Annotated in this window: 51 protein-coding genes, 2 tRNA genes and 1 rRNA gene; 53 read left to right on the plus strand and 1 reads right to left on the minus strand. The window is 36.4% G+C overall.

Translation table 11 applies throughout. The features are described 5' to 3' along the window. From rrf to rsmI, 10 genes are all read left to right on the plus strand, one after another. Nucleotides 1-92 (plus strand): 5S ribosomal RNA (gene rrf / locus ACIGHG_RS23665); the annotation flags it as partial. Between the two features lie 544 nt (nucleotides 93-636). Continuing rightward, on the plus strand, nucleotides 637-822 hold the full coding sequence (locus ACIGHG_RS23670; RefSeq protein WP_336474493.1) for a sigma factor G inhibitor Gin: 186 nt from the start codon (nucleotides 637-639) through the stop codon (nucleotides 820-822). 173 nt (nucleotides 823-995) lie between these two features. Next, nucleotides 996-2405 (plus strand): aminotransferase class I/II-fold pyridoxal phosphate-dependent enzyme, encoded by a 1410-nt coding sequence (locus ACIGHG_RS23675; RefSeq protein ID WP_336474494.1) that lies wholly within the window; start codon nucleotides 996-998, stop codon nucleotides 2403-2405. 18 nt (nucleotides 2406-2423) lie between these two features. Next, a complete protein-coding gene (gene tmk, locus ACIGHG_RS23680; RefSeq protein WP_396550886.1) occupies nucleotides 2424-3050 on the plus strand; it encodes a dTMP kinase in 627 nt (208 codons plus the stop codon). Nucleotides 3051-3082: 32 nt separating this feature from the next. Continuing rightward, a complete protein-coding gene (gene holB, locus ACIGHG_RS23685) occupies nucleotides 3083-4066 on the plus strand; it encodes a DNA polymerase III subunit delta' (RefSeq protein WP_336474495.1) in 984 nt (327 codons plus the stop codon). A gap of 4 nt (nucleotides 4067-4070) precedes the next feature. Beyond that, nucleotides 4071-4898 carry a PSP1 domain-containing protein gene (locus ACIGHG_RS23690; RefSeq protein ID WP_090918094.1) on the plus strand — a complete coding sequence of 276 codons (828 nt, stop codon included), beginning with the start codon at nucleotides 4071-4073 and terminating at the stop codon, nucleotides 4896-4898. A 14-nt stretch (nucleotides 4899-4912) separates the two neighbouring features. Beyond that, the gene (gene yabA, locus ACIGHG_RS23695; protein WP_336474496.1) at nucleotides 4913-5263 is read left to right on the plus strand and encodes a DNA replication initiation control protein YabA; all 351 of its coding nucleotides are present in this window, start codon (nucleotides 4913-4915) and stop codon (nucleotides 5261-5263) included. 148 nt (nucleotides 5264-5411) lie between these two features. Then, nucleotides 5412-6152, plus strand: coding sequence for a tRNA1(Val) (adenine(37)-N6)-methyltransferase (locus ACIGHG_RS23700; RefSeq protein ID WP_090918097.1), 741 nt, complete (start codon nucleotides 5412-5414; stop codon nucleotides 6150-6152). Further along, a complete protein-coding gene (locus tag ACIGHG_RS23705; RefSeq protein ID WP_090918170.1) occupies nucleotides 6139-6429 on the plus strand; it encodes a GIY-YIG nuclease family protein in 291 nt (96 codons plus the stop codon). The genes ACIGHG_RS23700 and ACIGHG_RS23705 overlap by 14 nt, the downstream gene beginning before the upstream one ends. After that, nucleotides 6398-7273: a 16S rRNA (cytidine(1402)-2'-O)-methyltransferase gene (rsmI, locus tag ACIGHG_RS23710; protein WP_396550889.1), complete on the plus strand. Its 876-nt coding sequence runs from the start codon at nucleotides 6398-6400 to the stop codon at nucleotides 7271-7273. Before ACIGHG_RS23705 ends, rsmI begins: the two co-directional genes overlap by 32 nt. Nucleotides 7274-7294: 21 nt before the next feature. Here rsmI and ACIGHG_RS23715 read toward each other — a convergent pair whose 3' ends face one another. Then, nucleotides 7295-7579: a transition state genes transcriptional regulator AbrB gene (locus ACIGHG_RS23715; RefSeq protein ID WP_020062162.1), complete on the minus strand. Its 285-nt coding sequence runs from the start codon at nucleotides 7577-7579 to the stop codon at nucleotides 7295-7297. Between the two features lie 359 nt (nucleotides 7580-7938). Here ACIGHG_RS23715 and metG point away from each other — a divergent pair, with 359 nt between their 5' ends. The 43 genes from metG to lysS all read left to right on the plus strand — a co-directional run bounded on the left by metG (nucleotide 7939) and on the right by lysS (nucleotide 50427). After that, a complete protein-coding gene (metG, locus tag ACIGHG_RS23720) occupies nucleotides 7939-9921 on the plus strand; it encodes a methionine--tRNA ligase (protein ID WP_396550891.1) in 1983 nt (660 codons plus the stop codon). Nucleotides 9922-10099: 178 nt separating this feature from the next. Further along, nucleotides 10100-10867 carry a TatD family hydrolase gene (locus ACIGHG_RS23725; RefSeq protein WP_090918102.1) on the plus strand — a complete coding sequence of 256 codons (768 nt, stop codon included), beginning with the start codon at nucleotides 10100-10102 and terminating at the stop codon, nucleotides 10865-10867. A 132-nt stretch (nucleotides 10868-10999) separates the two neighbouring features. Continuing rightward, nucleotides 11000-12193 (plus strand): resuscitation-promoting factor, encoded by a 1194-nt coding sequence (locus ACIGHG_RS23730; RefSeq protein ID WP_336474498.1) that lies wholly within the window; start codon nucleotides 11000-11002, stop codon nucleotides 12191-12193. Between the two features lie 126 nt (nucleotides 12194-12319). Beyond that, nucleotides 12320-12877 carry a ribonuclease M5 gene (gene rnmV / locus ACIGHG_RS23735; RefSeq protein WP_035433610.1) on the plus strand — a complete coding sequence of 186 codons (558 nt, stop codon included), beginning with the start codon at nucleotides 12320-12322 and terminating at the stop codon, nucleotides 12875-12877. Continuing rightward, entirely contained in the window at nucleotides 12874-13758 is an 885-nt protein-coding gene (rsmA, locus tag ACIGHG_RS23740) for a 16S rRNA (adenine(1518)-N(6)/adenine(1519)-N(6))-dimethyltransferase RsmA (protein WP_336474499.1), read from the plus strand. Before rnmV ends, rsmA begins: the two co-directional genes overlap by 4 nt. Nucleotides 13759-13906: 148 nt before the next feature. After that, entirely contained in the window at nucleotides 13907-14770 is an 864-nt protein-coding gene (gene yabG, locus ACIGHG_RS23745) for a sporulation peptidase YabG (protein ID WP_090918109.1), read from the plus strand. 139 nt (nucleotides 14771-14909) lie between these two features. After that, nucleotides 14910-15185, plus strand: coding sequence for a biofilm formation stimulator Veg (gene veg, locus ACIGHG_RS23750; protein ID WP_035433605.1), 276 nt, complete (start codon nucleotides 14910-14912; stop codon nucleotides 15183-15185). A 95-nt stretch (nucleotides 15186-15280) separates the two neighbouring features. Further along, nucleotides 15281-15460, plus strand: a complete 180-nt coding sequence (gene sspF, locus ACIGHG_RS23755; protein ID WP_090918113.1) for an acid-soluble spore protein SspF — start codon at nucleotides 15281-15283, stop codon at nucleotides 15458-15460. Nucleotides 15461-15656: 196 nt separating this feature from the next. Next, nucleotides 15657-16526 (plus strand): 4-(cytidine 5'-diphospho)-2-C-methyl-D-erythritol kinase, encoded by an 870-nt coding sequence (ispE, locus tag ACIGHG_RS23760; protein ID WP_336474500.1) that lies wholly within the window; start codon nucleotides 15657-15659, stop codon nucleotides 16524-16526. A 54-nt stretch (nucleotides 16527-16580) separates the two neighbouring features. Then, nucleotides 16581-17429, plus strand: coding sequence for a pur operon repressor (purR, locus tag ACIGHG_RS23765; RefSeq protein ID WP_396550896.1), 849 nt, complete (start codon nucleotides 16581-16583; stop codon nucleotides 17427-17429). A gap of 265 nt (nucleotides 17430-17694) precedes the next feature. Next, nucleotides 17695-18069, plus strand: a complete 375-nt coding sequence (locus ACIGHG_RS23770; RefSeq protein WP_090918119.1) for a RidA family protein — start codon at nucleotides 17695-17697, stop codon at nucleotides 18067-18069. 153 nt (nucleotides 18070-18222) lie between these two features. Next, the gene (gene spoVG, locus ACIGHG_RS23775; RefSeq protein ID WP_000454042.1) at nucleotides 18223-18516 is read left to right on the plus strand and encodes a septation regulator SpoVG; all 294 of its coding nucleotides are present in this window, start codon (nucleotides 18223-18225) and stop codon (nucleotides 18514-18516) included. Between the two features lie 435 nt (nucleotides 18517-18951). Continuing rightward, nucleotides 18952-20331, plus strand: a complete 1380-nt coding sequence (gene glmU, locus ACIGHG_RS23780; protein WP_090918122.1) for a bifunctional UDP-N-acetylglucosamine diphosphorylase/glucosamine-1-phosphate N-acetyltransferase GlmU — start codon at nucleotides 18952-18954, stop codon at nucleotides 20329-20331. 18 nt (nucleotides 20332-20349) lie between these two features. Next, entirely contained in the window at nucleotides 20350-21303 is a 954-nt protein-coding gene (locus ACIGHG_RS23785) for a ribose-phosphate diphosphokinase (RefSeq protein ID WP_090918124.1), read from the plus strand. A 70-nt stretch (nucleotides 21304-21373) separates the two neighbouring features. Beyond that, nucleotides 21374-21934: an aminoacyl-tRNA hydrolase gene (pth, locus tag ACIGHG_RS23790; protein WP_336474501.1), complete on the plus strand. Its 561-nt coding sequence runs from the start codon at nucleotides 21374-21376 to the stop codon at nucleotides 21932-21934. 71 nt (nucleotides 21935-22005) lie between these two features. Continuing rightward, complete coding sequence (locus tag ACIGHG_RS23795) at nucleotides 22006-22230, plus strand: anti-sigma-F factor Fin family protein (protein ID WP_090918128.1); 225 nt, start codon at nucleotides 22006-22008, stop codon at nucleotides 22228-22230. Nucleotides 22231-22475: 245 nt separating this feature from the next. Further along, the gene (gene mfd / locus ACIGHG_RS23800; protein ID WP_090918130.1) at nucleotides 22476-26006 is read left to right on the plus strand and encodes a transcription-repair coupling factor; all 3531 of its coding nucleotides are present in this window, start codon (nucleotides 22476-22478) and stop codon (nucleotides 26004-26006) included. 135 nt (nucleotides 26007-26141) lie between these two features. After that, nucleotides 26142-26678 (plus strand): stage V sporulation protein T, encoded by a 537-nt coding sequence (spoVT, locus tag ACIGHG_RS23805; protein ID WP_336474503.1) that lies wholly within the window; start codon nucleotides 26142-26144, stop codon nucleotides 26676-26678. 237 nt (nucleotides 26679-26915) lie between these two features. Further along, nucleotides 26916-28517 (plus strand): putative polysaccharide biosynthesis protein, encoded by a 1602-nt coding sequence (locus tag ACIGHG_RS23810; protein ID WP_336474504.1) that lies wholly within the window; start codon nucleotides 26916-26918, stop codon nucleotides 28515-28517. 11 nt (nucleotides 28518-28528) lie between these two features. Beyond that, nucleotides 28529-29992 carry a bifunctional methyltransferase/pyrophosphohydrolase YabN gene (yabN, locus tag ACIGHG_RS23815; protein ID WP_396550901.1) on the plus strand — a complete coding sequence of 488 codons (1464 nt, stop codon included), beginning with the start codon at nucleotides 28529-28531 and terminating at the stop codon, nucleotides 29990-29992. 12 nt (nucleotides 29993-30004) lie between these two features. Further along, nucleotides 30005-30286, plus strand: coding sequence for an RNA-binding S4 domain-containing protein (locus tag ACIGHG_RS23820; protein ID WP_090918134.1), 282 nt, complete (start codon nucleotides 30005-30007; stop codon nucleotides 30284-30286). 72 nt (nucleotides 30287-30358) lie between these two features. Next, a complete protein-coding gene (yabP, locus tag ACIGHG_RS23825) occupies nucleotides 30359-30649 on the plus strand; it encodes a sporulation protein YabP (RefSeq protein ID WP_396550916.1) in 291 nt (96 codons plus the stop codon). Next, nucleotides 30646-31299 carry a spore cortex biosynthesis protein YabQ gene (gene yabQ, locus ACIGHG_RS23830; protein WP_336474506.1) on the plus strand — a complete coding sequence of 218 codons (654 nt, stop codon included), beginning with the start codon at nucleotides 30646-30648 and terminating at the stop codon, nucleotides 31297-31299. Before yabP ends, yabQ begins: the two co-directional genes overlap by 4 nt. Then, nucleotides 31296-31655 (plus strand): FtsB family cell division protein, encoded by a 360-nt coding sequence (locus ACIGHG_RS23835; protein ID WP_336474507.1) that lies wholly within the window; start codon nucleotides 31296-31298, stop codon nucleotides 31653-31655. Before yabQ ends, ACIGHG_RS23835 begins: the two co-directional genes overlap by 4 nt. Before the next feature lie 87 nt (nucleotides 31656-31742). Beyond that, complete coding sequence (locus ACIGHG_RS23840) at nucleotides 31743-32201, plus strand: S1 domain-containing RNA-binding protein (RefSeq protein ID WP_336474508.1); 459 nt, start codon at nucleotides 31743-31745, stop codon at nucleotides 32199-32201. A gap of 167 nt (nucleotides 32202-32368) precedes the next feature. Next, nucleotides 32369-32442 (plus strand) — tRNA-Met (locus ACIGHG_RS23845). Nucleotides 32443-32453: 11 nt separating this feature from the next. Beyond that, nucleotides 32454-32525 (plus strand) — tRNA-Glu (locus ACIGHG_RS23850). Nucleotides 32526-32851: 326 nt separating this feature from the next. Further along, nucleotides 32852-35329, plus strand: coding sequence for a stage II sporulation protein E (spoIIE, locus tag ACIGHG_RS23855; protein ID WP_336474509.1), 2478 nt, complete (start codon nucleotides 32852-32854; stop codon nucleotides 35327-35329). Nucleotides 35330-35679: 350 nt separating this feature from the next. Beyond that, nucleotides 35680-37110, plus strand: coding sequence for a tRNA lysidine(34) synthetase TilS (gene tilS / locus ACIGHG_RS23860; protein ID WP_336474510.1), 1431 nt, complete (start codon nucleotides 35680-35682; stop codon nucleotides 37108-37110). Then, nucleotides 37107-37649, plus strand: coding sequence for a hypoxanthine phosphoribosyltransferase (gene hpt, locus ACIGHG_RS23865; RefSeq protein ID WP_336474511.1), 543 nt, complete (start codon nucleotides 37107-37109; stop codon nucleotides 37647-37649). Before tilS ends, hpt begins: the two co-directional genes overlap by 4 nt. 87 nt (nucleotides 37650-37736) lie before the next feature. Next, the gene (ftsH, locus tag ACIGHG_RS23870; protein ID WP_396550906.1) at nucleotides 37737-39656 is read left to right on the plus strand and encodes an ATP-dependent zinc metalloprotease FtsH; all 1920 of its coding nucleotides are present in this window, start codon (nucleotides 37737-37739) and stop codon (nucleotides 39654-39656) included. A gap of 482 nt (nucleotides 39657-40138) precedes the next feature. Continuing rightward, entirely contained in the window at nucleotides 40139-40927 is a 789-nt protein-coding gene (locus ACIGHG_RS23875) for a type III pantothenate kinase (RefSeq protein ID WP_336474513.1), read from the plus strand. A gap of 6 nt (nucleotides 40928-40933) precedes the next feature. Beyond that, nucleotides 40934-41809: an Hsp33 family molecular chaperone HslO gene (gene hslO / locus ACIGHG_RS23880; protein ID WP_336474514.1), complete on the plus strand. Its 876-nt coding sequence runs from the start codon at nucleotides 40934-40936 to the stop codon at nucleotides 41807-41809. A 116-nt stretch (nucleotides 41810-41925) separates the two neighbouring features. Next, nucleotides 41926-42849 (plus strand): cysteine synthase A, encoded by a 924-nt coding sequence (gene cysK / locus ACIGHG_RS23885; protein WP_090918152.1) that lies wholly within the window; start codon nucleotides 41926-41928, stop codon nucleotides 42847-42849. A 191-nt stretch (nucleotides 42850-43040) separates the two neighbouring features. Next, nucleotides 43041-44438, plus strand: coding sequence for an anthranilate synthase component I (gene trpE, locus ACIGHG_RS23890; RefSeq protein ID WP_336474515.1), 1398 nt, complete (start codon nucleotides 43041-43043; stop codon nucleotides 44436-44438). A 5-nt stretch (nucleotides 44439-44443) separates the two neighbouring features. Further along, nucleotides 44444-45031 (plus strand): aminodeoxychorismate/anthranilate synthase component II, encoded by a 588-nt coding sequence (gene pabA, locus ACIGHG_RS23895; RefSeq protein ID WP_336474516.1) that lies wholly within the window; start codon nucleotides 44444-44446, stop codon nucleotides 45029-45031. Next, complete coding sequence (pabC, locus tag ACIGHG_RS23900) at nucleotides 45025-45882, plus strand: aminodeoxychorismate lyase (RefSeq protein ID WP_396550909.1); 858 nt, start codon at nucleotides 45025-45027, stop codon at nucleotides 45880-45882. Before pabA ends, pabC begins: the two co-directional genes overlap by 7 nt. Beyond that, nucleotides 45872-46705, plus strand: coding sequence for a dihydropteroate synthase (gene folP, locus ACIGHG_RS23905; RefSeq protein WP_396550918.1), 834 nt, complete (start codon nucleotides 45872-45874; stop codon nucleotides 46703-46705). Before pabC ends, folP begins: the two co-directional genes overlap by 11 nt. Before the next feature lie 5 nt (nucleotides 46706-46710). Further along, a complete protein-coding gene (gene folB, locus ACIGHG_RS23910; protein ID WP_020062127.1) occupies nucleotides 46711-47073 on the plus strand; it encodes a dihydroneopterin aldolase in 363 nt (120 codons plus the stop codon). Beyond that, a complete protein-coding gene (folK, locus tag ACIGHG_RS23915) occupies nucleotides 47070-47585 on the plus strand; it encodes a 2-amino-4-hydroxy-6-hydroxymethyldihydropteridine diphosphokinase (protein ID WP_336474519.1) in 516 nt (171 codons plus the stop codon). The genes folB and folK overlap by 4 nt, the downstream gene beginning before the upstream one ends. Beyond that, entirely contained in the window at nucleotides 47537-47740 is a 204-nt protein-coding gene (locus ACIGHG_RS23920) for a helix-turn-helix domain-containing protein (protein ID WP_090918164.1), read from the plus strand. Before folK ends, ACIGHG_RS23920 begins: the two co-directional genes overlap by 49 nt. Before the next feature lie 23 nt (nucleotides 47741-47763). Beyond that, entirely contained in the window at nucleotides 47764-48762 is a 999-nt protein-coding gene (gene dusB / locus ACIGHG_RS23925; protein ID WP_396550912.1) for a tRNA dihydrouridine synthase DusB, read from the plus strand. Between the two features lie 165 nt (nucleotides 48763-48927). Next, nucleotides 48928-50427 (plus strand): lysine--tRNA ligase, encoded by a 1500-nt coding sequence (gene lysS / locus ACIGHG_RS23930; RefSeq protein WP_396550914.1) that lies wholly within the window; start codon nucleotides 48928-48930, stop codon nucleotides 50425-50427. Nucleotides 50428-50732 lie beyond the last annotated feature (305 nt).

The following is a 50732-nucleotide window of genomic DNA, read 5'->3' on the forward strand; positions in this document are numbered from 1 at the left end:
ACACCCGTTCCCATACCGAACACGGAAGTTAAGCTCTCTAGCGCCGATGGTAGTTGGGACTTTGTCCCTGTGAGAGTAGGACGTTGCCAGGCAAACGAAAGACGAGTCAATGGACTCGTCTTTTTTGTGTTTTGTATCCCGCTATTCGTGGGTAGTAAGACCCCCACCTCAAGATTGAGAGAGAGTATTGTCCAGTTCCAGTGGCTAGAATGTTCGGTGGCTTTGCTTCTTCCTACGAGGTAAAAAACACCTCTACGTCAGAAGCTCCATCCTCCCTCACATTCTGGACGAGCCACTTCCGCTTTTCTAAAGAAGATAGGTGGGGGATAACTGCAGGCATGTGCTCGATTGGGCGAGCTTTCCATCAGTGGGAGATGGAAAAACTCTCCACTGATGGAAGTTTCACTTTATTAAGTGCGTTATTTTGAGATTGCAAGCTCAACTAAGCATCAGACAGACACTTCGCCTAGAAATGATTCATACACTAAAAGTATAAAGGATGTATATATTTTTAAAAATTGTTAACGCTTATAGATGTATATTGCCATTTCGTATAGAGGGGAGGAATAGTTTATTTATCGTTGGTCTAATTTTATATAGTAATGGTTAGATAGAATACGATAAATAGGCGAATATATGGGATATGTCGCAGCAAAAGAAGAAGTTTGTATTGTATGTGAACATAAAAAGGATAGTGGAATTCATTTGTATACGAGTTTCATATGTGAATCATGTGAACGAGAAATGATAGACACAAATACAAATGATCCAAAGTATATGTTTTATTTACAGCAACTGCGAAAAATACAAGTATTACCTTAGAAAAATACAAATTGAAAAAATGAGTGCAGGTCATTTTTTTCTGTATAGCAGCAACTTATATGTTGAAAAATAAAAATGGAGTTATATTGAAAAATAGGCGCAGTTGCCTATTATTTTTTTTTGTGAAAATCTCTGTATAATATAGAGAGAATGAATAGTAAGGAAGAGTGAATATGGATCAAAGAAAAATGCCCTTATATGAAGCATTAAAGACCTTTGCAAGTAAGAAACCTATATCCTTTCATGTTCCGGGGCATAAAAATGGAACAAATTTTCCACACGAAGCACAAAAGTATTTTCATGATATACTTTCTATTGATGTAACAGAACTTACTGGACTTGATGATCTTCATGGTCCATTTGAATGTATAGAAGAAGCACAGTGTTTATTAGCGGATCTATATGCAGTACAAAAAAGTCATTTTTTAATTAATGGTTCAACTGTTGGGAATTTAGCTATGTTGTTAGCGTGCTGTAATGAACATGATACAGTTCTTGTACAAAGAAACGCTCATAAATCGATTATAAATGGACTTAAATTGACTGGGGCGCGTCCTGTCTTTCTGGAGCCATGGATTGATGAAAAATCTGGTGTACCAGTTGGTGTCCCGTATGAAACGATTGAAGATGCAATTTTGCAATATCCACAAACGAAAGCTCTTATTTTAACGCATCCAAACTATTATGGTGTGGGTGTAGATTTAGAAAAGAGTATTGCATTAGCGCATAAAAATGGCATTCCTGTTTTAGTAGATGAGGCACATGGAGCGCATTTTTGTATCGGGGAGCCTTTTCCAACATCAGCGCTTGCGTATGGGGCTGATATTGTTGTTCATTCGGCACATAAAACATTACCAGCAATGACAATGGGTTCATACTTACACGTAAATAGTTCGCTTGTTGATGAAGAAAAAGTTTCTTTTTATTTAAATATGTTGCAATCTAGTAGTCCTTCTTATCCAATAATGGTTTCACTAGATATAGCTCGTTTTGTATTAGCGAAGATAAGAGAAGAGGGAGGAAAGGAGATTGCCGCGTTTACTCAGCGGTTTCGCGAGAAATTAAATCGTATTCCACAACTTGCTGTTTTAGACTATCCAATACAAGATGCATTAAAAGTAACAGTGCAAACACGCTGTAAGCTCTCTGGATATGAATTACAACGTCTATTTGAAGAGATAGGTATCTATGTTGAAATGGCAGATCCATATAATGTTTTACTTATTTTACCGCTCCAAGTAAATGAAGATTATATACAAGTGATTGATAAGATACAAGATGTACTATGCTCATACGATGTAGAAGATAGTAAGCCCCATATAAATTATCCTTATAAGGATAATTTATCTTCTTTGTCATTTACATATAAACAGTTGGAAAAATATAAGAAAAAAGTTGTGCCATTACGCGAGGCGTTAGGCATGATTGCGGCCGATATGATTATACCTTATCCACCAGGGATTCCTCTAGTCATGTATGGAGAGGAAATTACATTAGAGCATATAAATCAAATTTCTGGTTTAGAAGAGACTGGTGCACGTTTTCAAGGAAATATAAAAAATATTACTGTATACGATATATAGAGAAAGAAGGTTTTATGGATGAAGGGATTGTTTGTAACGATTGAAGGGCCAGAAGGATCAGGAAAATCTACATTAATTACAAAATTATTGCCGTACTTCGAGAAGAAGAAACAAAAAGTAGTGGTAACACGCGAACCGGGCGGGATTGTGATTTCAGAGGAAATTCGTACCATTTTACATAAAAAAGAGCATACAATGATGGAAGCACGTACAGAAGCATTATTATATGCTGCAGCACGCAGACAACATTTAGTAGAGAAGGTCATGCCAGCTTTAGAAGACAATTATATTGTAATATGTGATCGTTTTATAGATAGTTCTCTTGCTTATCAAGGATATGCAAGGGGCCTTGGCGTTGATAAGGTATTTGAAATTAATCGTTTTGCGACAGAAGATTGTATGCCGGATATTACAATCTATTTGGATATCGAACCAGGGGTTGGCTTAGCGCGCATTAAAAAAGATGGTAATAGAGAAGTGAATCGTTTAGATTTAGAAAGCATGGAATTTCATGAACGTGTTCGTGAAGGATATTTACAATTAGTAGATCGATTTGCAGATCGCATCGTCGTTGTAAATGCAGATCAACCAATGGAAGCTGTTGTAGAAGAAGTTACTCAGCTTATTGAACAAAAATTGTTATAATAGAAGAAAGTATAAAAAGTGAGGTATGGAATATGACGAAGACGTGGGAACAACTGTCTCTAATACAACCCATTGTTGTAAAAATGTTAATGAATAGTATTGCAAAAGAGCGTATATCCCACGCTTATTTGTTAGAAGGGCCAAAAGGAACAGGTAAACTAGAAACAGCTATGCAAATGGCGAAAAGCTTTCTTTGTTTACAACGAAATGGAGTAGAACCTTGCCATACATGTACGAATTGCCGACGCATTAATTCGGGCAATCATCCAAACGTATATATTGTTGCACCAGATGGTCTATCCATTAAGAAACAGCAAATTCATGAATTACAAGAAGAGTTTTCAAAAACAGGTCTAGAAGCAACTAAAAAAATATATATTATTGAGCATGCCGATAAGATGACAACAAATGCTGCAAATACGCTGCTTAAATTTTTAGAAGAACCAAGTAGTGACACAGCGGCAATTTTGTTAACTGAGCAAAGTCATCAAATTTTAAGTACTATTTTATCCCGCTGTCAAATTGTCACATTTAGACCGCTTCCGAAAAGTGCTTTGGTTAACCGTTTAGAAAGTGAAAAAATAAGTATTTCTTTAGGGAATCTTGCAGCGGAACTTACAAATAGTTTTGATGAGGCACTATCGTTTTGTAATGATGAATGGTTTGCACAAGCACGAACTTTAGTGATAAAATTATGTGAAGCCCTAGAGAAAGATGCCACGTCTCTTTTTTTTGTACAGGAGAAGTGGGTGAAGCATTTTGGAGAGAAAGAACAACTACAGCTAGGATTAGATATGTTGCTCCTTATTTATAAGGATTTATTATATGTTCAATTGGAAGAAGAAGAGCGTCTCGTTTTTCAAGACCAAAAGGAGTTATTTCAATCTTTTTCCTATTCTCAAAAGCGCATTGTATCGGCTCTTTTCAGTATATTAGAAGCAAAAAATAGAATCAACGCTAATGTAAATGCGCAGCTTGTGTTCGAGCAGTTAGTGTTGCGGTTGCAGGAGGGATGACCGTTTGTATGATGTAGTAGGTGTTCGATTTAAGAAGGCCGGAAAAGTGTATTACTTTGACCCAAATCAATTTGATATCTCAGAAAATGAATTTGCAATCGTGGAGACAGTACGGGGAATCGAATATGGGAAAGTTGTTATCACGAAGAAACAAGTCGATGAAAATGATGTTGTACTACCACTAAAGAAAGTTATTCGGATTGCAAATGAAACTGACCGTACAATTGTTGAGGAAAATAAACGTGCAGCAAAAGAAGCATATCAAGTTTGTCAGGAGAAAGTAATCGAGCATGATCTTGATATGAAGCTTGTTGACGTGGAATATACATTTGATCGTAATAAGGTTATTTTTTATTTTACGGCAGACGGTCGCATTGATTTTCGCGAGCTTGTAAAAGATTTGGCGGCTATTTTTCGGACAAGAATCGAATTAAGACAAATTGGTGTTCGTGATGAAGCAAAAATGCTAGGTGGTATTGGTCCATGTGGCCGAATGCTTTGCTGTTCTACTTTTTTAGGAGATTTTGAACCTGTATCCATAAAAATGGCAAAAGATCAAAATTTATCATTAAATCCTGCGAAAATTTCAGGATTATGTGGGCGATTGATGTGTTGTTTAAAGTATGAAAATGATGAATATGAGGCAGCAAAAGAGCAACTTCCAGATTTAGATGAGAAGATACAAACACCGAATGGTCTTGGTCGTGTAATCGGATTAAATATTTTAGAAAGATTAATTCAAGTGGAGTTAGTAGACAAGGAACGGATAGTAGAATATACGTTAGATGAATTAATGAATAAAGGGGTCGTTTCGAGTCAAACCACAGATTAATGAGGTGGGTGCTTGTGGAGAAAAAAGATATTTTTGCAGCGGTTTCCAGTATGGAAGAGCAAATTGGATATCTCTATAAACAGTTGGGAGAGTTAAAGCAGCATCTCGCAGAGCTACTTGAAGAAAACCAACATATTAAAATGGAAAATGAAAATTTGCGGAAGCGTTTTGAAGAAGTTCAGAATAAGCAGAAACAGAAGTCGAATAAGCGAAAAGAAATAAAGCCTAAAATAGATATCGGTGAAGGATATGATAATTTAGCACGCCTGTATCAAGAAGGTTTTCATATTTGCAATTTGCATTATGGAAGTGTACGTAAAGAAGGGGATTGTTTATTCTGTTTATCATTTTTAAATAAAAAATAAAATTACCTTTCCAATAAATTGGAAAGGTAATTTTTTGTACATATAATCAAAATAGAAGTAATGGACGTTAGACTGTTATGAGCGTAGCCCAGATTGTCTTAACGTTTGCTAAAATAAAGCTTGAATGAGATAAGGAAGGAAGAAAGACATGCAGTTGTATGGAGATGAACGTTTAGATTATTTACTATCAAAAGATATGAAAATTATTCAAAGTCCGTCAGTATTTAATTTTTCATTAGATGCAGTATTATTGGCAAACTTTGCGTGGGTGCCCATTCAGAAAGGAAATATATTAGATTTGTGTACTGGTAATGCAGTGATTCCTCTTTTATTAAGTTCCCGTACGAAGGGGAAGATTACGGGAGTTGAAATACAAGAGCGTATTTACAATATGGGTGTTAGAAGTGTTCAATATAATGATTTAGAGGAGAGAATACAGCTTATTCATGGCGATTTAAAGCATATGCCGGAGCAATTGGGACGACATCAATTTGATGTTGTTACATGCAATCCACCATACTTTCAAACGCCAAAACCATCTGAGCAAAATTTAAATGAACATTTAGCAATCGCTCGTCATGAAATTATGTGTACACTAGAAGATGTTGTACGTGTTAGCAGCCAACTTGTTAAGCAAGGAGGAAAAGTTGCTTTTGTACATCGACCTGGTCGTTTGCTTGATATTGTAACGCTTATGAGAAAATATAAGATTGAGCCAAAGCGCCTCCAATTTGTGTATCCAAAAGCAGGTAAAGAAGCTAATACATTATTAATTGAGGGTATTAAAGATGGGAATGCAGATTTAAAAATTTTGCCACCTCTTTTTGTATATGAAGATAATAATAAATATACGAAGGAAATGAATGAAATTTTATATGGAGCAGAATAAACATTATTTTTATGTTGTTGAATGTGCCGATGGAAGCTACTATGCAGGATATACAAACCATCTAGAGAAGCGAATTAAGGCCCATAATAGTGGAAAAGGAGCACGTTATACAAGAGCAAGACGTCCTGTTATATTAAAATATTTTGAAACTTATGAAGAAAAAAGAACTGCGATGCAGGCAGAATATCGTTTCAAGCAACTAAAACGGAAACAAAAAGATGAGTATATACAAAAAGGAGATTATTATGTGGCAGCAAAAAAGTTTTCAGATGAATGAAAGAGGAACATTATATTTAGTTCCAACTCCAATTGGAAATTTGGAAGATATGACATTTCGTGCAATTCGTATGTTAAAAGAAGCAGACTTTATTGCAGCGGAAGATACAAGGCAAACGAAAAAGCTGTGCAATTACTTTGAAATTGAAACACCAGTAATGAGTTACCATGAACATAATAAAGAAGTGAGCGGGCAAAAAATTTTAGATATGTTAGAACAAGGGAAAACGGTAGCACTTGTCAGTGATGCAGGTATGCCATGTATCTCAGATCCTGGCTATGACATTGTTGTGCAAGCAGTAGCAGAGCGGTACTCAGTTGTACCTCTTCCTGGGGCAAATGCCGCACTTACAGCGTTAATTGCATCAGGATTAGAAACAAAACACTTTTATTTCTATGGGTTTTTACAGCGTCATAAAAAAGAACGTAAAGCAGAATTAGAGAAGCTACGTTATATTCCAGATACAATGATGTTTTATGAGGCACCGCATCGATTAGGAGAAACATTAGTCTCTATGAAAGATGTATTAGGGAATAGAAGCGTTGTATTATGTCGTGAGCTTACGAAGAAATTTGAAGAATTTATTCATGGTTCTTTAGAAGAAGTCATTCATTGGGCAAAGGAAAATGAAGTGCGCGGAGAATTTTGTGTTTTAGTAGAAGGTTCTACAGAAGAAGCAATTAGTGAAGAGGCATGGTGGGAATCATTAACAGTTGAAGAACATGTCGAATACTACATAAAGGAGAAAGGCCTTTCTTCTAAAGAAGCAATTAAAATTGTTACAAAGGATCGAAATATGTCGAAAAGAGACGTATATCAAGCATATCATGTTGAAAAAAAATAAAGCTTCTCTATTAGAGAAGCTTTATTTTGCTGCTGCGATAAATTGTTGTAATTCATTTAAGATTTGCTCTGCGCCTTCTGGGCTTAAAATGATTTTACCTTCAGCTAATGAAAGGTTACTATCAGAAACTTCACCAGTTACTTGGCAAGTCATGTTTGGTTTATATTTTTTTAAGATGATTTTTTCATCATCAACGTAGATTTCAAGAGCATCCTTTTCTGCAATACCTAGTGTACGACGTAATTCAATTGGAATTACAACGCGGCCTAATTCATCAACTTTACGAACGATACCAGTAGATTTCATATTTGTTTTTCCTCCTCATATTCTGCAAGTCTATTTTAATTCGCCATTTTTCGACAAAATACCCTATGAACCTATGATACCAATCATTTACATTTCCGTCAATTCTTTAATTATAAAATTTATAAAAGTTTTGTAGATTTTCGCATCTATTTATTATATATACTAAAAAATAATAGATGTATAGAGAGATTTATTTTATTCTTAGAATTTTATTACTAGTGTCGGAATATAGAAATGTATATTTTTTATTGATATGAGTAATAGATGATAAAGATATAGCACATACACTCGTCTTTATACGTAAGTTTTTGATATACTGTTTATAAATACATATGAGGTCATTTGGGAGGTTTAAAATAATGACAGAGGAAAATAAGACCTTTTACATTACAACTCCGATTTATTATCCGAGTGGAAAGCTTCACATTGGACATGCTTATACGACAGTAGCGGGAGATGCAATGGCGCGCTATAAACGTATGCAGGGATACGATGTGTACTACTTAACAGGCACTGATGAACACGGACAAAAGATTCAAAAAAAAGCAGAAGAATTAAATGTTACACCACAGGCATACGTTGACAACATCGTAGCGGGAATTAAAGAACTGTGGAGTAAAATGTATATTTCTTATGACGATTTTATTCGTACAACAGAAAACCGTCATAAAGAAGTTGTGGAAAAAATCTTTAAACAACTTGTTGATCAAGGTGATATTTATCTTGATGAATATGAAGGTTGGTATTCTGTACAAGATGAAACGTTTTATACAGAGCATCAACTTGTTGATCCAGTGATGGAGAACGGAAAAATAGTTGGCGGGAAGAGCCCAGATAGTGGCCACCAAGTAGAGCTTGTTCGTGAAGAATCCTACTTCTTTAGAATGGGGAAATATGTAGATCGACTATTAAAGTTCTATGAAGATAATCCACACTTCATTCAACCAGAATCACGTAAAAATGAAATGATTAATAATTTCATTAAACCAGGATTAGAAGATTTAGCTGTTTCTCGTACTTCTTTTGATTGGGGTGTTCGTGTACCGGGTAACCCCAAGCATGTTATTTACGTATGGGTAGATGCATTATCTAACTATATTACGGCATTAGGGTACGGAACGGAGAATGAAGAAAAGTATAAAAAATATTGGCCGGCAGATGTTCATTTAGTAGGAAAAGAAATTGTTCGTTTCCATACAATTTATTGGCCAATTATCTTAATGGCTCTTGATTTACCACTTCCGAAAAAAATATTTGCACATGGTTGGATTTTAATGAAAGACGGAAAAATGAGTAAATCAAAAGGGAATGTAGTAGATCCTGTTACGTTAATTGATCGTTATGGTTTAGATGCACTTCGTTATTATCTACTTCGTGAAGTACCATTTGGATCAGATGGTGTATTTACACCAGAAGGATTTGTTGAGCGTATTAATTTTGATCTTGCAAATGATTTAGGAAATTTATTAAATCGTACAGTAGCAATGATTGATAAATATTTTGACGGAGAAATTCCAGCCTATAAAGAAAATGTAACAGAGTTTGATGAAGCTTTAGTAACATTTGCAAAAGATACACTGCAAAAAGTAGAAGATGCAATGGAAAACATGGAGTTTTCAGTAGCACTAAGTACAATTTGGCAACTTGTTAGCCGTACTAATAAATATATCGACGAAACACAGCCATGGGTATTAGCAAAAGATGAAAGTGATTGTGAGAAACTGGCTTCTGTTATGGCACATCTTGCAGAAACACTGCGTCAAATAGCAATTCTGTTAATGCCATTCTTGACAGAAACACCAGGGAAAATCTTTGAACAAATTGGAATTACAGATGAAGAATATAAAACTTGGAATAGCCTTTCTACAATTGGCTGCATTCCAGTTGGTACAAAAGTTGTGAAAGGACAACCTGTATTTCCACGCTTAGAAGTAGAAGTAGAAGTGGAATATATTAAAGAACAAATGAAAGGATCTGCTCCAAAAGTAGAAGGAAAGAAAGAAGCGGCGCCAGAGGTAGAAGAAATTTCAATTGATGATTTCTTTAAAGTAGACTTACGCGTAGCAGAAGTACTAGATGCAGAACCTGTAAAAAAAGCAGATAAGCTGTTAAAGATCCAACTTGATTTAGGCACAGAAAAACGACAAGTTGTCTCTGGAATTGCTAAATTTTACTCTCCAGAAGAATTAAAAGGGAAGAAAGTTATCTGTGTTACAAATTTAAAACCAGTAAAATTACGTGGAGAATTATCACAAGGTATGATTTTGGCAGGCGAAGAAAATGGAAAGTTGTCATTAGCAACAGTCGATCAAAACTTACCAAGCGGTACAAAAATTAAGTAATAACGACAAAATGAGAGATGTTTCACGTGTAACATTTGTGAAGCATCTTTTTTCTCGTTGAAAATCTTTCTAAATTTCCCTTTTTTGTATCAAAATTGTAATATGGTTGTTATTGTCCTGTTAGGAAAGTAATTTTCCCCTATGATAGAATTTATTTCAAATAAAAGGAGTTCTTATTATGCTGTTTGATACACATTCACATTTAAACGCAGAGCAATTTGAAGAGGATTTACAGGAAGTAATTGCAAGAATGAAAGAAGCAGGTGTTTCTTATACAGTTGTAGTTGGTTTTGATGAAGTGACCATCAAAAAGGCAATTGAATTGGCAGAAACATATGATTTTATTTATGCAGCTGTTGGTTGGCATCCCGTTGATGCGATTGATATGACAGAAGAACATTTAAAATGGCTGGAAGAGTTAGCGGCTCATCCGAAAGTCGTTGCACTTGGTGAAATGGGCTTAGATTATCATTGGGACAAATCTCCGAAAGAAGTGCAAAAAGAAGTATTTCGTAAACAAATTAAGCTAGCAAGAAAGGTTAATTTACCAATTATTATACATAATCGGGATGCAACGCAAGACATCGTAGATATTTTGAAAGAAGAAAATGCAGCTGAAGTAGGAGGAATCATGCATTGTTTTAGTGGCAGTGTTGAAGTTGCAAAACAGTGTGTGGAGATGAATTTTCTAATTTCATTAGGCGGGCCAGTAACCTTTAAAAATGCAAAGAAACCAAAAGAAGTTGCGATGGAAATTCCAATGGAACAACTTTTAATTGAAACAGATTGTCCTTATTTAACTCCTCATCCGTTTCGTGGAAAACGAAATGAACCAAGCTATGTAAAGCTTGTTGCGGAGGAAATTGCAAAATTAAAAGGGCTATCTTATGAAGAAGTAGCGGTCAAAACAACAGAAAATGCAAAAAAACTATTCGGCATTCAATAATGAGAAGTAGAGGAGGTATTCCTCCTCTCTTTCTTCCTTCACCTATGTTTATCTTCAGATAAGTAACACTACTAGAAATAGTAGGAGAATGAGAGTTAATAATTCTGATCTAGACAGGGAGGGTACTTTATTTTGATTGCAAATGCTAAAAAGTTATTATCCAGGTTAGAAGTGAACAAAAGATTAGTAGTAAGATTTACGAGTGCATTAATTATTTCAGGATCTGTTGGGACAGTAGCTTATGCGGGAACAACAGATAAAATAACTGTTGAAGTAGATGGAAAGAAACAAGAAATTTATACACATGCGAATACTGTAAGTGAGTTGTTGCAGGAAGAGAAGATTCAAGTGGCAGCAAAAGATCATATATATCCAGCAATTTCTGCGAAAATTAAGGATGAAATGAAAGTAATTGTCGAAAAAGCGAAGCCATTTACGATTATAGTGGATGGAAAAGAGAAACAAGTACAATCAACAGCAAAAACAGTAAAAGATTTGTTAGTAGAAGAACATATTGAAATTAGTGAACATGATAAAGTATATCCTAGTTTGCATACATCGTTAGAAGGCACTCAAAAAATTATGATTCAAAAAGCATTCCCAGTTACATTATATGTTGGCGGTCAAGAACAGCAAGTATGGTCAACTTCGACTACTGTCGCTAACTTTTTGAAAGAACGACAAGTATCACTAAGCGAAATGGATAGAGTAGAACCGGCTTTACAGGAAGTGATGCAACAAAATATGAAGGTCAAAGTGGTTCGAGTAGAAAAAGTAAGCGATGTAGTGGAAGAGCCAATTCCCTTTACTGAAGTGAGACAAGAAGATTCCTCACTCCTTAAGGGAACAGAAAAAGTGATTCAAGAAGGAATAGAAGGAAAAAAGAAGAAAGTATTTGCAGTTATCAAAGAAGATGGAAATGAAGTTTCAAGAAACTTACAGAAAGAAGAAATAGTGCAAGAAGAAAAAAATCGTATTGTAGCTGTTGGCAAAAAAGAAGAAAAGCCTATTTTAGATGATGCAGAAGGTGTAGTTGCCAACGAATTTTTTGTGCAAGCAACAGCTTACTCACCGTATTGTGGTGGATGCCAAGGTGTAAGCGCGGGTGGTTATAATTATAAGGAAAATCCAAATATGAAATTAATTGCAGTAGATCCACGGATTATTCCTCTTGGAACAAAGGTATGGGTAGAAGGATATGGATATGCAGTTGCTGGTGACACGGGCGGAGCAATTAAAGGGTATCGTATTGATGTTCTTATGCCAACAGAATCACAGGTAGATGCTTGGGGAAGAAAACAAGTAAAGATTAAAGTGTTACAATAATATGGTAAGCAGAGGAACTTTTTCTCCTCTGCTTTTTAAATTGTATCAACTAGGAAAATAATAATGGAAAAGTAGGCGTTTTTTTGTTTTACTAATTAGAGATGTGAAATGAGTGTGGAGGAAGTTATGAAGATTAAAGAAATAATTGTTGTGGAAGGTAAGGATGATACGGTTGCCATTAAGCGTGCAGTGGATGCAGATACAATTGAAACGAACGGTTCGGCAATTGGAGATCATGTCATTGAACAGGTAAAATTGGCGCAACAAACACGAGGTGTTATTATTTTTACAGACCCTGATTACCCTGGAGAACGTATTCGTAAAATTATTTCTGAGAAAGTGCCAGGATGTAAACACGCATTTTTACCAAAAGAAGAAGCATTGGCAAAGCGAAAGAAGGGTGTTGGCATTGAGCATGCTTCTAACGAATCTATTAGGCGCGCTTTGGAAAGTTTACATGGAGAGATGGAAGAGTACACGAGCGAAATTCATTGGATTGACTTAGTAGAAGCGGGGCTTGTTGGTGGAGAAAAAGCAAAAAGCCGGAGAGAACGAATGGGTAAGCTATTAAAAATCGGTTATACAAATGCAAAACAGTTACATAAACGTTTGCAAATGTTTCAAATTTCAAAGCAGGATTTTGCAAAAGCGTATAAGCAAGTATTACAGGAGGAAAAGAAATGAAAGATATCGCAACGCCAAATCGTACAAAAGATATTGTTGAAAAGTATGGATTTTCATTTAAAAAGAGTTTAGGACAAAACTTTTTAATTGATACAAATGTATTAAATCGGATTGTAGATTACGCGGAGGTTGGATCTGAGAGTGGGGCAATCGAGATTGGCCCTGGTATTGGAGCATTAACAGAACAACTGGCAAAACGTGCTAAGAAGGTAGTAGCGTTTGAAATTGATCAACGTCTTTTACCTATTTTAGAAGAGACATTAGCGCCTTATAATAATGTAACGGTAATTAATAAGGATATTTTAAAAGCTGATGTAAATACTGTATTTCAAGAGCAGTTTGAAGAAGGGCAAGATGTAATGGTAGTAGCGAACTTACCATACTATGTGACAACGCCAATTTTATTTAAGTTATTAGAAGAACAATTACCAGTGCGTGGTTTTGTTGTGATGATGCAAAAAGAAGTAGCAGATCGCTTAGCAGCTCGTCCAGGAACAAAAGATTATGGTTCGTTGTCAATTGCCATTCAATACTATACAGAACCAGAAACGGTGATGACGGTTCCGCGTACAGTATTTGTACCACAGCCAAATGTAGATTCAGCAGTTATTCGTTTACTAAGACGTCCAAAGCCACTTGTGGAAGTAAAAGATGAAGCATTCTTCTTCGAAGTAGTGCGTGCTAGCTTTGCACAGCGACGTAAAACATTAATGAATAATTTATCTAATAATTTAAATGGTTTTCCAAAGGATAAAATATTACTTGAACGTATATTAGCAGAAGTTGAAATTGATCCGAAACGAAGAGGCGAAACATTATCAATTGAAGAGTTTGCAAAGTTAAGCAACGCTTTATTTTTATCCCGCATTAACGGGCAATAAGACCCCCACTGATGGAAGTTTCACTTTATATAAAATGTAAAAGGTAGCTCGTTTTGAGCTGCCTTTTTTGTCACCTTTTTCCTATAAGTTCATAGGCTAAAACAGAACGTAGTGAGTTATATGTCCCTACGAGTTTGGAGGTAAAAGGATGGCTGTACACGTTGGAGATTTAGTGGAGAGAAAGTCTTATAAGCGCGACCTTCTTTTTCGAGTAACAGAAATAAAAGACACGATAGCAATTTTGTTTGGGGAAGAATTTCGGCTCGTAGCAGATGCACCAATAGAAGATTTAGTTCTTGTCGATCAACGGGATTATACGAAAAGAGTGAAACAGGAACGAGAAACAATGGAAAAGACATATCGTTTATTTCAACAAGATTATGTATTAATGAGAGAGCGCCAAGAATATCAGTCAACAGGCGGCTATGCAAATGAAGTAAATTATTTTCAAATGCCAGGTAAAGTGCTCCATCTTGATGGGGATCCTTTATATTTAAGAAAATGCTTAGATCTATATACGAAAATAGGTGTGCCTGTACAGGGAATTCATTGTAAAGAAACGGAGATGCAAGACAAGGTTCTAGATTTAATTGAGCATGTTCGTCCTGATATCTTAGTGATTACCGGACATGATGCTTATACAAAATCAAAAGGAGAAATGGGCAATTTAGCCGCTTATCGTCATTCTAAGCATTTTGTACAGGCTGTACGTACAGTACGAAAAAAGTATCCTTCATTAGATCACCCTGTTATTTTTGCTGGAGCATGTCAATCGCATTTTGAAGCTCTTATTCGAGCTGGAGCAAATTTTGCAAGCTCTCCGTCCCGTATTAATATTCATGCATTAGATCCAGTATATGTTGTAGCAAAAGTGAGCTTTACTTCTTTTATGGAACGGGTTAATGTTTGGGATGTAATACGCAATACAGTAACCGGTGAGAAGGGGCTTGGTGGAATTGAAACAAAAGGAATTTTACGAACAGGATTGCCCTTTCAATATTATGAAGAGTGAGCAAGGTAAGCATTTGCCTTGCTTTTTATGTATGCGCTTTTTGAGATTTGGATAAAAAAGTATAAGAACGTACAGACTATATATGTATAACTTGTATTTTTATACTTTCCATCCCAATTACAGCGAGGTGTAGCATGATATGTCAAAACGTTTAGATGAAATTAAAAGTGCTTTGGACCATCATCTTGGTCAGAGGCTTATGCTAAAAGCCAATAGTGGAAGAAGGAAGACGATAGAACGATCTGGTGTGCTGGCAGAAACATACCGTTCGGTTTTTGTAGTTCAACTTGATCAACAAGAAGATACATTTCAGCGTGTTTCTTATAGTTATGCAGACGTATTAACAGAGACTGTTGAGCTTACGTTTTATGATGCACAAGATAATGAAATCATGTTAGGTGAACAATCTGTTTAAGGATGGGATCTGTTTGATTACATATATTTTCCGGATTTGAAGAAATTCGTAGTGTCACATACTAAATGTACCGTAGCGATAAAGGGGGACTTGCGTTGAGTAGACGAAGAGGAGTCATGTCAAATAAATTTAAAGAAGAGCTTGCAAAAGAGCTTGGATTTTATGATGTCGTGCAAAAAGAAGGATGGGGCGGAATTCGTGCGAAAGATGCTGGTAATATGGTTAAACGTGCAATTGAAATTGCAGAGCAGCAATTGATGAAACAAAACCAGTAACAGTAAGATACTTCTATGCTACGGTAGCCGAGGAGATGTTCCTCGGCTTTTTGCACGCGAAAAAGTTGTATTCGTAGTGTATAAGTAGTTTCATTCTTGATGCTTTTCGTTATAATTAGGAAAGTGTCATCGTTCTACTATAAATTTATGGTAAAATAAACGATAAAAGATTGAGTACATAGAGTAGGTGAATAGATTGAAGCTACTAGTTAAAGCACCAGCAAAAATTAATTTGTCGTTAGATGTACTAGGGAAAAGACCGGACGGTTATCATGAAGTTAAAATGATTATGACAACAATTGATTTAGCAGATCGGTTAGAACTAACAGAGTTATCTGAAGACCGGATTGAAATTGTATCTCATAACCGTTATGTCCCAGACGACCAAAGAAATTTAGCTTATCAGGCGGCAAAATTGTTAAAGGAACGCTTTCAAGTAAAAAGAGGAGTATCTATTACAATTGAAAAAACGATTCCGGTTGCAGCGGGCTTAGCAGGTGGAAGCAGCGATGCAGCTGCAGCATTAAGAGGTCTGAATCAATTATGGAATCTTGGACTTACAATTGATGAACTTGCAGAATTAGGTGCCGAGATTGGATCAGATGTATCGTTTTGTGTATATGGCGGAACTGCCATTGCAACAGGTCGTGGAGAGAAAATCGAACATATTAAGACACCTCCTTCTTGCTGGGTTATTTTGGCCAAACCACATATTGGTGTATCTACAGCTGACGTATATGGGAATTTACGATTAAATCGTGTAACACATCCAGATGTAAACCGTATGGTTGAAGTGATTCAAAATGGTGACTATGAGGGAATTTGTCATGCTGTTGGCAATGTATTAGAAGATGTAACATTTTCAATGCATCCTGAAGTTGCAAATATTAAGGCTCAGATGAAACGTTTCGGTGCAGATGCGGTTTTAATGAGTGGTAGCGGTCCAACAGTTTTTGGTTTAGTTCGTCATGATTCACGCATGCACCGTATTTATAACGGTTTAAAAGGATTTTGTGATCAAGTATACGCAGTTCGTTTATTAGGAGAACGAGAAGGTCTTGAATAAAGGCGTATAATAAGTTATGATTTGTTTAAAATATTCGTAATTTGAGGTGAGAGCATGAAAATTAGACGAAGTACAAGGTTAGTCGATATGACTTATTATTTGCTTCAAAACCCTCGTCAGTTAGTTTCTCTCACTTTTTTTGCTGAACGGTATCAATCTGCTAAATCTTCTATTAGTGAAGATTTAGTTATTATTAAACAAACGTTTGAACAACAAGGAGTCGGCACATTACAAACGGTACCAGGCGCAGCAGGAGGAGTGAAATATATCCCATATATAAGTCAGAAGGAAGCAAAGCAAATTATTAGTGAGCTTTGTAAATTATTTGAGAATCCTGATCGTATTCTTCCGGGTGGTTATTTATATATGACGGATCTTTTAAGTAATCCGCGCTACATTAATGGTGCAGGAAGACTTTTTGCTTCTGTATTTGCAAGACAGCCAATTGACGCTGTTATGACAGTTGCGACAAAAGGGATTCCTTTAGCATATGCAGTAGCCAATTATTTAAATGTTCCAGTCGTAATTGCTAGAAAAGATAATAAAGTAACAGAAGGCCCAACAGTAAGTATTAATTATGTGTCAGGTTCTTCTAAGCGTATTCAAACGATGACATTAGCAAAGCGTAGTCTTCTAGAAGGTGCGAATGTATTAATCATTGATGATTTTATGAAGGCTGGCGGAACAGTGCAAGGTATGATGAGTATGCTTGAGGAATTTAATGCAAATGTTGTTGGCATTGGTGTTTTAGTGGAATCAAGTGATATTGAGGAAAGACTTGTAGATAACTTTGTTTCGTTAATTCGCTTGTCTGAAGTAGATGTGAGAGAAAAGACGATTCAAGTGGAAAAAGGAAATTATTCTTTAAGTCCATTTGCTGATATGATTGTAGAAGTTGAATAAGATAAACAATCTTCTTCATAGATTGTTTTAAAGAAGATACTGTTCGTCAGAGCGGGGGAAAAGATAAAGCAACTGCTTTATCTTTTTTTATACTGATTGATAATAAGCTTTTACCAGTTGGGTACTTTGTCATATTATTTACGGGCAGTAAGTTTTAGCAGGTGGTAAGCTCCCAACTTGGAGGCTTACCACCTGCTAAAACAATAGGTTTCTTGTTAGGGGAAGCTTGTAAAAGCAGGATAAAAATATAAAAGGGTGAGAAACGATGAAAGTAGTTCAAACAAATGAAGCGCCGCAGGTGATTGGTCCATATTCACAAGGTATGATTGTAAATAATATGTTTTACAGTTCTGGACAAATTCCTTTAACAGTAAATGGTGAACTTGTGACTGGGGATGTAAAGGAGCAAACAGAGCAAGTGTTTCAAAATTTAAAGGCAGTATTAATAGAAGCGGGAGCATCGTTTGAGACAGTGGTAAAAACAACTGTATTTTTAAAAGATATGAATGATTTTGATGCGGTAAATGAAGTATATAGTACATATTTTTCTACAAATAAACCAGCACGTTCTTGTGTACAAGTAGTGAAATTACCGAAAGATGTATCTGTTGAAATTGAAGTTATCGCCCTTGTAAAATAAGGAATTGTAAGCGATAACTTATATTTATTTATATATTTCACTTATATAAAAATTTTTATCTTAAAAATTTTTGAAAAATTGAAGGAAAAATAGAACATTTGTGGAATTTATAGAAATATATCGCTTATTTAGAAAAAGGGTGGTGAACACAAGATGGAAGTGACTGACGTAAGATTACGCCGCGTAAACACAGAAGGCCGCATGCGAGCGATTGCTTCTATTACACTAGACCATGAATTTGTTGTTCATGATATTCGTGTAATTGATGGCAATAATGGATTATTTGTAGCAATGCCAAGTAAACGTACTCCAGATGGAGAGTTCCGTGATATTGCTCATCCAATTAATTCTAATACTCGTTCTAAGATTCAAGATGCGGTTTTAACTGAGTATCACCGTTTAGGCGAGTTAGAAGAAGTTGAGTTTGAAGAAGCTGGAGCTTCGTAAAATTCGAATAAGAAGGGCTCTAAAAGAAGAGCTCTATAATTTTGGCAAACTCCTGTAAGCATTTACAGGAGTTTGTTGTTGTTTTCATATATTATATAAATCGATTTTGATTTTTTAGCATATAAGTCGTTGCTATGCAGAAACAACTAATCTGCATTTCCTCTTTACCTTTGTTTTCACACTTGCATATGGCAAGGTATTCTCCTTGAAAAAGAAAGTGATTTTTATATCATTTTTTCAATTTGCCCCTATAATAGTTGCCTCAATTTTTTATGAAAAGAGAATAGTATAGCTTATTTCATAAAAAGATATGAAATACTAAAACATTGTATAAAAGTTATGGTAAAATTTAATAGTTATAAGGTGTTTCTTGAAATATATAGTTATTTAGGATAATATCTTTAATGGATAAATAGGTTGCGATGGAGGGTCTATATGTCAAAAAGATTTGCAGTGATTCTTGCTGCAGGGAAAGGCACACGTATGAAGTCAAGTTTATACAAAGTGCTACATCCTGTATGCGGGAAACCGATGGTACAGCATGTAGTTGATCAAGTCTCTCAGCTAGAAGTGCAGAAACTTGTTACGGTTGTTGGACACGGCGCTGAAAAGGTACAAGATCAATTAGGAAGTGCAAGTGAATTTGCATTGCAAACAGAGCAGCTAGGAACAGCGCATGCCGTTATGCAAGCAGCTGATGCACTGGGGAACGAGGAAGGAACAACATTAGTAATTTGTGGTGATACACCTCTTATTACAGCAGAAACAATGGAAGCTTTATTAAAGCAGCATGAAGAAGCAGGTGCAAAGGCAACGGTATTAACAGCCTATATAGAAGAGCCTGCTGGTTATGGTCGGATTGTTCGTAATGAAAATGGTCATGTTGAAAAAATTGTTGAACATAAAGATGCAAATGAAGTAGAGCGAGCTATTAAAGAAATTAATACAGGTACGTATTGTTTTGATAATAAAGCGCTATTTGCTTCCCTTTCTAAAGTTTCCAATGAAAATGTGCAGGGAGAATATTACCTTCCAGATGTAATTGAGATTTTGAAAAATGAAGGTCATATTGTATCTGCCTATCAAACAGAGCATTTTGATGAAACATTAGGAGTTAACGACAGGGTCGCTCTATCGCAAGCGGAAGACATTATGAAAAAACGTATTAACCGTAAACACATGGTAAATGGTGTTACGATTATTGATCCGAACAACACGTATATTTCTGGTGATGCAAAAATTGGTAATGATACGGTTATTTATCCGGGAACAATTATTGAAGGTTATACTGTTATTGGATCAAATTGTGAAGTTGGACCACATACAGTCATACGTGATAGTGAAGTGGGCGATAATACAACAATTCGTCAGTCTACTGTTCATGATAGTAAGATTGGTATTGATGTTGCAATTGGACCGTTCGCTCATATCCGTCCGCAATCTGTTATTGGTAATGAAGTTCGTGTTGGAAACTTCGTTGAAATTAAAAAGACTGTTTTCGGGAATAGAAGTAAAGCTTCTCACTTAAGCTATATTGGTGATGCAGAGGTGGGAGAAGATGTAAATCTTGGCTGTGGTTCTATTACAGTAAACTACGATGGCAAGAATAAATTTAAAACTGTGATTGGCGATGGTGTGTTTATTGGTTGTAACTCAAACCTTGTTGCTCCTGTAACAGTTCGAGATGGTGCTTATGTTGCGGCAGGTTCTACAATTACAGAAGATGTGCCAGCAAAAGCATTATCAATTGCACGTGCACGTCAAACAAACAAAGAAGATTATGTTGATCAATTGCTGAATAAGAAAAATTCATAATGTGGAGGGTTAATCTAGATGTCGACTCAATATCTAAATTCTAATTTGAAAGTATTTTCTTTAAACTCTAATAAGGCACTTGCTGAGCAAATTGCAAAGCACATTGGAGTAGAATTAGGAAAATGTTCTGTTGCACGCTTTAGTGATGGAGAAATTCAAATTAACATTGAAGAAAGTATTCGTGGTTGCGATGTATTTGTCATCCAATCTACGAGCTTCCCAGTAAATGAGCATATTATGGAATTGCTTATTATGATCGATGCATTAAAACGTGCATCTGCGAAAACAATTAACATTGTTATTCCTTACTATGGTTATGCACGTCAAGATCGTAAAGCGCGCTCTCGTGAGCCGATTACAGCGAAACTTTTTGCAAACTTACTGGAAACAGCGGGTGCTACTCGTGTAATTACTCTAGATTTACATGCTCCACAAATTCAAGGATTCTTCGATATTCCAATCGACCATTTAATGGGTGTACCTATTCTTTCTGATTGCTTTGAGAAGAAAGGTCTTAAGGATATTGTAATCGTATCTCCTGACCATGGTGGTGTAACACGTGCTCGAAAAATGGCAGATCGCTTAAAAGCGCCAATCGCCATTATCGATAAACGCCGTCCGCGTCCAAACGTAGCGGAAGTAATGAATATCGTAGGTAATATCGAAGGTAAAACAGCAATTTTAATTGATGACATCATTGATACAGCTGGTACAATTACATTGGCAGCAAACGCTCTTATAGAGAACGGTGCTTCTGAAGTATATGCTTGCTGTACACACCCAGTTTTATCTGGTCCAGCAATTGAACGTATTCAAAATTCAAACATTAAAGAGTTAGTTGTAACAAACTCTATCGTATTACCAGAAGAAAAGAAAATTGATAAAGTACAAGAACTTTCTGTTGCTCCGTTAATTGGTGAAGCAATTATTCGTGTTTACGAAGAAGAATCTGTAAGTGTACTATTCAATTAATTGGATAGAATGAGACGTAACCAGTGTTGGTTACGTCTTTTCGTATCGAAAAAAGAAAGTGGTGTTACAAATGAAATTAATAGTAGGACTTGGTAACCCAGGGAGAGAATATGAATTAACAAGGCATAACATTGGGTTCATGGCAATAGATGAATTATCTAAACGTTGGAATATCCCATTAAATGAGCAGAAATTTAAGGGATTATTCGGTGCGGGTTTTGTAAATGGAGAGAAAGTTATTTTATTAAAGCCACTTACATATATGAATTTATCTGGAGAAAGTATTCGTCCACTTATGGATTACTATAAAATTGATATTGAAGACTTTGTAGTGATGTATGATGATTTAGATATTCCAGTTGGAAAATTACGTCTTCGCATGAAAGGTAGTGCGGGTGGCCATAACGGTGTAAAATCAACGATTGCACATTTAGGAACACAGGAATTTCAACGCATTCGTATGGGAATTGATCGTCCTAAAAATGGGATGAAAGTAGTCGATTATGTATTAGGACGTTTTATGGCAGATGAGATGCCAGAGGTAGAACGAGCAATTGAAAAAAGTGCAAGTGCATGTGAAGAGTGGTTGAAAACTCCATTTTTACAAGTTATGAATACTTTCAATAATTAATATTTCAAAAATGGAATATTTTTTAATATTTATATCCATAATAGTAATAACTGTACCGCTAGGAGGAAATTATGGACGGACATTATTACTGCAGACATTGTGGGTATAGGATAGGTAGTATTACAGCGGAGAAGGTATACGGCTTTGTGCTAGGTCAACTAACAGAGCAGGAGCGATTAGAAATGATTCATTTTGATGAAAACGGAAATATATATATAAAAACAATTTGTGAATCGTGTCAAAAAACGCTCGCATCCTATCCGGAGTATTATGAATATGAACTGTTCTTACAGTGAAAATGAACTAACTATCAGAGTATGTTTTTCTTACCAATAGTTAGTTGAACACATTGTCCCTTTATAATAGGGGAGAACTTCCGCCCTTCTCTTTTCTAAATATGAAGATGAGAGGCTTACAGCTATGAGGGATAGGATGTAATGCTTCGCTTTGGCTTGTCCAAAGCATTTTTCTGTTTTCTTTTTCCGAAATATTTGCATAAAATATAGTAGCTTGCTCTTTATGTTGAGAGGAGTTTTGAAAAATGATAGGTTTACTAGAGCAATTTTACGAAAATAAAGAAATACGATCAATTATAGATGGATTAGAAGAAGGTTTAAAAGAACAGCTTATCTCAGGCATGGCAACCTCTTCTCGTTCATTATTAATGGCTAGTTTATATAAAAAAACAAAGCAGTCACAGCTTGTTATCACACATAATTTATATCAAGCGCAAAAAGTATATGAGGATTTGGTTTCATTAATTGGAGAGCAGGATGTTTGGTTATATCCTGTAAATGAATCTATTGCATCAGAAATCGGTGTTGCGAGCCCAGAATTGAAGGCGCAGCGCATTGAGGTGCTGAATCGCTTAGCGGCTGGAGAAAGTGGAATTATTGTGGCTCCTGTTGCTGGTTTGCGCCGATTTCTACCAAGAAAAGAGATGTGGAAGAAACAGCAAATTGAATTAAAAATGGGACAAGAAATCGATCTTGATGAACTGTTTCACGTATTAACGACCATGGGATATGAACGTAAATCTATGGTAGAAGCTCCTGGAGAATTTAGTGTTCGGGGTGGAATATTAGACATCTATCCATTAACGGAAGAATTACCAATTCGTATTGAGTTTTTTGATACCGAAGTAGATTCCATCCGTTCCTTTACTGTAGAAGAACAGCGCTCACAGGAGAAGATGGATAAAATATCATTTGGTCCAGCTACAGAATTTGTATTTTCTAAAGAAGAACTAGCATTTGGAATTCAGAAGTTAGAATCAAGTTTAGCTAATACAATAAAAAAAGTATCTGATGAGAAGCTAAAAACAATAATATTAGAAACTGTTACATATGAGTTAGAATTATTGAAAAATGGACAGACCATTGAGCAGATGTTTAAATATTTATCTTTATTTTATAATGAACCTGCTAGTCTAATAGAATATTTACCGGAAAATGGTGTTGTTATTCTAGATGAGGTCTCTCGAATTCAGGAAACAGCAGAGCATTTAGAAACAGAGGAAGCAGAATGGTATATATCGCTTCTTGGAGAAGGTGCAATTGTTCAAGATTTAACTTTTTCTCATAATTTTGCACAATTTTTGAACCATAAAAAACGAAAATTCTTGTACTTAACTTTGTTTTTACGCCACATTCCGCATACACAGCCGCAAAACATTGTGAATTTGACATGTAAAACGATGCAAGACTTTCACGGTCAAATGAATTTGTTAAAAACAGAAATTGATAGATGGACGAAAAGTCGTTTTACAACGGTTGTATTAGGTGCAAATGAAGAACGAACAAAGAAATTGCAGCACATTTTAAATGATTATGATATTGAAGCAGATATTATTGAAGGAACAGAGGTATTGCTCCCAGGCCGTATTCAAGTTATGGTGGGTGACTTACATGCAGGTTTTGAAATGCCGATGCAAAAGCTTGCGATTATTACCGAAAAAGAATTATTTAATAAAAAGGTAAAAAAATCACAGCGTAAGCAAAAACTTTCGAATGCAGAGAGAATTAAAAGTTACTCTGAATTAAAAGTTGGTGATTATGTTGTTCACGTAAATCACGGTATCGGTAAATTTTTAGGAATTGAAACATTAGAAATTAATGGTGTCCATAAAGATTATTTGCATATCAAATATCAAGGAAATGATAAGTTATACGTTCCAATTGAACAAATTGACCAGGTGCAAAAGTATGTAGGATCTGAAGGGAAAGATCCGAAAATTTACAAGCTTGGCGGAAATGATTGGAAGAAAGTTAAGACAAAGGTAGAAAAATCTGTTCAAGATATTGCGGATGATTTAATTAAGCTGTATGCAGAGCGCGAAGCATCAAAAGGATACGCGTTTACTCCGGATACTTCTGAGCAACAGGAATTTGAATCATCATTCCCTTATCAAGAAACGGAAGATCAGTTACGCTCAATTGCAGAAATTAAGAAGGATATGGAGCGCGGTCGTCCGATGGATCGTTTGCTTTGCGGTGACGTTGGATATGGAAAAACTGAAGTAGCAATTCGTGCTGCTTTTAAAGCGATTATGGATGAAAAACAAGTTGCGATTTTAGTACCGACGACAATTTTAGCGCAACAGCATTATGAAACAATTCGAGAACGCTTCCAAGATTATCCGATTAATATTGGGTTATTAAGTCGCTTTCGTACGAGAAAACAGCAGAATGAAACAATTAAAGGATTAAAGGATGGCACTGTTGATATTGTTATCGGTACACATCGTCTTCTGTCAAAGGATGTTATATATAAAGATTTAGGATTACTTATTATTGATGAAGAGCAGCGCTTTGGTGTAACACATAAAGAAAAAATTAAGCAATTAAAGGCTAATATTGATGTACTAACATTAACAGCGACACCAATTCCGCGTACGCTTCATATGTCTATGTTAGGTGTTCGTGATTTATCTGTTATTGAAACGCCGCCAGAAAATCGTTTTCCGGTACAAACGTATGTTGTAGAATATAATCCAGCGTTAATAAGAGAGGCAATTGAACGTGAACTTGCAAGAGGTGGGCAAGTATATTTCTTATACAATCGCGTTGAAGATATTGAGCGAAAAGTAGATGAAATTTCAATGCTTGTTCCTGATGCACGTGTAACTTTTGCGCATGGAAAGATGAATGAGAGTGAATTAGAATCTGTTATGCTTGCTTTCTTAGAGGGTCAACACGATGTACTTGTAAGTACAACGATTATTGAAACAGGCGTTGATATTCCGAACGTAAATACATTAATTGTATTCGATGCAGATCGTATGGGATTATCGCAGTTGTATCAGTTACGGGGCCGGGTAGGGCGTTCTAATCGTGTTGCCTATGCATATTTTACGTATAAGCGTGATAAAGTGTTATCTGAGGTGGCAGAAAAACGGTTGCAGGCTATTAAAGAATTTACAGAGCTAGGATCTGGATTTAAAATTGCTATGCGTGATTTATCTATCCGCGGGGCCGGGAATCTACTAGGTGCAGAGCAGCATGGCTTTATTGATTCCGTTGGTTTTGATTTATATTCACAAATGTTAAAAGATGCAATTGAACAGCGGATAGGTACGGGTGCAGAAGAGCAAGTAATTGATGTTGAGATTGATCTAGAAGTAGATGCATATTTACCAGATGCGTATATTTCCGATAGCAAACAAAAAATTATGATGTATAAGCAATTTAGGGGCGTTTCTACTATTGAGGATATTGAAGAATTACAAGAAGAGATGATTGATCGCTTCGGTGACTATCCACAAGAAGTTGGATATTTATTACAAATTGCGAATATTAAAGCGCTAGCGATGCAAGAGGGAATCGAATTGATTAAGCAAATGAAACAAGAAGTGACACTGCTATTTTCAGAAAAGGCTAGTCAAAATATTGATGGTGGAAAATTATTTATGCTTGGTAGCAGTTTTGGGCGTATGATTGGCCTTGGTATGGAAGGTTCCCGTTTGAAAATTGTGATGAATGTGCGTGAAATAGAAGTAGCGAAATGGCTTACAATCGCTGAAAATTTATTAAAAGGTTTAAAAGACGTGAAAAAAGAAGAGATAAATGCTTAAATAAGAATAAAAAATACAATTCGGCGTGTATAGAAGAACTAATGTGTAAAATACTATGCTTAATAGTTGGTGGTTTTTACATGAACAGGTAAAAGCACCACTTTTATCATCAGTAGAAAGTGAGGCAGCATTAGAATGAAAGCAACTGGAATTGTACGTCGAATTGATGATTTAGGAAGGGTTGTTATCCCGAAAGAAATTCGCAGAACTCTCCGTATTCGGGAAGGTGACCCGTTAGAAATTTTTGTTGATCGCGATGGAGAAGTTATTTTAAAGAAATATTCTCCAATTAGTGAATTAGGTGATTTTGCTAAGGAATATGCAGATGCTCTATATGATAGTTTAGGACATAACGTACTTGTTTGTGACCGCGATTCAATTATCGCTGTCGCTGGCGTGTCAAAAAAAGAATACTTAAATAAAAGCGTTGGGGATTTAGTTGAGAAAGCAATGGAAGAACGCAAATCAGTTGTCATGACAGATGAAAGTGAAATTTCTATTATCGATGGAGTGGCTGAAAAGGTACAATCTTATACAATCGGTCCAATTATTGCAAATGGCGATCCGATTGGAGCTGTTATTATTTTTTCAAAAGAAGGAATCATTAGTGATGTAGAACATAAAGCCGTGGAAACAGCAGCAAGCTTCCTAGCAAAACAAATGGAACAATAAAGCTTAGCTAACCATCAGTGAGTGTTTTTTTTCACTGATGGTTAACTGATCCCACCTGTGTTTCTACGGGCGGTTAAGCTTCGTGATACACCGCAATGTACCGTGGAATTATATATCTATGTAAAGGTAGCATTTTGCTACCTTTTTTATATGATCACATTGAAAGTCGAAAGCTGTTTTTTTCTTTGTGATATAATACGTAGGATGAGTATAGAAAAAAAGGGAGATTGCATGGTTATGGAGACGAAGAAGTACCACGCTTTTTGGCGCGGAGCAATTATATTAACAATTGCGAGCTTTGTTACAAAAGTATTAAGCGCCTTTTACCGTATTCCATATCAAAATATAGCTGGTGATATTGGTTTTTATATTTATCAGCAAATTTACCCGTTTTACGGGTTTTGTTTAATTTTAGCGACATATGGTTTTCCAATCATTATTTCAAAAATGATTGCAGAACGTTTAGAGCGAGGAGAACGGAAAGAAGCAGAGGCCATTATATGTATTTCTTTTTGGTTTTTATTAGCTATTGGGATCATAGGATGTAGTGTATTATTTTTCGGTGCACATACAATTGCATCTTTAATGGGGGATGCTAATTTAGAAAAGCTAATTTGTGTTATTGCATTTTCTTTTTTATTAATGCCATTTCTTTCGGTAGCACGAGGTTATTTTCAAGGGTTTGGAAATATGATACCAACAGCTGTATCACAGGTAATAGAACAAACGATTCGCGTATCCATTATCGTATTCTTGTCATTATTCCTTATAAAAAAAGGGGTTGATTTATATACGGTGGGAGCAGGTGCTATGTTTGGCTCTATAGCAGGTGGTTTTATTGGTGTGATTGTATTGCTGTTTTATTTGCGAAAGGACTTTTGTTCTATTTTTCTGCAAAGCTTGAAAGGTATTTCAAATAAAAAGACCATTATTCGTACGTTGTTTTGGCAAGGGATTGCGATTTGTGTTAGTAACTTAGTGTTAATTTTTATACAAATGGCAGATTCTATTTCACTTTATAGCTTACTTGTTCAGAATGGAGAACCGGTAGAAATAGCAAAGATGTTAAAGGGTGTATATGATCGCAGTATTCCTCTTATGCAGCTTGGGACGGTCGTGACAACATCGTTTTCACTTTCTTTAATCCCAATGATTACAGCTGCAAAAGAGAGAGGAGATCAAGTGTTCATTCGCGAAAAAATACAGCTAGCAATTAAAATTACATTTGTAATTGGACTTGCTGCATCACTAGGACTCGCGAGTATCATTCGTCCAACAAATATTATGCTATTTGCAAATGGCAACGGCTCTGTTGTGCTGGGAATTTTAGCTGTTTCTATTCTGTTTAGTTCATTAGCAATTACAACTGCATCTATTTTGCAAGGGTTAGGACAAACCGTAAAACCAGCCTTGTTTGTTGTAATTGGCGCATGTGTGAAATTGTTACTAAATTATATGTTTGTTCCGTATTTTGGTGTAATTGGTGCAGCTGTTGCAACTGTGATTGCGTTGTTGTGTATTGCTATATTGAATAGTGTATTACTGATTCAAGTTGTTAATGAGCCACTTATACAGAAAAAACCCATTGTAGGTGTAACAATCGGAGCATTAAGTATGGTGTTAGTGCTTGCTGGATTTATGTATATGTTTGAGAGGTTTGGATTACAAGCTAACGAGGCGCATAGAGGATTGGCCGCGATTCAAGCGTTACTGTGTGTCGGTGTTGGTGGTTTACTATACGTATTTTTAATTTTAAAGCTACAAGTATTTACAGCGCAGGAACTTGGGGCGGTTATGAAACATGAAAAAGTACAAACTTCGCTGAAGAAGAGTGGATAGAGGTGGGCATTATGAAAAGAACAATTACGATTGTAGGATTAGGAGCTGGTGAATTAGATCAGCTTACAATGGGTGTATATCGAAAAGTGAAAGAAGCAGCACATATGTATGTTCGAACAAAAGAGCACCCAGTTATAGAAGAACTCGAGAAAGAAGGTGTATTATACACATCTTTTGATGCTATATATGAAGCATATGATACATTTGAAGAAGTGTATGAAACAATTTCTAATACATTGATTCAAAAAGCTAAGGAGACAGATATTTTATATGCAGTTCCGGGTCATCCGCTCGTGGCAGAACGTACTGTACAACTTTTACTACAAAAAGGAGAAAAAGAGAATATTGTTGTGCGCGTCGAGGGTGGGCAAAGCTTTTTAGACCCAATGTTTGCAAGTTTGAAAATTGATCCAATTGAAGGATTTCAATTGATTGATGCGACGTCATTTGAAAGAGGACAATTAGAGCTTCGTCAGCACTTGATTTTCTGCCAAGTGTATGATGCATTTATTGCATCTGAGGTCAAACTAACATTAATGGAAATGCTTCCGGATGATTATGAAATATATATTGTGACTGCGGCTGGAACATCATTTGAACAAGTGAAGAAAGTGCCGCTCTATTTATTAGATCATGAGGCAGAGCTTAATAATTTAACGAGTGTGTATGTGCCGCCAGTGTTAAATCGACAATCATTATATCAAGAATTTGATGTATTACGCGGTATTATCGCAGAACTACGCGGACCAAACGGATGCCCGTGGGATAAAAAACAAACGCACCAAACGTTAAAGAAATATTTAATTGAAGAAGCATATGAAGTATTAGAGGCTATCGATGAGGAGGATGACGATCACCTTATTGAAGAACTTGGTGATGTGCTCTTGCAAGTTATGCTTCATGCACAAATTGGTGAAGATGAAGGTTGGTTCTCGATTGACGATGTCATTCACACGTTGTCTGAAAAAATGGTACGCCGTCATCCTCACGTATTCGGAGATGTTAGTGTAGAGACCGCTGATGATGTTGTTACGAATTGGGAAGAAATTAAGAAACAAGAAAAAGGAAATATAAAAGAGTCTATCTTATCAGGTATTCCGAAGAGTTTACCACAGTTAATGCGTGCTTATGAAATTCAAAAAGAGGCAGCGAAGGTTGGATTTGATTGGGATAATGTCAAGCCAATGATGGAAAAAGTAGATGAGGAATGGGAAGAGTTTCAACGTGAAGTGATAGCTATGGATGAAGAGAAAATGTTGGCGGAATTTGGTGATTTGGTATTTGCATTTGTAAATATTGCTCGCTATTATAAAATCAATCCAGAAGAAGCGCTTCATAAGACAAATGAAAAATTTATGAGCCGTTTTTTATATATGGAAGCAAGGGTTGCTAGTATAGAGAAGGAAATGAAAGATCTTTCTTTAAAAGAGCTCGATGCATTATGGGAAGAAGCAAAGCGAATAGAGAATGAATAAGGGGGAGTCGTTATGCGTTTAGATAAATTTTTAAAAGTTTCTCGTCTTATCAAAAGAAGAACACTAGCAAAAGAAGTTGCAGATCAAGGTCGAATTATGATTAATGGTCAAGCTGCGAAAGCAAGCTCGACTGTAAAGGTAGAAGATGAATTAACGATTCGTTTTGGTCAAAAAGTTGTTACGGTAAAAATTAATGAATTAAAAGAAACGACAAAAAAAGAAGATGCTGCAAACTTATATACTGTTGTTCGTGAAGAGAAAGTTGAAGTAAAAGCGGAAGATAGCTTGTTCTAAATAATTTTGTCCCCTCATACATTGATACTAGTATAAAGTTATGGGGGGATGGACGTGAACAAAGGATATTCAATGTCGTCTTCTAATCAACAAAATGTTACTGTAGAACATGATATCGTAATGAAAGGAAGACGTGTTCTTGATATTACAGGAGTCAAGCAAGTAGAAAGTTTTGATAGTGAAGAATTTTTGTTAGAAACAGTTATGGGCTTTTTAACGATACGCGGTCAAAATCTACAAATGAAAAACCTTGATGTTGAAAAAGGGCTTGTGTCCATTAAAGGGAAAATATATGAGATGGCTTACATTGACGAGCATCAAGGGGAGAAAGCTAAAGGATTCTTTAGCAAGTTGTTTAAATGAGCTTAACGGTTCAATTATATACAATGCTTTCAATGATTGGGATGGGCGCTTCGCTTGGAGCAGCTTTAGATACATATCACCGTTTTTTGAAGCGCGGGGAGCGAAAGCGTTGGCTCGTATTTATTTATGATATTTTATTTTGGATTGGCCAAGCTCTCGCTGTGTTCTATGTATTGTTACTTGTAAATGAAGCAGAGTTACGTATGTATGTATTTTTAGCATTACTTTGTGGTTTTGCAGCATATCAAAGTTTGTTAAAGTCATTGTACATGAAAGTATTAAACCTTTTAATTTACATTTTTGTTCAAACATTTTATTTTTGTGTTCGTGTTGTCCAATTATTTATTGTTAAGCCAATTACGATTTTGATTCATTTAATTATAGCATTTGTGCTATTTTTATTTCGTCTTTTAATTGGAATTGGAACCGGTTTATGGAAAGTTATTATAGCAATATTACGTTTAGTATGGAAAATTACTTTCATCCCTGTTCGATTTGTTTGCCTTGTTATATGGAAACCTCTCCCTAATCATGTTAAAATTTTTATAAAGAGACAAGCAGGACTTTTGAAATATTTCAAGAAAATGAAGAAGCATATATTCCTAATTTGGGAACTTATAAAAAAGAAGTTAGGGGGACCTCGGAAATGAGGGAACTGAAGCAAAGGTATGTACTAGAACAGAATCCAAAGTCTGTTAAAGAACATATAATACAATCGAACGGAAGCAGAAGACGCATTTATCGTCGATTAGCTTTATTTTTTGCTTTTGCTTTTATAGTTATTGTAAGTCTCAGTGTGACGTTCTATAAACAAAATAGTACGATTAACGCTAAAGAAGCAAAAGTAAAAGAACTGGAAAAAGAAACAAATGTGCTAACGACGAAAGGAAAGCAGTTGAAAGATGAAATCCAAAAATTACATGATGAGAATTATGTTTTAGAGATTGCTAGAAGAGATTATTACTTTTCAAAGCCCGAGGAGATAATTTTTCCCATTTCTAAGTAGTAGGTGTTGTATTGACACTATATTTTAAGATTATATATAATGAAGTAAAATTTGACTTTTTAACCACTAAGGAGGAGCGTTTTTTTTATGTCAATTGAGGTAGGCAGCAAGTTACAAGGTAAAGTAACAGGTATTACGAATTTTGGGGCTTTTGTAGAGCTGCCAGAAGGATTAACTGGTCTTGTTCATATTAGTGAAGTTGCAGATAATTATGTGAAAGATATTAATGATCACTTAAAAGTAGGCGATCAAGTAGAAGTAAAAGTTATTAATGTTGAGAAAGACGGCAAAATTGGTTTATCTATTAAAAAAGCGAAAGAACGTGAAAAAACAGAAGGTGAACAACGTGATAATCAACGCGCTGGACGTCCTGGGCGTAATCGCTCTTTTAACAGAGACAATCGCGGTGGCGGTGACAACCGTAACCAAAAAGAAACATTTGAGCAAAAGATGGCTCGCTTTTTAAAAGACAGTGAAGATCGTTTAACTTCTTTAAAGCGTAATACGGAGTCAAAACGTGGCGGCCGTGGCGCTCGTCGCGGGTAAAACTTGCTGTTTATTTTAAAATAAAGAGAAGCACCCAGAGTGTTCACTCAGGGTGCTTTTTTTATGGCGAAAACAGCATATAGAAAAAACAATAAAAAATATTTAAAAACATGTTGACTTTGAATGCTATTTAAGATAATATACTAATTGTCCGTTAAATACGACATGGCGGTGTAGCTCAGCTGGCTAGAGCGTACGGTTCATACCCGTGAGGTCGGGGGTTCGATCCCCTCCGCCGCTATATATTTTAACGGCCCGTTGGTCAAGTGGTTAAGACACCGCCCTTTCACGGCGGTAACACGGGTTCGAATCCCGTACGGGTCATCATTGGAAAAGATCATGCATAATTTGCATGATCTTTTTTTGTTCCATTATTTGTGGGCAGTTATCCCAATTGATGAAAAAATGAGGGAAGTTTCACTTTATGTTAAGGATTTGTAAAGTTATGCGCTTCTTCTACAAAAACAACTAATATTTTTTGAATATTCAATAATCAGTTAAGGGATTTACGTGTAACTCTGTATATATATGATGTTATTTTGTATAAAAAGTCGAACAATTATTGTGCTGCCAACTGTTATTTTGACAAAAACTCCGCGAAGTACATTTTATAATTACAAGTAATAAAATGTGCAGGTGGTGTTCAAAATATGCCAAGAGCAGGAAGGAATACTGTCAATCCAAATTCTGGTGCGCTTGCTATAGGTTGTGGGCAAATGACAGCTGAAAAGTGGACAAGCAAATTGAGGATGAAATTGGAACAAATTTTCTTTCGTTGGGGATTTGTGGTTGCGTTAGTTGGTTTTCTTTTAGGACGAGCATATATTTTAACGAACATTTTACCGTTTGCTTTGCCGTTTTTCGCTGCTGTATATGTGATGAAACGTGATAAAATGGCTCTTGCGTTCCTCGCTTTAATGGCAGGCGCGTTTTCGGTTTCATTAGAAAATCTATTCTTTGCCTTTGCATCTATATTTACATTCTTCATCTATAATATTTTCTTTAGTCGTTTTACAAATAAGACGATTGGGCTTGTCCCGTTCCAAGTATTTATTTCTGCATTAACAGCCCATCTTATCGTTGTTTATTTTGCACAAGAAACCATTGGTATGTATGATTTGCTTGTTAGTACAATTGAAGCAGGGTTAAGCTTCGTATTAACAATGATTTTCTTGCAAAGTGCCCCTCTTTTAATGGAACGAAAAGGAAAACAACAATCATTAGAAACAGAAGAAATTGTTTGCTTAATTATATTGCTAGCATCTGTATTAACGGGTACAACAGATTGGTTTGTTTATGATTTATCAGTTCAGCATATTTTTACGAGATATTTAGTATTAATATTCGCGTTTGTGGCAGGAGCGGCAACAGGTTCTACTGTGGGTGTTGTAACGGGTCTAATTTTAAGTTTAGCAAATGTAGCGAGTTTATATCAATTAAGTTTACTGGCGTTTTCTGGATTGTTAGGCGGCTTACTAAAAGAAGGGAAACGGATAGGGGTAAGTTTAGGTTTATTAATTGGAACAAGTTTAATTACATTATACGTAGATAAACAAACAAGTATTGTAATGACGCTATTAGAGTCGGTAGTGGCGATTACATTGTTTTTATTAACACCTAAGTTCATCGTTGAACGTCTTTCTAAGTATATGCCAGGAACACAAGAGCATTCTAATGATCAACAACAATATTTGAGAAGAATGCGTGATGTAACGGCAAATAAAATTAATCAGTTTGCAAATGTGTTTGAAGCATTGTCTAATAGCTTTTCTATATATGGATATGTAGAAGATGAGGATCAGGACACAGAGACGGATTTGTTTTTAAGTACAATTACCGCTAAGACATGTCAGACGTGCTTTAAGAAGGATCAGTGTTGGGTTGTGAATTTTGATAAAACGTACGACTATATGAAGCAACTTATGAACGAAACAGAGGAAGGTACATTACAAAGTAATCGTAAATTGCTCCGTGATTTTGAAAAATACTGCGTGAGAGGAGCGAAAGTAACAGGTTTAATAGAAGATGAATTAGGATACTTTTATGAGGGACAAAAGTTAAGGAAGCAAATGCGTGATAATCGTAAAATTGTTGCTGAGCAACTTATGGGTGTTTCGAAAGTAATGGCAGATTTCTCGAAAGAAATTCAAAAGGAAAGAGAGAATCATCAAGTACAAGAGGAACAAATTTTACAGGCATTTCGTGATTTTGGTGTAGAGATTGGACATGTTGATATTTATTGTTTAGATCGAGGGAACGTTGATATTGAAATGATGATTCCTGCTGCATGTAATCAGTACGGGGAATGTGAAAAGCTCGTTGCTCCAATGCTGTCTGATATTTTACATGAAACAGTTGTTGTGAAACATGAAGAACAATCAGCGTATCCAAATGGTTACAGTACAGTATCCTTTGGTTCAGCTAAAACATTTTCTGTAGATACAGGCCTTGCTACAGCAGCTAAAGGAGGGGGATTTGTATCTGGTGATTCCTATGCCATGATGGAATTAAGTGTGGGGAAATATGCGCTTGCTATTAGTGATGGGATGGGGAATGGGAGACGGGCACATATGGAAAGTAAAGAGACGGTGAAGTTGTTGCAAAAAATATTGCAATCAGGTATTGATGAGGAAATTGCAATTAAATCCATCAATTCAATTCTCTCGCTGCGGACAACGGAAGAAATGTTTACAACATTAGATTTAGCGATGATTGATTTGCGTGATGCAAATGCTAAGTTTTTAAAGATTGGTTCTACACCAAGTTTTGTAAAGCGTGGCAATCAGGTATTTAAAATAGAAGCGAGTAATTTACCAATGGGGATTATTGAAGACTTTGAAGTGGATGTTGTTGGCGAACAATTAAAATCTGGTGATATTTTAATCATGATGAGCGATGGGATTTTTGAAGGTGCGAAACATGTAGAGAATCATGAAGTGTGGATGAAACGGAAGATTAAAGAATTAGAAACGGAAGATCCACAAGAGATTGCTGATATTATTATGGAAGATGTTATTCGTACTGATAATGGATATATCAATGATGACATGACAATTGTTGTAGCGAAAGTAAAAAAGAATATGCCGAAATGGGCTACGATTCCTATTGTTAGTAAACAGGCGCAATAAAATGAAACTTCCATCATCAGGGGGGCTTTATTTTCCCCTGATGAAAATTGTGGATAGTTATTTTCTACATGCCTCTTTTCGTTTCTTACAATTTTGAGAAGCGAAAACATTAATAGCTTACTGTTCTTTTGATTTAAAAGAGGAAAGTATCAGGGCTCAGGGATATACTTGAGGCCTGTTTGTTATATATGTATATTTACTTTTGTTTATTTCTGCATGCAAAGAAAAAATTCGTATGTAAGATAAATTGTGGAATTTATACATCTTTGTTTTGCAGAAAGCTTGTAAAAGTTGTACCATTATATCAATGGTATGCTATCGTTTTAGCTCAATGAAAGGTGATTGCAGCATTGAAAGATGAATTTGTTAAAAAGGTAGATGCTTTTGTAGAAAGGCATAATTTATTAGAAGCGCATTCTACGGTTATTGTTGGTGTATCAGGAGGGCCTGATTCTTTAGCGCTTTTCTTCTATTTGTTAGAGAAGCGTGAAGAGAAAAAATTGCAAATTGTAGTAGCACATGTTGACCATATGTTTCGTGGTGAGGAATCACAGGAAGATTTACAATTTGTAAAAAACTTGTGTGAAAATCTTAATGTTATCTGTGAAACAATACAAATTGATGTGACGCAGTATCAAAAACAAAATCAAATGAGTGCACAAGTTGCAGCGAGAGAATGCCGATATGCATTTTTGGAAAGAATAATGAGAAAATATAATGCACAGTATGTAGCTCTTGGTCATCATGGTGACGATCAAATTGAGACGGTTTTAATGCGTCTTGTGCGTGGAAGTACTTCGAAAGGCTATGCTGGAATTCTTGCGAAACGCGCTTTCGATAAAGGTTTTTTGATTCGGCCTTTGTTAGCAGTAACGAAAGCAGAGGTTCTTGATTATTGTAAGAGAAAGGATGTTGTCCCTCGTATTGACCCTAGTAATACAAAAGAAACTTATACAAGGAATCGATTACGGAAACATGTTCTTCCTCATTTAAAACGGGAAAATCCAAATGTTCATGAGCGTTTTCAAGCTTTTAGCAAGTTTATGCAAGAGGATGAAGCGTATTTGCAGGAATTAGCTTTTGAAAAAATGAATAAAGTAATTAAGGAAAAAGACACAAAAAGAGTTGTCTTATCAATTCCTGTATTTGAATCTATGCCTATACCTTTACAAAGGAGAGGGATTCAACTAATATTAAACTATCTTTATGAATATAAAATTCCATCTTCGCTTTCTTCTGTACATATTGACAAGGTGATCGAGTTTTTCAAACGAACTCATCCTTCTGGTATGCTTCAGTTCCCGAATGGATTGGAGATTGTTCGTACATACGAAGAATGTAAATTTCGGTTTAGGGAAGAAAAAAATGCTTTCGCTCCTCATGTTTTACAAGTGCCTGGAAAGGTAACATTAGTAAATGGTGATGAGTTTGTAGTAGAGATTAGCGATTGTGTCCCTAGTATGGTGAATGAGATGATGTTTGTTGCAAAACATAATGAAATAACATCGCCACTTACTGTTCGTCCGAGAGAAAACGGCGATCGAATGTCAATTCAAGGTATGAATGGTACGAAGAAGATAAAGTCTATTTTTATTGAGGCGAAAGTACCGAAGGAAAAAAGAGCAGACTGGCCAATTGTTTGTGATGCGAGTGGGAATATTATTTGGGTTCCATTGTTGAAAAGATCTGCATTTGCTATTTCGCAAGAAACAGTAGATAAGGATACATATATTATTATTCATTACAAAAGCAAGGAGTCTTCCAGGAGGATAATGAAATGATGAATCAAGATATTGAAAAGGTATTAATTTCTGAAGAGCAAATACAAGAAAAAGTAAGAGAGTTAGGTGCAATTCTTGCAGAGGATTATAAAAACACAGTACCTCTTGCAATCGGTGTACTAAAAGGTGCAATGCCATTTATGGCAGACTTATTAAAACGAACAGATACATATCTTGAAATGGATTTTATGGCTGTATCTAGCTACGGTCATTCTACTGTTTCAACTGGTGAAGTAAAAATTTTAAAAGACCTAGATACTTCTGTAGAGGGACGCGACATTTTAATCGTAGAAGATATTATCGACAGCGGTCTTACATTAAGCTACTTAGTAGACTTATTTAAATATCGTAAAGCAAAATCTGTGAAGATTGTAACGTTATTAGATAAGCCAACTGGCCGAAAAGTTGATCTTAAAGCAGACTATGTTGGGTTTACTGTTCCACACGAATTTGTTGTGGGGTATGGATTAGACTATAAGGAACAATATCGTAACCTTCCTTATGTTGGTGTATTAAAACCGAGCGTATATTCCAATTAATAATATTAAGCATAACAATTGGATAGGAAAGTTTTTCTATGTTACTATTTACTATTATAGTTTGTATGCTGTGAGAGGAGGTTAGGGATGAATCGGATGTTCCGTAATACCATCTTTTATTTACTTATATTTGTAGCGGTAATTGGTATTGTGAGCTATTTTAATGGTTCACAGCAAAAAACAACACCAATTAGCTACGATAAATTCATTGCTAAACTTGAAAAGGGTGAGGTTCGTAATGTACAACTTCAACCGAAAAATGGTGTATTTGAAGTAAAGGGGCAACTGAGTACTGAGAGTCAGGAAAAACAGTTTGTAACTTATGCCCCTAACACTGAAGAATTACAAAAGAAAATTAATGACAAAGCACAAGGTACAGAAGTGAAATATCAACCAGCAGAAGAAACAAGTGCTTGGGTAACATTCTTCACTTCCATCATTCCTTTTGTAATTATCTTCATTTTATTCTTCTTCCTACTTAACCAAGCGCAAGGCGGCGGTAGCCGTGTTATGAACTTCGGTAAAAGTAAAGCGAAGTTATACAATGATGATAAGAAAAAGGTTCGTTTTAGAGATGTAGCTGGAGCGGATGAAGAAAAGCAAGAGCTTGTTGAGGTTGTAGAATTCTTAAAAGACCCTCGTAAGTTTGCAGAGATTGGTGCTCGTATTCCAAAGGGTGTTTTATTAGTTGGACCTCCAGGGACAGGTAAAACATTACTTGCACGTGCTGTTGCAGGTGAGGCTGGCGTTCCATTCTTCTCTATTAGTGGTTCTGATTTTGTAGAGATGTTCGTTGGTGTCGGTGCTTCTCGTGTACGTGACTTATTTGAAAATGCAAAGAAAAACGCACCTTGTATCATTTTCATTGATGAAATTGATGCGGTAGGTCGTCAGCGTGGGGCAGGTCTTGGTGGTGGTCACGATGAGCGTGAGCAAACATTAAACCAATTGCTTGTAGAAATGGATGGTTTCGGAGCTAATGAAGGTATTATTATCGTTGCTGCAACAAACCGACCTGATATTCTTGACCCAGCGTTATTACGTCCAGGACGCTTTGACCGTCAAATTACAGTGGACCGTCCAGATGTAAATGGTCGTGAGGCAGTGCTTAAAGTACATGCGCGCAATAAACCGTTAGATGAAAATGTTAATTTACGTGCTATTGCAACGCGTACACCAGGGTTCTCTGGTGCTGATCTTGAAAACTTATTAAATGAAGCAGCTCTTGTAGCGGCGAGACAAGATAAGAAGAAGATCGATATGAGTGATATTGATGAAGCAACGGATCGCGTTATTGCAGGTCCAGCTAAGAAAAGTCGTGTTATCTCTGAGAAAGAACGTAATATCGTTGCATTCCATGAGGCAGGGCATACTGTAATTGGGGTAGTACTTGATGAGGCGGATATTGTTCATAAAGTAACGATTGTGCCGCGCGGTCAAGCTGGTGGATATGCAGTAATGCTTCCAAAAGAAGATCGTTACTTCATGACAAAGCCAGAATTGCTTGATAAAATTACGGGTCTACTTGGTGGACGAGTGGCTGAAGAAATTGTATTTGGAGAAGTAAGTACAGGAGCTCATAATGACTTCCAACGTGCGACTGGAATAGCTAGACGCATGGTAACTGAGTTTGGTATGAGTGATAAGCTTGGACCAATGCAATTCGGTAGCTCACAAGGCGGTCAAGTGTTCTTAGGAAGAGACTTCCATTCTGAGCAAAACTATAGTGATGCAATTGCACATGAAATTGATATGGAAATGCAAAGCATTATGAAAGAATGTTATGCTCGTGCAAAACAACTTCTTACTGAAAACCGTGATAAGCTTGATATTATCGCAAATACGTTGCTTGAAGTAGAAACGTTAGATGCAGAGCAAATCAATCATTTATGTGAATATGGTACATTACCGGAGCGTAAAACATCTTCTGAAAGTGATGTAAAGGTAAACATCACAACGAAAAAAGAAGATGAAGTGCCAGAAGATAAAGAAGAACCGAAGGAGTGACAATTGTCGCTCCTTTTTTCTTTATGATGTAACTGGACTTAAACATTGAAAAAAGGAAATGGATTTTTGTAAAATGATGAGGATAGGAAAGCTGAACAGGTGTATAAATATGGTATGATGAGGTTGTAAAGTAAAACTTCTAGCAGCGGGATAAAGTGAAACTTTAATCAGTGGGGGTTTTCTTTATCCCCCACTGATTATTAGCCCTTACCAATCGGGCTTTTACGGGCAGTTGTCCCACACCTATCTTCTTTAGAAAAGCGGAAGCGGCTCACCCAGAATCGCAGGACGCCCACGCGCGCGACAGAGAGGCGCTTTTTGCCTCGGCCGAGGGAGCGAAACGACCGGAGATTCTAGCCGCTAGATCTGGACAATGCTTTTCTCTGAATCATGAGGTGGGGGGGTCTTACTGCCCGCGAATAGCGGGATAAATTTTGTACATATTGCACAAATATACATTAAATAAGATAAGTGGTGAGAATATGATTTTTGTATTGGATGTAGGGAATACAAATGCGGTACTTGGTGTGTTTGAAAATGGTAAACTTCTTCAGCATTGGCGTATGGAAACAGATCGTCATAAAACAGAAGATGAATATGGGATGCTCGTAAAACAATTACTTGAACATGAAGGAATTAGTTTTCATGATATAAAAGGAATTATTATTTCTTCTGTTGTACCACCTATTATGTTTGCTTTAGAGCGTATGTGTGAGAAGTATTTTAAAATTAAGCCTCTTGTAGTTGGACCTGGAATTAAAACGGGCTTAAATATTAAGTATGAGAATCCGCGTGAAGTGGGGGCCGATCGTATTGTAAATGCGGTAGCTGGTATTCAGTTATACGGAAGTCCTCTTATTATTGTCGACTTTGGAACAGCAACTACATATTGTTATATTAACGAGAATAAGCATTATATGGGTGGGGTAATTACACCTGGCATTATGATTTCGGCAGAAGCATTATACAGTAGAGCGGCAAAGCTTCCTCGTATTGAAATTACAAGACCAAGTAGTGTCATTGGAAAGAATACAGTAAGTGCAATGCAGGCGGGTATTTTATATGGTTATGTTGGACAAGTAGAAGGTATTGTAAAGCGAATGAAAGAGGAAGCTAAACAAGAACCGACTGTTATTGCAACAGGTGGGTTAGCAAAGTTAATTGCAGAGGAATCGAAAGTTATTGATATTGTCGATCCGTTTTTAACGCTTAAAGGTTTATATATGTTATATGAGCGAAATGCGAATTTACAACAAGAGAAAGGTGAATAAATGAAAATGAAAGATTATTTGGTAAAAGCGCTAGCGTTTAATGGAGAAGTGCGTGCCTATAGTGTTCACACAACAAATACAGTGAGTGAAGCACAAAGACGTCATGATACATGGAGAACTGCTTCTGCAGCACTTGGTCGTTCTTTAACAGCAGGTACAATGATGGGTGCAATGCTTAAGGGGGATCAGAAGCTTACAATTAAGGTAGAGGGTAATGGTCCTCTTGGTCCAATTTTAGTAGATGCACATGCGAATGGGGATGTACGTGGTTATGTAACGAATCCGCATGTTGATTTTGAAGCGACGGAGCAAGGGAAACTGCGCGTATATGAAGCTGTAGGGACGGAAGGATTTTTAACAATTATTAAAGATATTGGTATGCGTGAGCCATTTATTGGTCAAGTTCCGCTTGTTTCAGGTGAGTTAGGAGAAGATTTCACGTATTATTTTGCTGTTTCTGAGCAAACACCTTCTTCTGTTGGTGTTGGAGTTCTTGTTAATGGTGATGACAGTATTTTAGCTGCAGGTGGATTTGTTTTACAAATCATGCCTGATGCACAAGAAGAGACAATTTCGGTTCTTGAAGAGCGCCTGCAAAAAATCCCACCTGTTTCTAAGCTTATTGAACAAGGTCTAACTCCTGAAGAGCTACTATATGAGTTGTTAGGAAAGGAAAATGTGAAAATTTTAGAGACAATGGATGTACAATTTAATTGTACATGTTCTCGTGAGCGTATTGAAGGCGTATTAATAAGCTTAGGAAAAACTGAATTAACGCAAGTGCGTGATGAAGAAGAAGAGACAGAAGTACATTGTCATTTTTGTAATGAACGATATAACTTTTCTAAAGAAGATATAACAAAATTAATAGAAAGTTTGTAAGGAAGAAAAAGGTTATTTGTCTATTTTGAATCATCTAAATAGATTGACAAATAACCTTCTTTTTGACAAAATGTACATAAATCCAATGAAAATACTTGGTGTTAGGAGTGACGGAGATGCGAGTGGCACAATCAATTTCAGAATTAATCGGAAAAACGCCGATTGTTAAATTAAACCGCATTGCAGAAGAGGGTAGTGCAGATATTTATTTGAAATTAGAGTTCATGAACCCTGGAAGCAGTGTAAAAGACCGTATTGCTTTAGCGATGATTGAAGTTGCTGAGAAACAAGGATTATTAAAAGAAGGCGATACGATTATTGAGCCGACAAGTGGAAACACAGGAATTGGTTTAGCAATGGTTGCGGCGGCCAAAGGGTATAAAGCAATTTTGGTTATGCCGGAAACGATGAGTATTGAACGTCGTAATTTATTGCGTGCTTATGGAGCAGAATTAGTGTTGACGCCAGGATCAGAAGGGATGGGCGGGGCAATTCGTAAGGCAACAGAGTTATCGAAAGAACATGGATACTTTATGCCTCAACAGTTCCAAAATGACGCAAATCCAGAAATTCATCGTTTAACTACAGGTCCGGAAATTGTTGAGCAGATGGGTGATCAATTAGATGCATTCATTTCAGGTGTTGGTACAGGTGGAACAATTACAGGTGCCGGCGAAGTATTAAAAGAGAAGTATAAAGATATCAAAATATATGCCGTAGAGCCTTCTGATTCACCGGTATTATCAGGCGGCAAACCGGGTCCTCATAAAATTCAAGGTATCGGTGCTGGATTTGTTCCTGGAACGTTAGATACAGATGTATATGATGAAGTTATTCAAGTAAAAGCAGAACAAGCATTTGAATATGCAAGAAAAGTAGCGCGCGAAGAAGGAATTTTAGTTGGTATTTCATCTGGAGCAGCTATTTATGCAGCGACAGAAGTTGCAAAAAAACTTGGGAAAGGCAAGAAAGTACTTGTCATCATTCCGAGTAATGGTGAGCGTTATTTAAGTACACCACTTTATCAGTTTGAATCATAAGTTTTAATATATGGAAAGCATTCCTCCAGAAAGGGATGCTTTTTCTTTTTTCGCTTGGAAATAGGAAAAGAGTGAACGACTAGAAAACTTCATGTAAAATAAGTGTTAGTTGAACTAAATCGGGTTTCTGCGGACGGTTCAATATTTTTAACCGATCGTTAGAACAGGATAAAATAAGACGAGGTGTTTATATGCAGCGACGAAAATCTTTAGCTATTTCAGTTCCGTATCAGTTGGACTTTTTTAAACAATATAAGTTCCTTTCGCAAAACAAACCTCATCATATCATTTTAGAAAGTGGCCGCGGGGGACGTTATAGTATTGTTGGACTTGATCCTGTAGCGATTGTTCGTGGGAAAGATGAAACACTACATATATGGGAAAATGGAGAGGATACAATAGAAAAGGGGAATCCATTGCACCTAATGCAACAGTATATGGAACAATGGAAAACAGAACATAATGATGCGTATCCGCCGTTTCAAGGTGGCGCAATTGGTTATTTCAGTTATGATTGTATCCGCTATATTGAGAAAATACCTTCTCTTGCAGAAGATGATGTAAATGTACCAGATATATTTTTCTTATTGTTTGATGATGTATTTGTTTATGATCAGAAAGAACAAATGTTATGGATTATTACGCATTATACAAATGATGAGAAGCAAGCGAAGTGGCATTTAAATGAATTAAAAGAGCTTTGGTTACAGGATGTGCCGGAAGTGACAATGAAGTTTATTAGACCTGAAACAAATAAAGAAGCAGTTTCCTTTACAGAAACAGGGTTTGTTGAAGCGGTTGGGCAAATTCAGGATTATATTAGCGCAGGAGATGTATTTCAAGTCAACTTGTCTACAAGGCAAGAAAAAACATTGCAAACGCATCCGCTGGAAGTTTATACGAAGCTTCGTGAAATTAATCCTTCTCCATACATGGGTTATTTAGAACTTGGAGATTTTCAAATTGTAAGTGCCTCACCAGAGTTATTAATTAAAAAGCAAGGTAATGAAGTAAGTACACGTCCAATTGCAGGTACACGCTCTCGCGGGAAAGATGAACAAGAAGACCAAAGGCTTGCAAAAGAGTTAATTGAAAATGAAAAAGAGTGTGCAGAACATGTTATGCTTGTTGATTTAGAGAGAAATGACTTAGGACGTGTTTGTGAGTATGGAACAGTAGAAGTGGACGAATTTATGGTAATTGAAAAATATTCCCACGTTATGCACATTGTTTCGAATGTACGCGGGGAATTGCAGCAAGGGAAAGATGCTTTTGATGGTGTGAAGGCTGTATTTCCGGGTGGGACGATTACCGGAGCGCCGAAAATTCGGACGATGGAAATTATTGAAGAGCTAGAACCAGTTCGCCGTGGTATTTATACAGGTTCAATCGGTTGGATTGGTTATTCGGGAGATATGGAATTAAATATTGTCATTCGTACGTTGCTTGCGAAAGATGGACAAGCGTATGTACAGGCAGGAGCAGGAATTGTTATTGATTCTAATCCGGAAAATGAGTATAAAGAGTCGTTAAAGAAGGCAATAGCATTATGGCGTGCGAAAGAAAGTAGCGAAGAAACGGTTAGGTGAGAGAAATGATATTAATGATTGATAATTATGATTCCTTTACGTTTAATTTAGTGCAATTTCTCGGAGAGCTAGGACAAGAACTTATCGTCGAACGTAACGATGAAATTACAATTGAAGATATTGAACAAATGCAGCCTGATTTCTTAATGATTTCTCCTGGACCGTGTAGTCCGAATGAAGCAGGGATTAGTATGGATGTGATTCGTCATTTTGCAGGGAAAATCCCGATTTTTGGTGTTTGTTTAGGGCATCAATCTATTGCTCAAGTATTTGGAGGGGATGTTGTTCGTGCGGAGCGTTTGATGCACGGGAAAACGTCCTTAATGCATCATGATGAGAAAACAATCTTTGTTGATATTCCAAGTCCATTTACGGCAACGCGTTACCATTCTTTAATTGTAAAAAAAGAAACATTACCAGAGTGTTTGGAAGTAACATCTTGGACAGAGGAAGGAGAGATTATGGCGCTTCGTCATAAAACATTACCAATTGAAGGTGTACAATTCCATCCAGAATCTATTATGACTTCCCATGGTAAGGAATTGCTGCAAAACTTCATCCGTCATTACAACCGGAGTACTTCTGTATGTTAATTTATGTGAACGGTTCATTTGTAGAGGCGAGTGAAGCTAAAATTTCTCCTTATGATCATGGATATTTATATGGTCTTGGTGTATTTGAAACGTTCCGTATTTACAACGAGCACCCTTTCTTATTAGATGATCATTATGAGCGGCTTATGACCGCTCTTTCGTCATTACATATTGCGTGGAAAATGACAAAAGAAGATGTAAAGAGCATTTTAAAAGAGTTAATGGTAAGAAATCATTTGCAAAATGCGTATGTTCGTTTTAACGTGTCTGCAGGTAGCGGAGAGATTGGCTTGCAGACAGATATGTATGAAGAGCCTTCTGTTATTGTTTTTATAAAACCTTTATCGGCTCCTAGTGATGTAGTAGAAAAAGAAGGAGTCATTTTAAGACAAACACGCAATACACCAGAAGGGGAGTTTCGTTTAAAGTCACATCATTATTTAAATAATATTTTGGGGAAACGTGAGATTGGGAATACAACTTCGAAAGAAGGAATTTTTCTTACAAAAGAAGGGTATGTTGCGGAAGGGATTGTTTCGAACCTTTTTTTTGTGAAAAATGACATATTGTATACACCGTCACTACAAACTGGGATTTTAAATGGGATTACTCGTGCTTTTATATTAGCAGCTGCTGAAACATTGGGGGTCAAGGTAAGAGAGGGATTATTCTTACAGAAAGAGTTACTTGCAGCTGATGAAGTATTTGTTACGAATTCTATTCAGGAAATTGTCCCGATTTGGTGCATTGGAGAAGTGCATTTCCCGGGTAAAGAAGGATTAATTACAACTAAGTTTTTGCGTGTATATGAAACGTATCGTGAAAAGCTTTGGAGCAGAAATGAATTGTGAAAAGGAGATGTCTAATATGCAGTGCGGTGAATATACATTGAATTTAAATGAAAAGACATTCATTATGGGGATTTTGAATGTTACACCTGACTCTTTTTCTGATGGTGGTAATTATAATGAAGTGGAAGCAGCTGTCCGTCATGCAAAAGAGATGGTGATGAACGGTGCGCATATTATTGATATTGGCGGAGAGTCTACGCGTCCTGGTTTTGCTAAAGTATCAGAAGAAGAAGAATTACAACGTGTTTTACCGATGGTTCGAGCTGTATCGCAAGCAGTAGATGTTCCTATATCTATTGATACATACAAAGCGGAGGTTGCAAAACAAGCTATTGAAGCAGGAGCATGTATTATTAACGATGTTTGGGGAGCGAAAGCAGAACCGGAAATTGCGAAGGTAGCCGCTCATTACAATGTACCAATTATTTTGATGCATAACCGTGATAATACAAATTATCGAAATTTGATGGCCGATATGGTTGCTGACCTGTATGAAAGTATTACAATTGCGAAACGTGCAGGTGTACGTGATGAGAATATTATTTTAGATCCAGGTATAGGATTTGCAAAAACATTTGAGCAAAATTTAGAAGTAATGCGAAATCTAGAGCAGTTGAAAGTATTGGGATATCCACTTCTTCTTGGAACCTCTCGAAAATCATTTATTGGTCATGCTTTAGATTTACCAGTAGAAGAACGCTTAGAAGGAACTGGTGCAACGGTTTGTCTTGGTATTCAAAAAGGTTGTGAAATTGTACGCGTTCATGATGTGAAAGAGATGTCCCGCATGGCGAAGATGATGGACGTTATGTTGAGGGGGTAAATAGTTTGGATAAAATTTTTGTTCATGATATGGAGTTTTACGGTTATCATGGTGTATTCCCTGAAGAAAATAAGCTGGGGCAGCGATTTAAAGTGGATCTAACGGTAGAGCTAGATTTAAAGCGAGCGGGAATGAGTGATAACTTAGAGCATTCCGTGAATTACGGAGAGTTATATGAGTTATGTAGATGTGTTGTAGAAGAGAAAACGTATAAGCTTGTAGAAAGTATTGCAGAAAATATTGCAGCGGATATATTAGAACGTTACGATTGTATTATGAATTGTATTGTAAAAGTTATTAAACCAGATCCGCCAATTCCGGGACATTACCGTGCGGTGGCGGTTGAGATTGAGAGAGGGCGTTCATGAATAATGTAGTTTATATTGCTTTAGGTTCGAATATGGATGAGCGCTATATGTATTTATCACAAGCGATAGAGCTGTTGGGTGCGCATCCAGCTATTGAAATTGAGGATGTATCATCTGTTTATGAAACGGATCCGGTTGGGTTTACAGAACAAGATCGTTTTTTAAATTTAGTTATAAAAATTTCTACCAATTTATTGCCTCAAGAATTATTGATGGTGACACAAAAAGTGGAGAATGGGTTAGGAAGAAAAAGGGAAATCAAATGGGGACCTCGTACCATTGACCTTGACATATTGCTCTATAATCACGAAAATATTGAAGCAGAGAATCTTATTGTTCCGCATCCGCGGATGTTTGAAAGAGCTTTTGTTATCGTTCCGTTGATGGAGATTAATCAAGAAATTAACCGAAACATTTCACGTTCACAAGTAGAAGAAATGAAAAGGCGAGAGGGAGTAACGGTATGGAAGCAGAGAAATGGGGAAGACGCATTCGCGCTTTTCGTAAATTAAAAGGCTATACACAAGAGGGATTCGCGAAAGAATTAGGGGTATCTGTATCTGTTTTAGGTGAAGTTGAGAGGGGAAATCGAGTTCCGTCTCGGGATTTTGTTGTAGAGGTTGCAAAAACGTTAAAAGTTTCAATAGAAGAATTAATGCCGAAGTAGGGATACCGAAGGGAGGCAATCGAGTGTTAAAGATTGCAAACATTGAAATGAAAAATCCGGTTGTGCTAGCGCCAATGGCAGGAGTATGTAACTCTGCATTTCGTTTAACGGTGAAAGAATTTGGTGCGGGATTAGTATGTGCGGAAATGGTAAGTGATAAGGCGATTTTGTTTAACAATCAAAAAACGTTAGATATGTTATATATTGATGAGAGAGAAAAACCATTAAGCCTGCAAATTTTTGGCGGAGAAAAAGAAACGCTTGTAGAGGCTGCGAAATATGTAGATAAAAATACAACAGCGGATATTATCGATATTAATATGGGATGTCCGGTGCCGAAAATCACAAAATGTGATGCAGGTGCAAAGTGGCTGCTTAATCCAAATAAAGTGTACGAAATGGTAGCAGCGGTAGTAGATGCAGTTGAGAAGCCAGTAACGGTAAAGATGCGTATCGGTTGGGATGAAGATCATATTTTTGCGATTGAAAATGCTCAGGCAGTTGAACGTGCAGGCGGTCAAGCAATTGCTGTTCATGGTCGTACTCGTGTTCAAATGTATGAAGGAAAAGCGGATTGGAATATTATTAAGCAAGTAAAACAAGCTGTCAATATTCCTGTTATCGGAAATGGTGATGTAGAAACGCCGCAAGATGCTAAGCGCATGTTAGATGAAATTGGTGTAGATGGTGTAATGATTGGGCGTGCGGCACTTGGTGATCCGTGGATGATTTACCGCACAGTGAAATATTTAGAAACGGGTGAATTAATGCCGGAGCCATCTGTGCGCGAAAAAATTGATGTATGTATGTTGCATTTAGATCGTCTCATTGATTTGAAAAATGAAAACATCGCAGTTCGAGAAATGCGCAAACATGCGGCGTGGTACTTAAAAGGTGTTCGTGGTAACGCTATAGTGCGCAATGAAATTAATAGTTGTAATACACGTGCCGATCTTGCGTCGTTATTGACATCATTTGTAGAAGAAGTAGAAGCGAAACAAAAATCTATTCAAGTTGGATAATGGTAAGTAATAGAAGGGGTGTTTGACATTCCGGTTTTTACTACCTATAATTACGTCTAAGAAATAAGAACTGCCAGCGCGTTGCTGGCAGTTTTTCTAGTTGGATAGAAAATGATATACTATATATATTGTAAATTTTAATAGAGCTGGAGTGATATCAATACCATGGATAACATGAACCACGAAGAATTAAATGACCAATTGCTCGTTCGTCGCGAGAAGCTACATAACTTACGTGAACAAGGAATCGATCCATTTGGTAAACGTTTTGAACGTACGCATTCAACGAAAGAATTGTTAAGTTTGTATGGAGAACTTTCTAAAGAAGAGTTAGAAGAGAAAGAAATCTCTGTTTCAATTGCTGGTCGTATTATGACAAAGCGCGGTAAAGGGAAAGCGGGATTTGCGCATATCCAAGATTTACATGGCCAAGTTCAAATTTATGTTCGCAAAGATACAGTTGGTGATGAGCAGTATGGACTGTTTAATACAGCTGACTTAGGTGACCTAGTAGGAATTGAAGGGAAAGTATTTAAAACAAAAGTTGGAGAACTTTCAGTTAAAGCAACTGGTTTTACTCTACTAACAAAATCTCTTCGTCCACTTCCTGATAAATATCATGGACTAAAAGATGTTGAACAACGTTACCGTCAACGTTACTTAGATTTAATTACGAGCATGGAAAGTCGTGAAGCGTTTGTAACTCGTAGTAAAATCATCCGTGAGATGAGAAGATATTTAGATAACAATGGTTATCTAGAGGTAGAAACGCCAATGTTGCATGCAATTGCAGGCGGAGCATCTGCGCGTCCGTTTATTACGCATCACAATGCGTTAGATATGGAATTCTATATGCGTATTGCAATTGAGTTGCATTTAAAACGCCTAATTGTAGGTGGATTAGAGAAAGTATACGAAATTGGTCGCGTATTCCGTAATGAAGGTGTATCAACTCGTCATAACCCTGAATTTACGATGATTGAATTATATGAAGCGTATGCAGATTATAAAGATATTATGAAGTTAACAGAAAACATGGTTGCTCATATCGCAAAAGAAGTTTTAGGTACAACGACGATTCCGTATGGTGAATATGAAATTAATTTAGAGCCAGAGTGGACAAGACTGCACATGGTAGATGCAATCAAACAATACTCTGGAGCAGATTTCTGGAATCCAATGAGTGTAGAGGAAGCTCGTGCATTAGCGGAAGAGCATGGTGTAGAAATTAAAGATACAATGGAAGTTGGTCATATTATTAATGAGTTCTTCGAGCAAAAAGTAGAAGAGCATTTAATTCAACCTACATTTATTTATGGTCATCCGGTGGAAATTTCTCCTCTTGCGAAAAAGAATGAGGAAGATCCACGCTTTACAGATCGTTTTGAGTTATTTATTGTTGCTCGCGAACATGCGAATGCATTTACAGAATTAAATGATCCAATCGATCAAAAAGAACGTTTCGAAGCGCAGTTAAAAGAGCGTGAACAAGGTAATGATGAAGCGCACATGATGGATGATGATTATATTGAAGCACTTGAGTATGGTATGCCTCCTACAGGTGGGTTAGGAATCGGTATTGATCGTCTTGTTATGTTATTAACGAATGCGCCGTCTATTCGTGACATATTACTATTCCCTGCAATGAGACATAAACAAGACTAAGCTTTGGAGTCCTCTCCAAAGCTTTTCTTTTTCTATTATTTTATAAGGTGAAAAAAGTTATAAAAAACTATTGCATTTTAATTTATGAACTGGTATATTTATATTCGTTGTCACGAACGGCAACGAGGTTAACAACTTGGAAATAAAAAAAGTTGTTGACAGAGAAATAACGAAATGTTATATTGATAAAGTCGCTTTGAGCGGCAGATGAGTTCTTTGAAAACTGAACGAAACAAACAACGTGAAACGTCAATTTTTATTTATGATGCTAGACAAACACTTTATTGGAGAGTTTGATCCTGGCT

The sequence above is a fragment of the Bacillus sp. NPDC077411 genome, assembly GCF_044543425.1.
In the GTDB taxonomy this organism is placed as follows: Bacteria; Bacillota; Bacilli; order Bacillales; family Bacillaceae_G; genus Bacillus_A; species Bacillus_A bruguierae.

Coding starts and splice junctions, on each gene's coding strand:
- ACIGHG_RS23670 (WP_336474493.1), top strand. CDS start 637: ATGGGATATGTCGCAGCAAAAGAAGAAGTTTGTATTGTATGTGAACAT.
- ACIGHG_RS23675 (WP_336474494.1), top strand. CDS start 996: ATGGATCAAAGAAAAATGCCCTTATATGAAGCATTAAAGACCTTTGCA.
- tmk (WP_396550886.1), top strand. CDS start 2,424: ATGAAGGGATTGTTTGTAACGATTGAAGGGCCAGAAGGATCAGGAAAA.
- holB (WP_336474495.1), top strand. CDS start 3,083: ATGACGAAGACGTGGGAACAACTGTCTCTAATACAACCCATTGTTGTA.
- ACIGHG_RS23700 (WP_090918097.1), top strand. CDS start 5,412: ATGCAGTTGTATGGAGATGAACGTTTAGATTATTTACTATCAAAAGAT.
- ACIGHG_RS23705 (WP_090918170.1), top strand. CDS start 6,139: ATGGAGCAGAATAAACATTATTTTTATGTTGTTGAATGTGCCGATGGA.
- rsmI (WP_396550889.1), top strand. CDS start 6,398: ATGTGGCAGCAAAAAAGTTTTCAGATGAATGAAAGAGGAACATTATAT.
- ACIGHG_RS23715 (WP_020062162.1), bottom strand. CDS start 7,579: ATGAAATCTACTGGTATCGTTCGTAAAGTTGATGAATTAGGCCGCGTT.
- metG (WP_396550891.1), top strand. CDS start 7,939: ATGACAGAGGAAAATAAGACCTTTTACATTACAACTCCGATTTATTAT.
- ACIGHG_RS23725 (WP_090918102.1), top strand. CDS start 10,100: ATGCTGTTTGATACACATTCACATTTAAACGCAGAGCAATTTGAAGAG.
- rnmV (WP_035433610.1), top strand. CDS start 12,320: ATGAAGATTAAAGAAATAATTGTTGTGGAAGGTAAGGATGATACGGTT.
- rsmA (WP_336474499.1), top strand. CDS start 12,874: ATGAAAGATATCGCAACGCCAAATCGTACAAAAGATATTGTTGAAAAG.
- yabG (WP_090918109.1), top strand. CDS start 13,907: ATGGCTGTACACGTTGGAGATTTAGTGGAGAGAAAGTCTTATAAGCGC.
- veg (WP_035433605.1), top strand. CDS start 14,910: ATGTCAAAACGTTTAGATGAAATTAAAAGTGCTTTGGACCATCATCTT.
- purR (WP_396550896.1), top strand. CDS start 16,581: ATGAAAATTAGACGAAGTACAAGGTTAGTCGATATGACTTATTATTTG.
- ACIGHG_RS23770 (WP_090918119.1), top strand. CDS start 17,695: ATGAAAGTAGTTCAAACAAATGAAGCGCCGCAGGTGATTGGTCCATAT.
- spoVG (WP_000454042.1), top strand. CDS start 18,223: ATGGAAGTGACTGACGTAAGATTACGCCGCGTAAACACAGAAGGCCGC.
- glmU (WP_090918122.1), top strand. CDS start 18,952: ATGTCAAAAAGATTTGCAGTGATTCTTGCTGCAGGGAAAGGCACACGT.
- ACIGHG_RS23785 (WP_090918124.1), top strand. CDS start 20,350: ATGTCGACTCAATATCTAAATTCTAATTTGAAAGTATTTTCTTTAAAC.
- pth (WP_336474501.1), top strand. CDS start 21,374: ATGAAATTAATAGTAGGACTTGGTAACCCAGGGAGAGAATATGAATTA.
- ACIGHG_RS23795 (WP_090918128.1), top strand. CDS start 22,006: ATGGACGGACATTATTACTGCAGACATTGTGGGTATAGGATAGGTAGT.
- mfd (WP_090918130.1), top strand. CDS start 22,476: ATGATAGGTTTACTAGAGCAATTTTACGAAAATAAAGAAATACGATCA.
- spoVT (WP_336474503.1), top strand. CDS start 26,142: ATGAAAGCAACTGGAATTGTACGTCGAATTGATGATTTAGGAAGGGTT.
- ACIGHG_RS23810 (WP_336474504.1), top strand. CDS start 26,916: ATGGAGACGAAGAAGTACCACGCTTTTTGGCGCGGAGCAATTATATTA.
- yabN (WP_396550901.1), top strand. CDS start 28,529: ATGAAAAGAACAATTACGATTGTAGGATTAGGAGCTGGTGAATTAGAT.
- ACIGHG_RS23820 (WP_090918134.1), top strand. CDS start 30,005: ATGCGTTTAGATAAATTTTTAAAAGTTTCTCGTCTTATCAAAAGAAGA.
- yabP (WP_396550916.1), top strand. CDS start 30,359: ATGTCGTCTTCTAATCAACAAAATGTTACTGTAGAACATGATATCGTA.
- yabQ (WP_336474506.1), top strand. CDS start 30,646: ATGAGCTTAACGGTTCAATTATATACAATGCTTTCAATGATTGGGATG.
- ACIGHG_RS23835 (WP_336474507.1), top strand. CDS start 31,296: ATGAGGGAACTGAAGCAAAGGTATGTACTAGAACAGAATCCAAAGTCT.
- ACIGHG_RS23840 (WP_336474508.1), top strand. CDS start 31,743: ATGTCAATTGAGGTAGGCAGCAAGTTACAAGGTAAAGTAACAGGTATT.
- spoIIE (WP_336474509.1), top strand. CDS start 32,852: ATGCCAAGAGCAGGAAGGAATACTGTCAATCCAAATTCTGGTGCGCTT.
- hpt (WP_336474511.1), top strand. CDS start 37,107: ATGATGAATCAAGATATTGAAAAGGTATTAATTTCTGAAGAGCAAATA.
- ftsH (WP_396550906.1), top strand. CDS start 37,737: ATGAATCGGATGTTCCGTAATACCATCTTTTATTTACTTATATTTGTA.
- ACIGHG_RS23875 (WP_336474513.1), top strand. CDS start 40,139: ATGATTTTTGTATTGGATGTAGGGAATACAAATGCGGTACTTGGTGTG.
- hslO (WP_336474514.1), top strand. CDS start 40,934: ATGAAAGATTATTTGGTAAAAGCGCTAGCGTTTAATGGAGAAGTGCGT.
- cysK (WP_090918152.1), top strand. CDS start 41,926: ATGCGAGTGGCACAATCAATTTCAGAATTAATCGGAAAAACGCCGATT.
- trpE (WP_336474515.1), top strand. CDS start 43,041: ATGCAGCGACGAAAATCTTTAGCTATTTCAGTTCCGTATCAGTTGGAC.
- pabA (WP_336474516.1), top strand. CDS start 44,444: ATGATATTAATGATTGATAATTATGATTCCTTTACGTTTAATTTAGTG.
- pabC (WP_396550909.1), top strand. CDS start 45,025: ATGTTAATTTATGTGAACGGTTCATTTGTAGAGGCGAGTGAAGCTAAA.
- folP (WP_396550918.1), top strand. CDS start 45,872: ATGAATTGTGAAAAGGAGATGTCTAATATGCAGTGCGGTGAATATACA.
- folK (WP_336474519.1), top strand. CDS start 47,070: ATGAATAATGTAGTTTATATTGCTTTAGGTTCGAATATGGATGAGCGC.
- ACIGHG_RS23920 (WP_090918164.1), top strand. CDS start 47,537: ATGGAAGCAGAGAAATGGGGAAGACGCATTCGCGCTTTTCGTAAATTA.
- lysS (WP_396550914.1), top strand. CDS start 48,928: ATGGATAACATGAACCACGAAGAATTAAATGACCAATTGCTCGTTCGT.